58 protein-coding genes, 1 pseudogene and 1 riboswitch (2 of these 60 running past the window's edge) are annotated in these 55528 nt (G+C 75.9%); of the genes and pseudogenes, 29 read left to right on the top strand and 30 right to left on the bottom strand.

The window, feature by feature from the left end:
- Together rsmH and mraZ are read right to left on the bottom strand one after the other, a co-directional pair.
- Window positions 1–341, bottom strand: partial view of a 16S rRNA (cytosine(1402)-N(4))-methyltransferase RsmH gene (rsmH, locus tag ACI79H_RS06120; RefSeq protein ID WP_456553486.1) — the start only. 655 nt of this gene lie to the left of the window's left edge; 341 of the gene's 996 nt are visible here — the first part of the coding sequence; its start codon is at window positions 339–341; its stop codon lies off the left edge, out of view.
- A gap of 432 nt (window positions 342–773) precedes the next feature.
- Window positions 774–1208, bottom strand: coding sequence for a division/cell wall cluster transcriptional repressor MraZ (gene mraZ / locus ACI79H_RS06115; protein WP_456553485.1), 435 nt, complete (start codon window positions 1206–1208; stop codon window positions 774–776).
- Window positions 1209–1432: 224 nt separating this feature from the next.
- On the opposite strand from mraZ, the gene ACI79H_RS06110 reads away from it, so the two are divergent.
- Genes ACI79H_RS06110 through ACI79H_RS06100 form a run of 3 tightly spaced genes read left to right on the top strand, consistent with a single transcriptional unit; the run spans window position 1433 to window position 6065 of the window.
- Window positions 1433–2416, top strand: coding sequence for an AAA family ATPase (locus ACI79H_RS06110; protein WP_456553484.1), 984 nt, complete (start codon window positions 1433–1435; stop codon window positions 2414–2416).
- 5 nt (window positions 2417–2421) lie between these two features.
- Entirely contained in the window at window positions 2422–3732 is a 1311-nt protein-coding gene (locus tag ACI79H_RS06105; protein ID WP_456553483.1) for a DUF58 domain-containing protein, read from the top strand.
- The gene (locus ACI79H_RS06100) at window positions 3729–6065 is read left to right on the top strand and encodes a transglutaminase family protein (RefSeq protein WP_456553482.1); all 2337 of its coding nucleotides are present in this window, start codon (window positions 3729–3731) and stop codon (window positions 6063–6065) included. Before ACI79H_RS06105 ends, ACI79H_RS06100 begins: the two co-directional genes overlap by 4 nt.
- 3 nt (window positions 6066–6068) lie before the next feature.
- On the opposite strand, the gene ACI79H_RS06095 is transcribed toward ACI79H_RS06100, so the two are convergent.
- Both ACI79H_RS06095 and dinB read right to left on the bottom strand, forming a co-directional pair.
- Window positions 6069–6479, bottom strand: coding sequence for a DUF3040 domain-containing protein (locus ACI79H_RS06095; RefSeq protein WP_456553481.1), 411 nt, complete (start codon window positions 6477–6479; stop codon window positions 6069–6071).
- A gap of 126 nt (window positions 6480–6605) precedes the next feature.
- Complete coding sequence (gene dinB / locus ACI79H_RS06090; RefSeq protein WP_456553480.1) at window positions 6606–7829, bottom strand: DNA polymerase IV; 1224 nt, start codon at window positions 7827–7829, stop codon at window positions 6606–6608.
- Between the two features lie 244 nt (window positions 7830–8073).
- Here dinB and ACI79H_RS06085 point away from each other — a divergent pair, with 244 nt between their 5' ends.
- The 3 genes from ACI79H_RS06085 to ACI79H_RS06075 are packed head-to-tail and all read left to right on the top strand — an operon-like array spanning window position 8074 to window position 10555.
- Window positions 8074–8331 carry a hypothetical protein gene (locus ACI79H_RS06085; RefSeq protein ID WP_456553479.1) on the top strand — a complete coding sequence of 86 codons (258 nt, stop codon included), beginning with the start codon at window positions 8074–8076 and terminating at the stop codon, window positions 8329–8331.
- A 26-nt stretch (window positions 8332–8357) separates the two neighbouring features.
- Window positions 8358–9608 (top strand): cupin domain-containing protein, encoded by a 1251-nt coding sequence (locus tag ACI79H_RS06080; protein WP_456553478.1) that lies wholly within the window; start codon window positions 8358–8360, stop codon window positions 9606–9608.
- Entirely contained in the window at window positions 9605–10555 is a 951-nt protein-coding gene (locus ACI79H_RS06075) for a sucrase ferredoxin (protein ID WP_456553477.1), read from the top strand. Before ACI79H_RS06080 ends, ACI79H_RS06075 begins: the two co-directional genes overlap by 4 nt.
- On the opposite strand, the gene ACI79H_RS06070 is transcribed toward ACI79H_RS06075, so the two are convergent.
- Window positions 10545–11339 carry an MBL fold metallo-hydrolase gene (locus tag ACI79H_RS06070; protein ID WP_456553476.1) on the bottom strand — a complete coding sequence of 265 codons (795 nt, stop codon included), beginning with the start codon at window positions 11337–11339 and terminating at the stop codon, window positions 10545–10547. The genes ACI79H_RS06075 and ACI79H_RS06070 overlap by 11 nt on opposite strands.
- The gene (locus tag ACI79H_RS06065; protein WP_456553475.1) at window positions 11336–12205 is read right to left on the bottom strand and encodes an alpha/beta hydrolase; all 870 of its coding nucleotides are present in this window, start codon (window positions 12203–12205) and stop codon (window positions 11336–11338) included. The genes ACI79H_RS06070 and ACI79H_RS06065 overlap by 4 nt, the downstream gene beginning before the upstream one ends.
- A gap of 159 nt (window positions 12206–12364) precedes the next feature.
- Between ACI79H_RS06065 and ACI79H_RS06060 the strand changes: the two genes are divergently transcribed.
- Entirely contained in the window at window positions 12365–13327 is a 963-nt protein-coding gene (locus tag ACI79H_RS06060; protein ID WP_456553474.1) for a helix-turn-helix domain-containing protein, read from the top strand.
- A 6-nt stretch (window positions 13328–13333) separates the two neighbouring features.
- Here the strand turns inward: ACI79H_RS06060 and ACI79H_RS06055 are convergent, their stop codons facing one another.
- The 3 genes from ACI79H_RS06055 to ACI79H_RS06045 are packed head-to-tail and all read right to left on the bottom strand — an operon-like array spanning window position 13334 to window position 15787.
- Complete coding sequence (locus tag ACI79H_RS06055) at window positions 13334–14518, bottom strand: alkaline phosphatase family protein (protein ID WP_456553473.1); 1185 nt, start codon at window positions 14516–14518, stop codon at window positions 13334–13336.
- Window positions 14518–15273 (bottom strand): class I SAM-dependent methyltransferase, encoded by a 756-nt coding sequence (locus ACI79H_RS06050; protein ID WP_456553472.1) that lies wholly within the window; start codon window positions 15271–15273, stop codon window positions 14518–14520. The genes ACI79H_RS06055 and ACI79H_RS06050 overlap by 1 nt, the downstream gene beginning before the upstream one ends.
- A gap of 34 nt (window positions 15274–15307) precedes the next feature.
- Window positions 15308–15787 carry a VOC family protein gene (locus tag ACI79H_RS06045; RefSeq protein ID WP_456553471.1) on the bottom strand — a complete coding sequence of 160 codons (480 nt, stop codon included), beginning with the start codon at window positions 15785–15787 and terminating at the stop codon, window positions 15308–15310.
- 120 nt (window positions 15788–15907) lie between these two features.
- On the opposite strand from ACI79H_RS06045, the gene ACI79H_RS06040 reads away from it, so the two are divergent.
- The gene (locus tag ACI79H_RS06040) at window positions 15908–16321 is read left to right on the top strand and encodes a GNAT family N-acetyltransferase (protein WP_456553470.1); all 414 of its coding nucleotides are present in this window, start codon (window positions 15908–15910) and stop codon (window positions 16319–16321) included.
- Window positions 16322–16402: 81 nt separating this feature from the next.
- The gene (locus ACI79H_RS06035; protein ID WP_456553469.1) at window positions 16403–16603 is read left to right on the top strand and encodes a hypothetical protein; all 201 of its coding nucleotides are present in this window, start codon (window positions 16403–16405) and stop codon (window positions 16601–16603) included.
- Between the two features lie 93 nt (window positions 16604–16696).
- Here ACI79H_RS06035 and ACI79H_RS06030 read toward each other — a convergent pair whose 3' ends face one another.
- From ACI79H_RS06030 to ACI79H_RS06020, 3 genes are read right to left on the bottom strand one after another with little or no spacing between them, the layout of a single operon-like run.
- A complete protein-coding gene (locus ACI79H_RS06030; protein WP_456553468.1) occupies window positions 16697–20500 on the bottom strand; it encodes a DNA polymerase III subunit alpha in 3804 nt (1267 codons plus the stop codon).
- Entirely contained in the window at window positions 20497–20973 is a 477-nt protein-coding gene (locus ACI79H_RS06025; protein WP_456553467.1) for an SAV_6107 family HEPN domain-containing protein, read from the bottom strand. Before ACI79H_RS06025 ends, ACI79H_RS06030 begins: the two co-directional genes overlap by 4 nt.
- Window positions 20973–21296, bottom strand: coding sequence for a DUF6504 family protein (locus tag ACI79H_RS06020; RefSeq protein WP_456553466.1), 324 nt, complete (start codon window positions 21294–21296; stop codon window positions 20973–20975). Before ACI79H_RS06020 ends, ACI79H_RS06025 begins: the two co-directional genes overlap by 1 nt.
- Window positions 21297–21521: 225 nt before the next feature.
- Between ACI79H_RS06020 and ACI79H_RS06015 the strand changes: the two genes are divergently transcribed.
- The 7 genes from ACI79H_RS06015 to ACI79H_RS05985 all read left to right on the top strand — a co-directional run bounded on the left by ACI79H_RS06015 (window position 21522) and on the right by ACI79H_RS05985 (window position 27553).
- Window positions 21522–22049, top strand: coding sequence for a YbaK/EbsC family protein (locus ACI79H_RS06015; protein WP_456553465.1), 528 nt, complete (start codon window positions 21522–21524; stop codon window positions 22047–22049).
- Window positions 22046–22648: a GNAT family N-acetyltransferase gene (locus tag ACI79H_RS06010; RefSeq protein ID WP_456553464.1), complete on the top strand. Its 603-nt coding sequence runs from the start codon at window positions 22046–22048 to the stop codon at window positions 22646–22648. The genes ACI79H_RS06015 and ACI79H_RS06010 overlap by 4 nt, the downstream gene beginning before the upstream one ends.
- 1 nt (window position 22649) lies before the next feature.
- Window positions 22650–24320 (top strand): phytoene desaturase family protein, encoded by a 1671-nt coding sequence (locus ACI79H_RS06005; RefSeq protein ID WP_456553463.1) that lies wholly within the window; start codon window positions 22650–22652, stop codon window positions 24318–24320.
- Complete coding sequence (locus ACI79H_RS06000) at window positions 24317–25132, top strand: carotenoid biosynthesis protein (RefSeq protein ID WP_456553462.1); 816 nt, start codon at window positions 24317–24319, stop codon at window positions 25130–25132. Before ACI79H_RS06005 ends, ACI79H_RS06000 begins: the two co-directional genes overlap by 4 nt.
- Window positions 25129–26283, top strand: coding sequence for a glycosyltransferase (locus ACI79H_RS05995; RefSeq protein ID WP_456553461.1), 1155 nt, complete (start codon window positions 25129–25131; stop codon window positions 26281–26283). Before ACI79H_RS06000 ends, ACI79H_RS05995 begins: the two co-directional genes overlap by 4 nt.
- Complete coding sequence (locus ACI79H_RS05990) at window positions 26280–26936, top strand: flavin reductase family protein (RefSeq protein WP_456553460.1); 657 nt, start codon at window positions 26280–26282, stop codon at window positions 26934–26936. Before ACI79H_RS05995 ends, ACI79H_RS05990 begins: the two co-directional genes overlap by 4 nt.
- A 65-nt stretch (window positions 26937–27001) precedes the next feature.
- Window positions 27002–27553 (top strand): dihydrofolate reductase family protein, encoded by a 552-nt coding sequence (locus ACI79H_RS05985; RefSeq protein ID WP_456553459.1) that lies wholly within the window; start codon window positions 27002–27004, stop codon window positions 27551–27553.
- A 9-nt stretch (window positions 27554–27562) separates the two neighbouring features.
- Here ACI79H_RS05985 and ACI79H_RS05980 read toward each other — a convergent pair whose 3' ends face one another.
- Together ACI79H_RS05980 and ACI79H_RS05975 are read right to left on the bottom strand one after the other, a co-directional pair.
- Window positions 27563–28540 (bottom strand): carbohydrate kinase family protein, encoded by a 978-nt coding sequence (locus ACI79H_RS05980; protein ID WP_456553458.1) that lies wholly within the window; start codon window positions 28538–28540, stop codon window positions 27563–27565.
- Window positions 28541–28698: 158 nt separating this feature from the next.
- Window positions 28699–29388, bottom strand: coding sequence for a CDP-alcohol phosphatidyltransferase family protein (locus ACI79H_RS05975; protein ID WP_456553457.1), 690 nt, complete (start codon window positions 29386–29388; stop codon window positions 28699–28701).
- Window positions 29389–29459: 71 nt separating this feature from the next.
- Here ACI79H_RS05975 and ACI79H_RS05970 point away from each other — a divergent pair, with 71 nt between their 5' ends.
- Window positions 29460–30101 (top strand): hypothetical protein, encoded by a 642-nt coding sequence (locus tag ACI79H_RS05970; protein ID WP_456553456.1) that lies wholly within the window; start codon window positions 29460–29462, stop codon window positions 30099–30101.
- Here the strand turns inward: ACI79H_RS05970 and metF are convergent.
- Window positions 30085–30996, bottom strand: coding sequence for a methylenetetrahydrofolate reductase [NAD(P)H] (gene metF, locus ACI79H_RS05965; protein WP_456553455.1), 912 nt, complete (start codon window positions 30994–30996; stop codon window positions 30085–30087). The two genes, ACI79H_RS05970 and metF, sit on opposite strands and share 17 nt — an antisense overlap.
- A gap of 180 nt (window positions 30997–31176) precedes the next feature.
- Here metF and ACI79H_RS05960 point away from each other — a divergent pair, with 180 nt between their 5' ends.
- The 3 genes from ACI79H_RS05960 to ACI79H_RS05950 are packed head-to-tail and all read left to right on the top strand — an operon-like array spanning window position 31177 to window position 34749.
- Window positions 31177–32307, top strand: coding sequence for a polyprenyl synthetase family protein (locus tag ACI79H_RS05960; protein WP_456553454.1), 1131 nt, complete (start codon window positions 31177–31179; stop codon window positions 32305–32307).
- 1 nt (window position 32308) lies between these two features.
- Complete coding sequence (gene crtI, locus ACI79H_RS05955; RefSeq protein WP_456553453.1) at window positions 32309–33799, top strand: phytoene desaturase family protein; 1491 nt, start codon at window positions 32309–32311, stop codon at window positions 33797–33799.
- Window positions 33796–34749 (top strand): phytoene/squalene synthase family protein, encoded by a 954-nt coding sequence (locus ACI79H_RS05950; RefSeq protein ID WP_456553452.1) that lies wholly within the window; start codon window positions 33796–33798, stop codon window positions 34747–34749. Before crtI ends, ACI79H_RS05950 begins: the two co-directional genes overlap by 4 nt.
- On the opposite strand, the pseudogene ACI79H_RS05945 reads toward ACI79H_RS05950, so the two are convergent.
- The 3 genes and pseudogenes from ACI79H_RS05945 to ACI79H_RS05935 form a co-directional block, all read right to left on the bottom strand.
- A pseudogene (locus ACI79H_RS05945) lies at window positions 34746–34955 on the bottom strand (lycopene cyclase domain-containing protein); the annotation flags it as partial. The gene ACI79H_RS05950 and the pseudogene ACI79H_RS05945 sit on opposite strands and share 4 nt — an antisense overlap.
- A complete protein-coding gene (locus ACI79H_RS05940; RefSeq protein ID WP_456553451.1) occupies window positions 34952–35296 on the bottom strand; it encodes a lycopene cyclase domain-containing protein in 345 nt (114 codons plus the stop codon). The pseudogene ACI79H_RS05945 and the gene ACI79H_RS05940, both read right to left, overlap by 4 nt.
- A 43-nt stretch (window positions 35297–35339) precedes the next feature.
- Window positions 35340–35663: an Rv2175c family DNA-binding protein gene (locus tag ACI79H_RS05935; RefSeq protein WP_200491989.1), complete on the bottom strand. Its 324-nt coding sequence runs from the start codon at window positions 35661–35663 to the stop codon at window positions 35340–35342.
- 13 nt (window positions 35664–35676) lie between these two features.
- On the opposite strand from ACI79H_RS05935, the gene ACI79H_RS05930 reads away from it, so the two are divergent.
- From ACI79H_RS05930 to ACI79H_RS05910, 5 genes are all read left to right on the top strand, one after another.
- Complete coding sequence (locus tag ACI79H_RS05930) at window positions 35677–36813, top strand: alpha-hydroxy acid oxidase (RefSeq protein WP_456553450.1); 1137 nt, start codon at window positions 35677–35679, stop codon at window positions 36811–36813.
- A 4-nt stretch (window positions 36814–36817) separates the two neighbouring features.
- A riboswitch (ZMP/ZTP riboswitch) is annotated at window positions 36818–36902 on the top strand.
- A 26-nt stretch (window positions 36903–36928) separates the two neighbouring features.
- Window positions 36929–38395, top strand: a complete 1467-nt coding sequence (locus tag ACI79H_RS05925) for a glycine hydroxymethyltransferase (protein WP_456553449.1) — start codon at window positions 36929–36931, stop codon at window positions 38393–38395.
- A 97-nt stretch (window positions 38396–38492) separates the two neighbouring features.
- The gene (gene pknB, locus ACI79H_RS05920; RefSeq protein WP_456553448.1) at window positions 38493–40466 is read left to right on the top strand and encodes a Stk1 family PASTA domain-containing Ser/Thr kinase; all 1974 of its coding nucleotides are present in this window, start codon (window positions 38493–38495) and stop codon (window positions 40464–40466) included.
- 4 nt (window positions 40467–40470) lie between these two features.
- Window positions 40471–41364 carry a deoxyribonuclease IV gene (locus ACI79H_RS05915; RefSeq protein WP_456553447.1) on the top strand — a complete coding sequence of 298 codons (894 nt, stop codon included), beginning with the start codon at window positions 40471–40473 and terminating at the stop codon, window positions 41362–41364.
- A 251-nt stretch (window positions 41365–41615) separates the two neighbouring features.
- Window positions 41616–42350 carry an endonuclease domain-containing protein gene (locus ACI79H_RS05910; RefSeq protein WP_456553446.1) on the top strand — a complete coding sequence of 245 codons (735 nt, stop codon included), beginning with the start codon at window positions 41616–41618 and terminating at the stop codon, window positions 42348–42350.
- Window positions 42351–42414: 64 nt separating this feature from the next.
- Here the strand turns inward: ACI79H_RS05910 and ACI79H_RS05905 are convergent, their stop codons facing one another.
- The 9 genes from ACI79H_RS05905 to ACI79H_RS05865 form a co-directional block, all read right to left on the bottom strand.
- On the bottom strand, window positions 42415–43428 hold the full coding sequence (locus ACI79H_RS05905) for a threonine aldolase family protein (protein ID WP_456553445.1): 1014 nt from the start codon (window positions 43426–43428) through the stop codon (window positions 42415–42417).
- Window positions 43421–44758, bottom strand: a complete 1338-nt coding sequence (locus tag ACI79H_RS05900; RefSeq protein WP_456553444.1) for a class II 3-deoxy-7-phosphoheptulonate synthase — start codon at window positions 44756–44758, stop codon at window positions 43421–43423. The genes ACI79H_RS05905 and ACI79H_RS05900 overlap by 8 nt, the downstream gene beginning before the upstream one ends.
- A 37-nt stretch (window positions 44759–44795) precedes the next feature.
- Entirely contained in the window at window positions 44796–45821 is a 1026-nt protein-coding gene (locus tag ACI79H_RS05895) for a 6-phosphofructokinase (protein WP_456553443.1), read from the bottom strand.
- Window positions 45822–45896: 75 nt separating this feature from the next.
- Complete coding sequence (locus tag ACI79H_RS05890) at window positions 45897–46481, bottom strand: GNAT family N-acetyltransferase (RefSeq protein ID WP_456553442.1); 585 nt, start codon at window positions 46479–46481, stop codon at window positions 45897–45899.
- Window positions 46482–46537: 56 nt separating this feature from the next.
- Window positions 46538–47188, bottom strand: coding sequence for a hypothetical protein (locus tag ACI79H_RS05885; protein WP_456553441.1), 651 nt, complete (start codon window positions 47186–47188; stop codon window positions 46538–46540).
- A 7-nt stretch (window positions 47189–47195) separates the two neighbouring features.
- Complete coding sequence (locus ACI79H_RS05880) at window positions 47196–47489, bottom strand: GlsB/YeaQ/YmgE family stress response membrane protein (protein WP_456553440.1); 294 nt, start codon at window positions 47487–47489, stop codon at window positions 47196–47198.
- Window positions 47490–47625: 136 nt separating this feature from the next.
- Window positions 47626–47949, bottom strand: coding sequence for an STAS domain-containing protein (locus ACI79H_RS05875; protein ID WP_456553439.1), 324 nt, complete (start codon window positions 47947–47949; stop codon window positions 47626–47628).
- A 212-nt stretch (window positions 47950–48161) separates the two neighbouring features.
- Complete coding sequence (locus ACI79H_RS05870) at window positions 48162–48656, bottom strand: polyadenylate-specific 3'-exoribonuclease AS (RefSeq protein ID WP_456553438.1); 495 nt, start codon at window positions 48654–48656, stop codon at window positions 48162–48164.
- Window positions 48653–49099, bottom strand: a complete 447-nt coding sequence (locus ACI79H_RS05865) for a RidA family protein (RefSeq protein WP_456553437.1) — start codon at window positions 49097–49099, stop codon at window positions 48653–48655. Before ACI79H_RS05865 ends, ACI79H_RS05870 begins: the two co-directional genes overlap by 4 nt.
- 57 nt (window positions 49100–49156) lie before the next feature.
- On the opposite strand from ACI79H_RS05865, the gene glpK reads away from it, so the two are divergent.
- Entirely contained in the window at window positions 49157–50626 is a 1470-nt protein-coding gene (glpK, locus tag ACI79H_RS05860) for a glycerol kinase GlpK (protein ID WP_456553436.1), read from the top strand.
- A gap of 52 nt (window positions 50627–50678) precedes the next feature.
- Here the strand turns inward: glpK and ACI79H_RS05855 are convergent, their stop codons facing one another.
- The gene (locus ACI79H_RS05855) at window positions 50679–51581 is read right to left on the bottom strand and encodes an SDR family oxidoreductase (RefSeq protein WP_456553435.1); all 903 of its coding nucleotides are present in this window, start codon (window positions 51579–51581) and stop codon (window positions 50679–50681) included.
- 110 nt (window positions 51582–51691) lie between these two features.
- Between ACI79H_RS05855 and ACI79H_RS05850 the strand changes: the two genes are divergently transcribed.
- Genes ACI79H_RS05850 through ACI79H_RS05840 form a run of 3 tightly spaced genes read left to right on the top strand, consistent with a single transcriptional unit; the run spans window position 51692 to window position 54775 of the window.
- Complete coding sequence (locus ACI79H_RS05850) at window positions 51692–53236, top strand: flavin-containing monooxygenase (RefSeq protein ID WP_456553434.1); 1545 nt, start codon at window positions 51692–51694, stop codon at window positions 53234–53236.
- Complete coding sequence (locus ACI79H_RS05845; protein ID WP_456553433.1) at window positions 53233–54177, top strand: alpha/beta fold hydrolase; 945 nt, start codon at window positions 53233–53235, stop codon at window positions 54175–54177. The genes ACI79H_RS05850 and ACI79H_RS05845 overlap by 4 nt, the downstream gene beginning before the upstream one ends.
- Before the next feature lie 10 nt (window positions 54178–54187).
- The gene (locus tag ACI79H_RS05840; RefSeq protein ID WP_456553432.1) at window positions 54188–54775 is read left to right on the top strand and encodes a TetR/AcrR family transcriptional regulator; all 588 of its coding nucleotides are present in this window, start codon (window positions 54188–54190) and stop codon (window positions 54773–54775) included.
- 3 nt (window positions 54776–54778) lie between these two features.
- Here the strand turns inward: ACI79H_RS05840 and ACI79H_RS05835 are convergent, their stop codons facing one another.
- Together ACI79H_RS05835 and ACI79H_RS05830 are read right to left on the bottom strand one after the other, a co-directional pair.
- Window positions 54779–55279 carry a hypothetical protein gene (locus tag ACI79H_RS05835; protein WP_456553431.1) on the bottom strand — a complete coding sequence of 167 codons (501 nt, stop codon included), beginning with the start codon at window positions 55277–55279 and terminating at the stop codon, window positions 54779–54781.
- A 43-nt stretch (window positions 55280–55322) separates the two neighbouring features.
- Window positions 55323–55528: the end of a lysophospholipid acyltransferase family protein gene (locus ACI79H_RS05830; protein WP_456553430.1), read on the bottom strand. The gene runs 553 nt beyond the window's last position; the window shows 206 of its 759 coding nt (coding positions 554–759); its start codon lies beyond the right edge, outside the window — the gene reads right to left on this strand; the stop codon is at window positions 55323–55325.

Here is a 55528-nt window from a genome sequence, read left to right as displayed (position 1 = left end):
GCCTGCACCTCGGCGACGCCGAGGCGGTCGAGGACGTCGGGCAGCTCGTCGAAGACGGCGGGGACCAGGGTGACCCGGTCGGTGTGGCCGGCGGCCTCGATGCGGCGCGCAGCCTCGGCGCGGGCGTCCGGGTCGCGGTCCAGGCCGATCAGGCGCAGGCCGGGGTGGGCGTCGAGCAGCGCGAGGGAGTGACCGGCGAGGCCGAGGGTCGCGTCGACCAGCACGGCGCCGGGGGCGGCGCAGGCCGGGCCCAGCAGCTCGGTGACGCGCTCCAGCAGGACGGGCACGTGCACCGGGGGCCGGGGCGCGTCCGGCGCCGCGGCCGATCCGGTGCTGCTCATCGTCGACTGCCTCTCGGGTTCCGGTGGAGCTCCTGCGATGGTGCCGCGCCGGCGAGGGCTGCGGTGGGAGGCGGCGCGCTCCACCGGAACCGGATCGGGTCGGTGGGGCGGGGTGGGGCGGGTGGGGCGCGGTGGGGCGGGCAGGTCCCGGAAGTCCCGCCCGGCGGCCCGGGGTGGGGATCCGGTCCCCGCGGGGCGCCGCCTGGCGTCGGGGAAGAGCGCCAGGTGGTGCCCCGCGGGGCCGGGGAGTCGCCGGACCGGTCCGCCGGGGAGGGCGGAGCCGGTCGCACCCGCTGGACCGGCGGTCTCCGGGGGGCGTGGACCCAGCAGCGGGGAAGGCGGCTGGGGCCTGGTCCGGTCGAGCCGCGGGGAAGGCGGCTCGAACGGGTGCTCCCGGGGCCCCGGGTGGGGGCGGGTGGGGCGGCGGAGGGATCACGACAAGGTCGGCATCCCCTCGCTCTCCATGTCGGCGTAGGCGGCTTCCTGCTCGGCCACGTAGGCGTCCCAGGTCGCGGAGTCCCAGATCTCGAAGCGGGTGTCGACGCCCACGACGACGACGTCCCGGTCGAGGTGCGCGTAGTCGCGCAGGCCGGCGGGGATGGTGATGCGGCCGGTCTTGTCCGGCTCGATCTCGACCATCGACCCGAAGCTCATGCGGGCGCGCATGCGGGCGGCGGCGGTGTCCGAGGGCGCCATCGCGGCTGCGGCAGCGCTCTGCTCGGCGACGCGGGCCATGGTGAGGCCGTAGATGCAGTGCTCCTGGCCCTTCTTGATCACCATGCCGTCGGCCACCTGCTCGCGGAAGCGGACGGGGAGGGCGAGCCGGCCCTTCTCGTCGAGGCGCAACTGGTAGCTGCCGACGAACACCGGATCACCCCCTGCATCGGTCCTCCCATGGCTCTGCAGCGCCCCTGACTGGGCCCCTGCCTCCCCACCAGGCGACACAGTAACCCACTGGCCCCCACTCGACACCACTGAACGCCGTGTCGTGGTCGCCGCCCCCACTCCCCCCGTCCACCTGCACGGCCGCCCCCGGGCGCACGGGTGCGACGACCCCTCCGCGGGCCTCCGGCCCACGTACCGTGGGTGGGGTGACGGAGGCGACGCGGACGACCGGCGGGGTGACCGGTCCACCGGTCGACGTCGCCGCGGAGGCAGGGCGGATCGCCGCCAACGTGGGCCGGGTCGTGCAGGGCAAGGACTCCGTCGTGCGGCTGGCGATCGTGACGCTGCTCGCCGAGGGCCACCTGCTCGTCGAGGACGTGCCCGGGGTCGGCAAGACGACGCTGGCCAAGGCGCTGGCGGCGTCGGTGGACGCGACGGTCCGCCGCATCCAGTTCACGCCCGACCTGCTGCCCAGCGACGTGACCGGCGTGGCCGTCTACGACCAGGAGTCCCGCGAGTTCGAGTTCAAGCCGGGCGCGATCTTCGCCAACGTCGTGGTGGCCGACGAGATCAACCGGGCCTCGCCGAAGACGCAGTCCGCGCTCCTGGAGTGCATGGAGGAGCGCCAGGTCACGGTGGACGGCGTCAGCTACGAGCTGGCCCGCCCGTTCCTGGTGATGGCGACGCAGAACCCGCTGGAGATGGAGGGCACCTACCCCCTGCCCGAGGCGCAGCGCGACCGCTTCACCACCCGGGTCTCGATGGGCTACCCCGACCGCGACGCCGAGCTGGCGATGCTCGACGACCGGGCCACCACCGACCCCCTGGCCGGGCTGCTCCCGGTCGCCGACGCGGCCTCGGTGCGCGACCTGATCGCCGCGGTGGGGCGGCTGCACGTCTCCGAGGCCGTGCGCCGCTACGTCGTCGACCTGGTCGAGAGCACCCGCCGGTCACCGCGGCTGCGGCTGGGCGCCTCCCCCCGGGCCGGGCTGCAGCTGCTGCGGGCCGCCCGGGCGTCGGCCGCGCTGGCCGGCCGCGACATGGTGCTGCCCGACGACGTGAAGGAGCTGGCCGGCCCGGTGCTGGCGCACCGGCTGCTGATGAGCCCGGAGCAGGCCGGTGGCGGGCGCACGGCCGAGGACGTCGTCGCCGAGCTGGTCGCCACCCTGCCGGTACCGCGCGGGCGCTGACGCCGGTGCGGACACCGGAGAGGGCGCGGACCGCGCTGACGCGCCGCGGCGGCTGGCTGCTCGCCTGCGGGGCGGTGCTGCTCGTGGTGGGCGCGCTGCTCGGCGAGCAGCCCTTCGTGCAGCTCGGCGTCTTCGTGCTGGTGCTGCCGCTCGTCTCCGCCGCGGTCGTGGCGCGGGAGCGCTTCCGCCCGACCGTCACGCGCACCGCGGCACCCGCCCGCGTGCGGCGCGGCGAGCCCACCGAGGTCACCCTCGAGCTGACCAGCGCCGGTCGGCGGCCCGGCGCCACCTGGCTGCTCACCGAGCAGCTGCCCGCAGCCCTGGGACCCGAGCCGTCCTTCGCCGTCCCCGGCGTGGGCTCGGGCCGCACGGCCGCGCTCAGCTACCCCCTCGCGCCGCGCCGCCGCGGCCGGTACGCCCTGGGCCCGCTGCGGGCTCGGGTGGTGGACCCCTTCGGGCTGGTCGAGCGCAGCACCGCCGGCACCGCCACCGCACCGCTGCTGGTCCTCCCCCGCGTGCAGCCGCTGGGCACCGAGGGGCCGGTCGACGGCCACGGGGGCGAGGGCTCCCGGCGCTCGATCGCCGTGCACGGGGAGGACGACGTCAGCATCCGCGAGTACCGGCGGGGCGACGACCTGCGCAAGGTGCACTGGCGGGCCACCGCGCGCACCGGCGAGCTGCAGGTGCGCCTGGAGGAGCGGCCCTGGCGGGCGCGGACCACCGTGCTGCTCGACACCCGCCGGCCCGCGCACCTGGTCGCGCCGCAGCACGACCCGGATCCGGCGGACAGCCTCGAGTGGGCGGTGGAGGCGGCGGCCAGCATCGCCGTCGGACTGGGCCGGCGCGGCAGCGAGGTGCGCGTGGTCACCGAGCAGGGCGAGCTCACCGGCGCCGGCCGGGCGCCGGCGGGCACCGCACCCGAGGCGCTGCTCGACCGCCTGGCCGCCCTGACCCCGTCGTCCCGCACCGAGCTCGCGCCGGGGATCGAGGTGCTCCGGCGCATCGCCGGCGACGGGCAGGTGGTGTGCCTGCTCGGTGCACTGGGTCCCGACGACGTCGCCGAGCTCGTGCGCGTCCGCCCCGGCCCCTCGGCCGGGCTCGCCGTCCTGCTCGACCTGGGCAGCTTCCTGACCGGCGTCCGGGGGACCCGGGCCGGCACGTCGGCGGCGAGCTCGACCCTGGCCGACGCGCGGGAGGAGACCGCTGCCGTGCTGCGCGCCGCCGGCTGGCGGGTCGCCGTGGCCCGCGCCGGCGACCCCGTCGAGCGGCCCTGGGCTGCCCTCGCCGCCCGCCCCGCCGCGGGGGCCCTGCGGTGACCGCCGTCGACGTCCGGACGCCGGTCGCCGCCGCCACGGCGACCCTGCTGGGTGCGCTGGCGCTCTCGCCGGTGCTGTCCTCGGGCGCCTGGGTGCGCCCGGTCGTCGACGTGGTGCTGGTGGTCCTGCTGACCGGGCTGGCGCTGCGCGGCGCCCGGGCGGTGCTCGCCGACCGCGTGCTCCGCGGGCGGCCGGGGCCGCGGCTGGTGGCCGGGCTCGGGACCCTGCTCGTGCCGCTGGGCCAGCTCGCCGCGCTCACCGTCGTCCTCACCCGGCGGGCCACCGACGTCGGTGGCCTCCTCCCCTCCGCGCGCGGCATCGAGGCGCTGGGCGAGGTCCTGCGCGCCGGGGCCGGCGAGATCCGCGAGCAGGTGGCCCCCGCCACGCCCGTCCCGGAGCTCGCCGCGCTCATCGCCCTGTTCGTCGGGCTCGCTGCGGTGCTCGTCGACCTCGTCGCCGTGGAGGGCCGGCAGGCCGCCCTGGGCGGGGCCGTGCTCCTGCTGCTGGCCGGCGTCCCGGTGTTCACCCTCGACGGCGAGGTCGGTCCGGTCACCGTCCTCGGCCCGGCCGCCGGGTTCGCGGTCCTCCTGTGGGCCGACCAGAGCCGGCGGCTGGACGCGCGCGGGCGCCCCCGCGCCCGGCGGACCGCGGGCACCGGGTCCGCGGTGCGGATCGGCCTGGTCGCCGCGGTGGTCGCGGTCCTCGGCGGCGGGCTGCTGCCCACGCTGGCAGAGGGGACGCTGCGCGGCGGGTCGGGCGGGAGCGGCGGCACCGGGACGGCGCTGGACCCGGTGGCGGAGATGGTGGGCCAGCTCACCCGCAACGAGCCGGTCAGCCTGCTCCGGCTGGAGACCGAGGTCGAGGACCCCGGCTACCTGCGCGCGGTGACGGTCGACCGGTACGACGCCGGCACGGGCTGGACCGAGTCGGGGGCCGGCGCCCCGGTAACGCTGGACGACGCGTTGCGGACGGAGCACGACCCGGCGGAGGGCCGCGAGGTGAGCGCCCGCATCGAGGCGACCGGCCACGACGACCGCTTCCTCCCGCTGCCCGTCTCACCGGTGCAGGTGCAGCTGGAGGGCGGTGCGGACGGCTGGCGCTACGACTCCATCACCGGGACCGTGTCGGCCTCCGACGCAACGAGCGAGGACCGCGTCTGGGAGGTGACCGCCTCCGAGGTCCGCCCGACGCCGGAGCAGCTGGCCGCGGCCCCGCCGTTGGCCGACGGCGAGCTGGAGGGGCGCTTCTTCGGAGCCCCCGGGCTCGACCCCTCGGTGCAGGCGCTGGTGGACACCCTGACCGCCGGCGCGGAGAACGGGTACGCGCGGGTCCGTCGGATCCTCGACTTCCTGACCGACGCCCGCAACGGGTTCACCTACTCCCTGTCCACCTCCCCCGGCACCAGCGGCGACGACCTGGTCGACTTCCTGGAGGAGCGCCGCGGGTACTGCGAGCAGTACGCCGGGGCGATGGCCGCGATGGTGCGGGCGGCCGGGCTGCCGTCCCGGGTGGCGCTGGGCTACACCCCCGGCGACCCGGTGGAGGACGGCTCCCGGCTGGTCACCAGCGACGACGCGCACGCCTGGGTCGAGGTCTTCTTCGCCGGGTTCGGCTGGGTGCCCTTCGACCCGACGCCGATCGACGAGTCCCGCCGGTCCGAGCTGCCCTGGGCCCCGCGGGTGGAGGTGGAGGACGCGCCGGAGCAGGCGGTCGAGCAGCAGCCGGAGCTCGCGCCCGAGGATCTCTCCTTCCTGGACCCGCTCGGGCCGCTCGGCCCGGACCCCGGCGCGTTCGACGCCGCTCCGGCCGACACCCCTGCGGAGGGCCGGTCGTGGCCGGCCCGCACCGGGCTGGTGCTGCTGGTCGTGGCTGCGGCCGCGGCACCGGGCGGGCTGCGGCTGCTCCAGCGGCGCCGCCGGCTGGCCCTGGGGACGGCCCGGGCGCTGTGGGACGAGCTCTCGGCCACCGCCGACGACCTCGGACTCGGCCGCGACCCGGCGTGGACGCCCCGCGAGACCGGCCGTGCGCTGGCCGGGCGGACGGGCGGCCCCGGGGGCGGCGCGGCGATCGACCGGCTGGCCCGGGCCGAGGAGCGCGCCAGCTACGGGCCTGCGGCCGAGGGGCACGAGGACGGGCTGGTCGCGGACCTGCGCACCGCCCGCCGGGCGTTGCGCGGCACCGTCGACCGGCGGACCCGGCTGCGGGCGGCGTGCTGGCCGGCCTCGCTGCCTGCGGCGGTGCGGGCGGGGCTCCCGGCGTGGACGCGGCCGGAGATGCGACGCAGCCGCCGTCCGGGGGGACGGCGGCTGCGGGCGGGACGTGCGGAGGGCTAGCGGCTACTGGTCGTAGCGGCGGCGGAAGCGCTCCTCGAGGCGGCTCTTCAGCGGCTGGCGGCCGGTGCGCCCGGCCCGGGCACCCCGGGCGGGGCCGGCCGGGCCGCGGCCACCGGCCGGGGCCGAGCCGGGCTCGACCGCGCCGGTGGCGACCTTGTAGTTCAGGACGGCGAGGGCCGCGCCGCCGAAGGCGACGAGGAAGCCGACGACGCCGAGGACCACGGACTCGGCGACCGCGCCGCCGACCAGCACGGCGAAGCCGACGACGACGAGGGCGGCGCCGATCTGCAGCCGGCGCCGGGCCTTCAGGCGGCGGTCACCGGTGCGCACGGACGAGGCGAACTTCGGATCGTCGTCGACGAGGGCGCGCTCGATCTGCTCCAGCAGACGCTGCTCGTGCTCGGAGAGCGGCACGTCGACCTCCAGGTGGGCGGAGCCAGGACCGTCGGAGGGCTCCCCCGACGGTGGCTTCGAGGATACGAGCCCTTGGCGGGGCGCGAAAGGTGACGATACGGCGCGCCTCGGGCGAACCGCCGCGGGTCACCCCTCCGGGTTCCGGACGGCCGGTCGCGGGCGGCCTCCGGCGGCCCCGCCGGACCGTCCCGGGCGCCCGTCGCGGTGCAGCAGGGTGGCCGGCCGCACCGCTCCCGCACCGAACCGCCGGGCGGCCCGGTCGGCGGCCAGCTCGGCGTCGCGCCGGCCGTGCTCGCGGGCGCCGAGCTCGAGCTGCTGGGGCGCCGACCCGGCCTCCACCAGCCGCTCGGCGCGCACCCCGACCAGCCGGATGCGGGCCCGGTCGAGCCCCAGCGCGTCGAACAGCGCGCGGGCGGTGTCGTAGAGCTCCTGCCCGACGTCGGTCGGGACGTCGAGGGTGCGGCTGCGGGTGATCGTGGCGAAGTCGGCGAAGCGCACCTTGATGCTCACCGTCCGGGCCAGCCAGCCGCCCGAGCGCAGCCGGCCCGCCGTCCGCTCGGCGAGCAGCAGCAGCTCGCGGTGGATGACCGCGGGGTCGTCGACGTCGGTGCCGAAGGTCTCCTCGTGGCCGGTGGACTTCTCCGGCTCGTCGGGGACCACCCGGCGGGGATCGCGCCCCCACGCCAGCTCGTGCAGGTGGGCGCCGGCGGCCGGCCCCAGCGCGCGCTGCAGGGTCCGCGCCGGCACGTGCGCGAGGTCGCCCACGGTGCGCAGCCCGAGCCGCAGCAGCTGCTCCTCGGTCTTGGGGCCCACGCCCCACAGCGCGCCCACCGGCAGCGGGTGGAGGAAGTCCATGACCTCGGCCGGCCGGACGACCCGCATCCCGTCGGGCTTGGCCGAGGTGGAGGCGAGCTTGGCGACGAACTTGCTGCCCGCGGCGCCGACCGAGCAGGTGATGCCCTGCTCGTCGAAGACCCGGGCGCGGAGGTACTCGCCGATCTCGGCGGCGTCGCCCAGCCGGCGACCGGCACCGGAGACGTCGAGGAATGCCTCGTCCATGCTCAGCGGCTCCACCAGCGGGGTGATCGAGCGGAACAGGGCCATCACCGACCGGGAGACCTCCGCGTAGAGCGCCAGGTCGCCGGGGAGCACCGTCGCGGTCGGGCACAACCGCAGCGCGCGGGCGGTGGGCATGGCCGCGTGCACGCCGTAGCGCCGCGCCTCGTAGGTCGCCGAGGTGACCACGCCGCGGTTGCCCGCCCCACCGACGATCACCGGGGTGCCGGCCAGCTCCGGGCGCCGCCGCACCTCGACGCTGGCGAAGAACGCGTCCATGTCGACGTGCAGCACGGTGCACCCCTGCGCCCGTCCGCCCACTCCGCGCCCTCCGTTCGAACACGTGTTCGCATCCGTGGAGACACTACCGACCCCGGCGGTGGGCGGCGCGCTCGCGGCACGGCCCCGTGTCCCAGTCGTGACCCGGGCGTCGTCCCCGCTGGTGGGAGCGCAGGTGTCGGGCCAGGATGCGGGAGGTAACACAGCTGTGGAGAGCCGCCGTCCCCGGCGGCCCGAACCGACACGAGCGGAGGAGCCCATGGCTCTGGACGACGAGATGACCAGCGGCGGCGACGGCGGGGCCGACGGCGGCGCGGACAGCGGTGCCCACGGCCCGGCCGACGGCAGCGCGGGCGCGGCCGACCACGGCGCGGCGGGCACGCCCGGCGGCCACGACGGCGGCGCCGACGGCGGTGCCGACGGTGGCGCCGACGGCGGCGCGGACGGCGGCGCGGACGGCGGTGCCGACGGCGGCGCGGACGGCGGCGCCGACGGTGGCGCGGACGGTTCGGCCTGACCGAGAACCCTGCCCCGCAGGGCCGGGTGGAGCACTCGCTCCGCCCGGCCCTGCGGCGCTGCACGAACGCCGAGCCCGACGACTTCGCGCGGGAGCACTGGGGCCGTCACCCCCTGCTGACCCGGGCCGCGGACACCGGCAACACCTTCACCGACCTGCTCGACCTCGCCGCGGTCGACGAGCTGCTCTCCCGGCGGGGGTTGCGCACGCCGTTCCTGCGCATCGCCAAGGACGGCCAGGTCGTCGACCCGAAGCGCTTCACCACCTCCGGCGGCGCCGGCGCCGAGGTCGCCGACCAGGTGAGCTCCGACGCCGTGCTCCGGCTGTTCGCCGACGGCAGCACCGTGGTGCTGCAGGGCCTGCACCGGCTGTGGCCGCCGCTGATCGAGTTCGCCGACCAGCTCGCCGCCGACCTCGGCCACCCCACCCAGGTCAACGCGTACATCACCCCGCCGTCCTCCCGCGGTTTCGACCCCCACTACGACGTGCACGACGTCTTCGTGCTGCAGGTGGCCGGGCAGAAGCACTGGCGGATCCACGAGCCGGTGCTGCCCGACCCGCTGCGCACCCAGGTGTGGACCGACCGCCGCGAGGACGTCGCCGCCGCCGCGGAGCGCGAGCCGGTGATCGACGCCGTCCTCGAGCCCGGCGACGTGCTCTACCTCCCGCGCGGCTTCCTGCACTCGGCCACCGCGCTCGGCGAGATCAGCGCCCACCTGACCATCGGCGTCCACTCGGTGACCCGATGGGGTGCGGCCGAGGCGGCGCTGGACCTGGTCCGCACCCTGGCCGCCGAGGACCCGGCGCTGCGCGGGTCGCTGCCCCTCGGCGTCGACGTCGCCGACCCCGACGCCCTCCGCGACGACGTCACCGCCGTCGTCGAGGGCCTGCGCGAGTGGCTCGGCCGGGTGGACCCCGCCGAGGTCGCCGAGCGACTGCGCGTCCGCACCTGGGCGCAGGTGCGGCCCGAGCCCGTGGCGCCGCTGGCCCAGTCCGCCGCCGCGGCGGCGATCACCGCCGACACCGTCCTCCGCCTGCGCCGGCGGCTGCGCTGCGTGCTGCGCGACGGGGACGACGGCCGGGTGACCCTGCTCGGCGGCCGCCGGACGCACACCTTCCCGGCGTCGGCGCGCCCGGCGCTGACCGAGCTCCTGGCCGTGGGTGAGCTCAAGGTGGGCGACCTGCCCGGCCTCGAGGCCGACGAGCGGACCACCCTGGCCCGGCGACTGGTCACCGAGTCGGTCGCGGTGGTCCCGGACGCAGCGCCCGGGCCGTGACCACCGCCGACCTCCCACCCGCCGACGACTTCTGCCGCACCGACCTCCCGCCGCTGCCGGCCGGGCGGCTGGGTCCCGACCGCTGCTCGGTGCAGGCGCTGGCGCGCGGTGACAGCGGCATCGCGACCGCCTCGCCGGTGCAGCGCTGGCTGCTGGTGGAGCAGCCCGGCCCGTGGGGCCGGCAGGCGCTGACCGAGTCGCGCTTCGACGCGCGGATCGCCCCGTTGCTGGCCGAGCGGGCCCGGCGGGAGGACGTGCGGGTGCTCCTCGTCCGCCGCCCCGGCGACCGGCTGGCCGACGCCCGGGGCCGCTGGGCGTACGCGGACAGCCGGCCCGGGCGCGAGGGCCTGTGGTGGTCGGTGCGGTCCTCGGACGCCGAGCTCCTCACCGCCCCTCTGGACGGCTCCGTGGGCGAGCCGGCGACCGGCGACACCTACCTGGTCTGCACGCACGGCGGGCACGACGCCTGCTGCGCGCTGCGCGGCCGGCCCCTGGCCCGCACGATGCCGGCACCCGACGTCTGGGAGTGCAGCCACCTCGGCGGCGACCGGTTCGCCGCCAACGTCGTCGTCCTGCCCCACGGCTTCTACTACGGGCAGGTGCCCGGCGACGGCGGCCTGCTGGTGGCGGCGCACGCGCGGGGGGAGGTGGCGCTGGCCTGGCTCCGGGGCCGGGCCGGCCTGCCGGCGCCCGTGCAGGCCGCCCAGCACGGCGCCCGCGAGGAGCTCGGGCTCCTGGGCGTCGAGGACCTCGCCCCCCTCGGCGCGACGCGGCTGCCGGACCCCGCCGCCGGCGTCGAGCGCTGGGAGGTGGCGCTGGCCGCGGACGGCGGGCCGGTGACCGTCGTCGTGGAGAGCCGGCCGGCGCCCGAGGCGGTGCGGCTGACCTGCCAGGCGGCCCAGCCGGGCCGCGTGCGCACCTGGCACCGGCTCGCCGTCACCCGGTGAGCAGCTCGACCGGCCGGCCCAGCGGCAGCCAGCGGAACCGGTCCCGCACCTCGGCCGGCGCCCGAGCCAGCTCCGCCTCCACGGCGGCGCGCCCCTGCCGGAAGTGCGACCACCCCTCGTAGTGCACCGGTACCACCGTGCGGGGCTCCCCGTCGCGGCACAGCCGCACCGCCTCGCGCGCGGTCATCGAGTACCGCAGCGGACCGGTGACCGGGAAGCGCACGCCGCCCAGGTGCAGCAGGGCGGTGTCGACGCGGAACCGGTCGAGCACCTGCCGGACCCCGCCGAACAGCACGGTGTCGCCCGAGATCCACAGCACGCCGTCCTCCTGGCCCGGCCACTCGAGCGCGAAGCCGATCACGTGCCCGGCGACCGGCCGGCTCAGCGGCGGGCCGTGCCGCGCCGGGGTGGCGGTCACGGTGAGGGTCGGCCGGCCCGGGGCGCTCAGCTCCGTGGTCCCCCAGGTGCGCAGCCCGCGCGCGCCTCCGCCGAGGCGGGCCGCCCCCGCCGCGGTGGTGACGACGGTGCCCACGGAAGGCAGCAGCGCCCGGCCGGCGTCGTCGAGGTTGTCGGCGTGGTGGTCGTGGCTGAGCAGCACGACGTCGACCGGCAGCACCGCGGCGGAAGGCACCGCGGGACCGGTGACCTTGCGGGACGACGTCCCCCAGCCGAAGGCGTACCTCCGGCCGGGTTCGTCGAACGTCGGGTCGACCAGGAGACGCCAGCCGCCGGTCTCGATCAGCACGGTCGGCCCGCCGACGTGGGTGAGCCGGACCCCCCTCACTGCGTGCCGGCCGCCTGCCGCGGTGCGACGGCGTGGCGCTGCGCCCAGGCCAGCGCATGGTCGGCGATGGCCTCCCAGCCCTCCTGCGCGGGCAGCAGGTGCGCGTAACCGGGGTACTCCTCGTGCTCGGTGAGCACCGCCGAGGTGTAGTGCTTGACGTTCGAGCGCTGCACGCTCGGCGGCATGATGTGGTCCTCGCCGCCGGAGATGAACAGCAGCGGCCGGCGCGCCTCGTTCTCGTAGTCCACGGCGGCGTCCTGCGGCCCGGGCATGAAGTTCGCCAGCACCGAGTCCCACAGGATCCGGCCGGACGCCGGTACGTGGTAGCGCTCGTAGAGGGCGCGCGACTCGTCCTCGGGGAAGGTGTTCGTGAAGGCGTAGCGCCACTGCTCGTAGCTGAGCGGCACGGCCCGGTGCCGGTTGGCCGGGTTCTTGAAGGCGGTGAAGGTCGACTTCAGCTGCGACAGCGGCAGCACCCGCACGCCCTCGGTGGGTGCGGAGTTGAGGACGACCCCGGACGCGCCGTGGCCGCGGTCCATCAGCAGCTGCACCAGCGTGCCGCCGGCGGAGTGGCCGATGAGGATCGGCTCCTGGTCCAGGCCGGCCAGGGCCTCCTCCAGGTGGGCCACGATCGCCGGCAGGGTCAGCTCGGCGATCGGCGTCGGGTCGGCGTTGAGCGCCTCGACCTCCACCTCGAAGCCGGGGTAGCCGGGGGTCAGCACGCGGTAGCCCGCCCCCTCGTAGCGGGCCTTCCAGTGCTCCCAGCTCCGGGGGGTCACCCAGAAGCCGTGCACGAGGACGATCGTGTCCGGACCGCCGGCAGCGGGACCGCGGAGGGACGGGCGGGGCGCGGGGATGTCGGTCATGGAGCGGGAGCGTGGCACCGCCGGTGCGCGTGCGATCGGCCTTGCGTGCACGGCTCCGGCTCCTGCGCGCACGCGCCGGTTCCGGGCGCGCCCGCGCTCTGCCACCCTGGACCGGCCGGTGCGGGGAGCCGTGTCCGAGCGACCCACCTGGAGGAGTCGATGCAGCTGCTCGACACCCGCACCCTCGCGCCCGAGCACCGCGTCGACGCCTTCCGGGCGGCCTTCGACCAGGCGTCGGTGCCGTGCCGGATCGAGCACCTGGGGCCCGACGACCGCGTCCACTCGCGCATGCACCTGTGGCACTTCGGGGCGGCGAACCTCTTCACCACCGACGCCTCGGGCTTCCGGCTGGTGCGCACCACCCGCCACCTGCGGATGGAGAGCCCGGAGGTGGTCGCGCTCGCCGTGCAGTCCAGCGGCGTGGGCCGGTTCGGGCAGTTCGGCCACCGGTCGCTGGTGCCCGCCCGCCGGCTGATGCTCAGCGACCTGACCGCCCCCTACGAGTTCTCCTGGGAGGAGACCGGCGGCTCTCGGGCGTTCCAGATCCCCTACGGGCTGCTCGCCCTGCCGCCGGAGGTGGTGCGCGCGGCGGCGCCGCGGCTGCGCGCGAGCCCCCTGCACGACCTGGTGCGCGACCACCTCGTGCGGCTGGCCGCGGGCGCCGAGCGGCTCGCCGCCGACCCGGGCGCCGCCTCGCTCGGCACCGCGACCGTCGAGCTCGTGCGCGCCCTGCTGGTGTCGGCGGCCGGCGACGACCGGTACGGCCGCCCGGTGCGCGAGGAGACGCTCCTGACCCGGGTGCTGGCCTACGCGCGGGCGCACCTGACCGATCCCGGCCTCGGGCCGCGCCGGCTGGCCGCCGTCCACAACGTGTCGCTGCGCCAGCTCTACAAGGTGTGCGCCGCGGCCGGGCTGCACCTGGAGCAGTGGTTGATCGCCGAGCGGCTGGAGCTGGCCCGCGCGGAGCTGGTGTCCCGGGGCGGGCGGCACCGCTCGGTCGCCGCGGTGGCGCGCAGCTGCGGGTTCGCCGACCCCAGCCACTTCACCCGCCGCTTCCGCCAGGCCTACGGTGTGACGCCGCGGGAGTGGCGGCAGGCGTCGAGCCGCCCCGGCGGCGGCTGATCGCCGTCAGCCCAGGGAAGACCCGGTCGCGACGAGCAGCGGGATCGCCAGCTCGGTCGCGGTCAGGGAGCCGTGGTAGGCGGTCAGCCGGCTGGGGCCCGGCTCCCGCTCGGACGCCGTCAGCGCCCAGGTGCCGCGGGCCAGCGCGACCACGTCGCCGATGCGGGCGGCCATGGCGGGGTCCACGCGGCCGAAGACGCCGCTGGCCACCACCTCGTCCCGGGTCGCCACCCAGGCCCGCTCCCCCAGCAGCTCGCGCCACCGGTCCAGCACGTCCGCGGCGGCGCCGGGCTGCGCGTGCACGTAGCGTGCCCGGGGCTCGCCGGCGAGCAGCCGGACGCCGTCGGTCAGGTGGGGCACCGTGTCCAGGTCCAGCCGCGTGCCGGCCGGGACGTCGAGCATCCCGTGGTCGGCGGTGACCAGCAGGGCGGCGTCGCCGGGCAGCCCGGCCACCACGTGCTCGACCATCCGGTCGACCAGCTGCAGCTGCGCCCGCCAGCTGTCGGAGTCGACGCCGCGGACGTGGCCGGTGACGTCGAGGTCGGCGAAGTACCCGTAGACCAGCGCGCGCGGGGTGGCCCGCAGCGCCCGGAGGACGAGTGCGGCGAGGTCACCGGCGCCCACCGTCCCGCTGTAGGTGGCGCCGCGGTAGGCCGCGCGGCTCAGGCCGCTGCCGGTGAAGGCGTACGGGGCGACGACGGTGGCGGGGACGCCGGCGGCCGCGGCGCGCTCGAAGACGGTGCGCTGCGGCTGCCACAGGTCGGGGTCGGGGTCGTCGGACCACTGGACGTGGTTGAGGGCGCGGTCCTCCCCCGGCACGTCGGTGACGAAGCCGAGGACGCCGTGGCTGCCCGGCGGCAGGCCGGTGCCGAAGGTGGTGAGGCTGACCGGGGTGGTGCTCGGGCAGGGGGCGGAGAGGTCGCCGGCGGGAGCGGCCAGGGCGGCGAGCGTCGGCGCGAGGTCGGCGTGCCGGCGCACCAGATCGGCGCCGAGACCGTCCACGAGCAGCACCGCGACGCGGCGGGCGCCGGCCAGCGCGGTGCCGAGGTCGAGCGGGTCGACCGGCAGGTCCCCGCGCTCCAGCCGGACCCCGAGGGCGGTCGCAGCTCCCGGCAGCACGTCGGCGAGCGTGGCGGTGCCGTAGGCCGGCCGGTGCAGGTCCGGCGGCAGGAGGACCGCGTCCGACGTCATCAGGGGCGCGCGGCGAGCACGTGCAGGCCGGTGGCGACCTCGCGGTAGGGCGACGCGCCGGCCAGGGCGAGCTCCAGGGCGCGCACCGCCTCGGGGTCGGCGCCGGAAGCGGCGTCGAGCAGGTCGGCGACGACCGAGACGCCGCGCCACTCCCCCGGCGCCAGACCGGCGCCCTCGACCAGCGCGAGCAGCTCGACCGGGGTGAACCGCCGGCGGGCGACGGGGCGGCTGCGGCCGGCCGCGGCGTCGCGGTCCTGGAGGAGGGCCAGCGCCTCGACCGGGTGGCCGGCGACGGCGCGGGCGAGGACGGCGCCGGCCCGGTTGGCCGTGGCGACGCTCACCTGGCCGCCGGGGCGGAGGGCGCCGGCGATCTCCCGCAGCGTGACCGACGGGTCGTCGACGACCTCCAGCACCGAGTGGCAGAGGGCCAGGTCGTAGCCGCCGTCCCCCGGCGCCAGGGAGGCGAGGACCTCGCCGAGCAGGTCGCCGTCGCCCTGGACGCCGCGCACCCGGTCACCCACGCCCGCCGTGGCGGCCCGCCGGGCGAGGGTCGCGAGGGCGTCGGCGCTGGGGTCGACGACGGTGACCTCGTGGCCGAGCCGTGCCAGCGGGACGGCGAAGATGCCGCTGCCGCCGCCGACGTCGAGCACCCGCAGCGGGGTGCCGGCGGCGATGACCGGGTCCAGCGCGGCCCAGACGGCAGCGGTCCGCGGCGGGAGCTGCTCGGCGGGCGAGGGAGCGGACGGGGTCGGCACAGCAGGAGCCTAGTGGCGGGGAGGAGGGGTGCTCCTAGCCGTCGGCGGCGCGCCTGATCTCCGCGATGTCGATCCGGCGCATCTGCAGCATCGCCTGGGTGGCCCGCTGCGCGCGGCCGGGATCGGGGTCGCTGGTCAGGTCGAGGAGCTCGGCCGGGTAGACCTGCCACGAGACGCCGAACCGGTCCTTGAGCCAGCCGCACTGGCTCTCCTGGCCACCGCCTGCCATCAGGCCGTACCAGTAGTGGTCGCTCTCAGCCTGATCGGCGCAGACGACCTGGAAGGAGACCGCCTCGGTGAACGGGAACTGCGGGCCGCCGTTGAGGCCGGTGTACGGCCGGCCGTCGAGGGTGAAGTCCACGGTCAGGACGTCGCCCTCCTTCATCGGCGGCGGCATGTCGGGCCCGTAGCGGGTGATCTTCCCGATGCTCGAGTTCGGGAAGACCGACGTGTACAGCTGCGCGGCCTCCTCCGCCTGGCCGTCGAACCACAGGCACGGGATCTGCTGGGGCATGGTCGGGGTCCTCTCTCGGGCGGGGGTGGCTGTCGGAGGGTGGACCCGCGCCCGGCGGCCGACTCATCGGTGGCCGGGAAAAGCAGCGGCGCCGGGGCGCGGACGGCCCTACCGTGCGGCATGCCCGGTGAGCCGGAGGTCGTCCTCGCGTGGCGTGCACCTCTCGCCGACCCCGAGCTGGTCGAGCTCGTCGCGTCGCACGGCGGTTCCCCGGTGCCCGGCTGGTGGGACCGGATCCGTCCGCACAGCCTCGGCTGGGTGACGGCGCGGGCGGGCGCGCTGCTGGTCGGGTTCGTGAACGTCGCGTGGGACGGCGGCGACCACGCCTTCCTGCTGGACACGAAGACCCGGGGCGACCGGCAGCGGACGGGGATCGGTGCGCTGGTGGTGCGGGAGGCGGTCGTCCGGGCCCGCGCCGCGGGCTGCGAGTGGCTGCACGTGGACTTCCGGCCCGAGCTGCGGCCGTTCTACCTCGTCGCGTGCGGTTTCCGGGAGACCGACGCCGGGTTGGTGCACCTGCCGTCGCAGGGTTGACCGACCGCGCGCCGTTTGCCGGGAGCGGGGTGGGGGGCAGGTCCGGGGCGACCCGACACGTCAGCGCACCGAGGAGCCGCCATGAGCACGTCCACCCGCCCCCGCCGCCGCCTGGTCCGGACGACGGCAGCCGCGTTCGCCATCGCCGCCGCCTCCCTCACCACTGTGGCCTGCGGGTCCGACGTGGTCGACGACGACGTCGAGCAGAACATCGAGGAGGGCGTGGACGACGCCGAGCGCGAGGTCGAGGACGCCACCGACGGCGAGGACAGCGAGGGCTGAGCCCAGCGGCAGTGGTCTGCCGCCGCACGCCCAGGACCTGGCCGGTGAGCGGCAGGCCGACGAAGCAGGTCGCGGGTCACGGCACCGTCCTGCTCAGTGCCCGGAGCTGCCGGGGCTGGAGTGCCAGAGCTTGCGCGGTGGGCCGGCGGCCGCGCGCCGGGCCGCCGTCCCGGCGTCGTCGCCGGCCGGCTTGATGTCGGCGTAGGGGGACATCCGGAAGCCGGTGGGGTGAACCAGCACCGGGCGGACCACCACCGGCCGCGGCCCGTGCGAGGCGGCCGCTCCGGCGATCGCCTGCTCGGTGTACTCCCCCGGCGCCGCCATCAGCTCGCGCACGGCGTCCAGCCCGCCGGTCTCCCACGCCTCGTGCAGCGCCGGCAGCTCCCACGCACCGGTCGCCCGCAGGGAGACCCCGCGCGCACCGGTCCGGCGCAGCACCCCGCGGACCACCAGCAGCCACGAGTGGAAGACCGTCGCGGCGTAGGGCCCCTGGGCGTCCTCGAAGAACGTGGAGTCCGTGCAGCCCGACCCGTCGTCGAGGGTCACGAAGACCACGCGCCGGCCCGACCGGATCGGCGGGGTCTGCGTCGCCACCTTCACCCCGGCCACCAGCAGCTCCGACCCGCTGCGGCAGCCGAGCAGGTCCGCGGCCGGCACCGCCCCGAGCGCGGCGAGGAACGGCTTGTAGAAGTCCACGACGTGCCGGCTGGCGTCCAGCCCGAGCACCTCCAGCTCGGCGCGCACCAGCTCGGCGTCGGTGAACTCCGGCAGCCCGCTGCCCTCGGCCCAGCCGGGACCGGCGCCCAGCCCACCGGTGGCCGCCTCCTCCCCCGCGACCTCGTCCAGCCCGAACAGGCCGTCCTGGCCGGTGTCCTCCAGCCCCAGGAGGTCCAGGCTCAGCTGCCCGGCGGAGCTCGCCCGCGCGCCGCTGCGGCTCCACCGGTCCAGCTCCCCGATCTGCAGCAGCAGGTCGCGCCTGGTCAGCTGCCGGCGGCGGTGTGCCGGCCGGTGCGACTCGCGGTCGCGCACGCCGAACCCGTAGAGCGCGTCGAACCCGCCGGCGAGCACCAGCCGCTCGACCACGGGGCGGGACACCGACGCCCGGGACCAGAAGTCCGACAGCGACCGGTAGGGCTGCCCGGCGACCACGCGGGCCACCTCGTCGTCGGAGATGCCCTTCACGTCGGCCAGCGCCAGCCGGATGCCGTAGCGGGACGGGTCGGCCATCGCCTCCGGCATCCACTCCGGTCGCGGCCGGACCCCGGCCGGGGTGTCGTCACACCCCTCGTCGTCCCGGGCGAGGCGCTCGACCCGGTATGTCGCGGCCGAGGCGTTGACGTCGAGCCCGAGCACCCGGATGCCGAAGTTGCGTGCGTCGTCGAGGATCAGCCGCTTCGGGTACATGCCCGGGTCGTGGGTGAGCACCCCGGCCAGGAACGCCGCCGGGTGGTGGGTCTTCAGCCAGGCCGACTGGTAGGTGGGCAGCGCGAACGCCGCCGCGTGGGCCTTGCAGAAGCCGAAGGACCCGAAGGCCACCAGCACCTGCCAGACCTGCTCGGCGACCTCCGCCGGGTAGCCGGCGTCCAGCACGCGCGGCATGAACCACGCCCGGACCTCGGGGTGGGCGTCCTTCTCCCCCAGCGCTCGCCGCACCTCGTCGGCCTCGGCGAGCGTGCAGCCGGTCATCCGGGAGACGACCTGCAGCACCTGCTCGTGGAAGACGACCACCCCGGCGGTCTCCTCGAGCGCGAACGCGAGGTCGGGGTGCGGGTACTCGGCGTCCTTCCAGCCGTTCCGGGCCAGCAGGAACGGGGTGACCATGTCGCTCTTCACCGGCCCGGGCCGGAACAGCGAGATGTCGATGATGATGTCCTCGAACGATCGCGGCCCGAACTTGCCGACCAGCTCCCGCTGCCCCGGCGACTCGATCTGGAACATGCCCAGCGTGCGGGTGCTGCGGATGAGCTCGAAGGTCGTCGGGTCGTCGCGCGGGACGGCGTCGATGTCGAGGGTCTCGCCGTCGACCCGGGCGACCTCGTCGAGGGCGTGCGCGATCGCCGACTGCATCCGGATGCCGAGCAGGTCGAGCTTGAGCAGCCCGAGCTCCTCGACGTCGTCCTTGTCGAACTGGCTCATCGGGTAGCCGAGGTAGCTGCTCTCGACGGGCGTGCGGTCGAGCAGGGTGGCGTCGGAGAGCAGCACCCCGCACGGGTGCAGCGCGATGTGCCGGGGCAGCCCGTCGAGCCGGGCGACGAGGTCGAACAGCAGGTCCAGGTCACCCGAGCCGCCGGCTCGCTTGGACCCGTACCGGCTGGCCCGCAGCTCGGGCAGGTCGCGGAGCGCGGCGTGCACCTGGTTGGCCCGGATGTGCGGGAAGGCCTTGGCGACGGCGTCGATCTCGGCCTGCGGCAGGCTCAGCGCCGCGCCGACGTCGCGGATGGCGTGCCGCACCCGGTAGGTGTCCATCATCGAGATGCAGCTGACCCGGTCGGCGCCGAACCGGTCGAGGACGGCGTCGTAGACCTCCATCCGCCGGGCGGACTCCACGTCGATGTCGATGTCGGGCAGCTGGTGGCGCAGCGGTGAGAGGAAGCGCTCCATCAGCAGGCCGTAGCGGATCGGGTCGACGTCGGAGATGCCGAGCAGGTAGGTGACCAGGCTGCCGGCGCCCGAGCCGCGGGCCGCCGCGCGAACCCTCAAGCTCTTGATGAGGTCGACCACGTCGGCGACGGTGAGGAAGTAGGAGGGGTAGCCGAGCTGGTCGATCACCGCCAGCTCGTCGTCCAGCCGGACGCGCACCCGCTCCGACGGCGCCATCCCGCGCCGGCCCAGCCCGGCCTCGCAGCGGGCGCGCAGCACCTGCGAGGAGGTCATCCCCCGCTCGCCGGGTGTGGTGACGACGTCGAGCTCGGGGTAGCGGACGCTGCCGATGCCGAGGTCCTCGCGGACGTCGACGGCGCACTGCTCGGCCAGGCGCGCGGTGCGCTCGAGCAACCGGAGGGCGGCGTCCCGGTCGGGGCCGACGAGGTCCTCGGCGACCTGCTGCATCTCCTTGCCCGACTTCAGGTAGCCCTCGGCGGTGCGCCGGTCGACGTGCCGCAGGTCCAGCGGCACCAGCCGGCGGGCGGCGTCGAGGACGTCGGCGGTCGGTGCGTCCAGCGCGTCGACGTACCGGACGGCGTTGGTGAGCACGACCGGGACGCCCTGCTCGGCGGCGAACCGGAGCATCGCCTGCGCCCGCTGCCGGTCGCCGCGGGCCCGGTGGTGCACGACCTCGAGCACCACGTGGGGCCCGAAGACCGCCCGCCAGGTGTCGAGCTGGGCGGCGGCGAGGTCGGTGCGGCCGGTGGCCAGCGCCCGGCCCACCGCGGAGTCGGGGCCGAGCAGCGCGGTCAGGCCGGCGGCGTGCTCGGCGGCCATGGCCAGCGAGCTGACCGGCTCGCCGCGGGTGCCGCGCAGGTGGGTGCTGCTGGTGAGCCGGCACAGCGAGGCCCAGCCGGCGCCGTCCCGGGCCAGGAAGGTGGTGCGCGGCAGCCGCGGGTCGACGCTGGCCCCGCCCCGGGCCGGTGCCCGGCGGGTGCTCGTCGGGGCGGCGGGGCGCAGCCGGGGCGGCCGGGTGCCGGATGCCTCGCCACCGAGGGCGTGCGCGAGCGCCGGGGGGACGGTGGTGCCGAGCCCGGGGGCCACCGCGAGGTCCACGCCGAAGACCGGGCGGATCCCGGCCGACCGGCAGGCCAGGGCGAACTTGACCGCGCCGTACAACCCGTCCCGGTCGGTGAGGGCCAGGGCGCCCATCCCGTGCTCGGCGGCGCGTGCCACCAGGTCGGCGGGGTGGTTGGCCCCGTACCGCATGGAGTAGCCAGACGCGACGTGCAGGTGGACGAAGGGATCGTTCACCGACGGTGCTCGGACGAGGTGCCCCCGACGACCCGCGGCCGCGGGTAGGCGGGGACGGCGCTGACGCCCAGGCAGTTCTCGACGACCGCGAGGAAGGTGCCGACGTCGCGGACCAGGTCATCGGCCTCCCGCTCGGTGACCGCGTGGGAGAGCCCCGCCTCGGCGGCGGCCCGCTTGGCAGCGCCGGCAGCGAAGAAGGTGGCCCACTCCCCCAGCTCGGGTGCGACCTGCTCGAGCAGCACCCAGGCGCTGCGCGGGCGGCGCCGGCCGCCCTCGGGCCGGGTGCGGGCGGCCAGCACGGCCGCCGCGGCCCGCAGCGCGCCGAGGTGCGCGGTGGCGTAGCGCTGCCGGACGTCACCGGCACCGGCGGCCTCGGCGAGCCCGCGGCGCGCCTGGTCCAGCAGCGTGACGGCGGCGGCCGGCAGCGCCGGGGGCAGGGGGAGCTGGTCGGCCATCAGGGGTCGCGCGCCCATCAGTCGTGCACCCGGACGAGCCACCAGCGGTTGGCCGCGCCGTCCCAGGACAGGTCGAAGACGCCGGCGAAGTCGGTCCGCGAGCGCCCGGCCCGCACCGCCTCCACCCGCCACACCTCGCGCGGGGCGACCAGGTCGGCCGACGCGCCCCCGGACCCGGCGTCGCGCCGCCACCAGGGCGAGGTCTCCACCCACGAGTCGAGCAGCTCCCCCACGAGGTACCGGGTCCGGCCGCGCCAGAACTGCACGGGACCGAGCGCGCCGCGCTCGACCTGCACCTCTTCGCCGACCCGTTCGACGGCCTCACCCAGCACCCGGCTCATGACAGACTCCCCACGTCTCCGGCACCCCGCCGTCCGCACCACCCCGTGGGGAAGGCCGGGGACGGGTGCGGGTGGCGACCGACTCGCTCGTTCGAACGTTTGTTCGAACGAGGACAAGTAGACCGGAGCGCGGGTGCGCCGTCAAGACGACGCGCGACCCCTGCACGGGCGGGGGTCGCGACCGGGGGCGGCACGCCGGTCGGGACCGGTGGCAGGATCAGGCGCATGACCCCGCCCGTGCACCCCCGGGTCGCCGCGGTCGGCCGCGTGCTGCAGGAGGCGGGCGCCACCGGCGAGGTGCGCACCCTCCCCGCCGAGGTCCGCACCGCCGCCGCGGCGGCCGCCGAGCTCGGCGTGCCCGTCGGCGCGATCGCCAACAGCCTGGTCTTCCTGGCCGCCGGCCAGCCCCTGCTGGTCCTGACCAGCGGCGCGCACCGCGTCGACGAACGAGGCGTCGCCGCACTGCTCGGCGTGCCGTCGGTCGAGCGGGCGCCCGCCGAGCTGGTCCGCGAGGTCACCGGCCAGCCGATCGGCGGCGTCGCCCCCGTCGGCCACCCCGAGCCGATCGGCACCCTCGTCGACGTCGAGCTCGCCCGGTACGAACGGGTGTGGGCCGCCGCGGGACACCCGGCCACGGTCTTCCCGACCACCTACGAGGAGCTGCTCCGGCTCACCGACGGCACCCCCGCCGAGGTGGGCGCCGGCCCGTCCGGCGCCGCTCCCCACGACGTCGCGGAGGCGGTCGGCACGTGACTGGCACCAGGCCCGGCACCCGGATCGTCGAGCTGCCGATCCCGTGGCTGCGCGACCACATGCACGAGGCGCTGGCCATCTACGGCCTCGCGATGGGCTACGACTCCGCGGTCGTCGCGGGCCGCTACGGCTACGCCCTCCAGCACACCGACCGACCAGGCTTCCGCGCCGTCGGCGCCTTCGTGGAGGCCCGGGATGGTGACGGCCCAGCCGACGAGCAGCTGGTCGGCTTCGGCTACGGCTACGAGATCGCGCCCGGGCAATGGTGGCACGACCAGGTGCGCGCGGCCCTGGACCGGCGGACGGCGAAGAAGTGGCTGCCCGGCGCCTTCGAGGTGTGCGAGCTGCACGTCCACCCGGAGCACCAGAGCCAGGGCCTGGGCCGGCAGCTGCTGCACGCCCTGGTCGCCGACCTGCCCAACCCGGTGGCCCTGCTCTCCACCCCGGACGCCGACACGAAGGCCTTCCGGCTGTACCACGCCGACGGCTTCGTGGACCTCACCCGCGGCTACCACTTCCCGGGCGACCCGCGGCCGTTCGCCATCCTCGGCGCACCGCTCCCCCTGCATCCGCGCGACCCCCGGCCGGCGAACACCTGAGGTGACCTCCCCGCCCCGTGCCGCCGTCGACGTCGTCGTCATCGGCTCCGGCCACAACGGCCTGGTCGCCGCCTGCTACCTGGCCCGCGCGGGGCTGTCGGTGGAGGTCGTCGAGTCCGACGACGTGCTCGGCGGCGCCGTGTCCACCGTCGAGCGCTGGCCGGGCGTGCGGGTCGACCGCGGGTCCAGCGCGCACGTGATCATCCGGCACAGCGGCATCGTCGAGGAGCTCGACCTCGCCGCCTCCGGCCTGCGCTACGTCGACTGCGACCCGTGGGGCTTCGCCCCGGCCCCCTCCCCCGGCGACCCCGGGCCCGACGGCCGCCCGCTGGTCTTCTCCGTCGACCTGGACGCCACCTGCGCCTCCATCGCCGCCGCCTGCGGGGAGGACGACGCCGCCGCGTACCGCGAGTTCGTCGCCGTCTGGGGTCCGCGCAGCCGGGCCGTCGTCGCCTCCTTCGGCCGCCGGCCCAGCGCCGGCGGGCTGGTCCGCTCCTTCTGGCCGCTCGGCGCACCCCGCGACGGCCGGCCCCGCACTCCCGGCGGCGACCTCGCCGTCGACTTCCTCGGCTCGGGTGACGCGCTGCTGGACCGCTGGTTCCGCAGCGAGCGGCTCAAGGCGGCGCTGGCCTGGTTCGGCGCCCAGTCCGGCCCGCCGATGTCCGAGCCGGGGAGCGCGGCGATGGTCGGCTGGGCCGCGCTGCTGCACGACGTGCCGCCCGGCCACCCCGTCGGCGGCTCCGGCGGTCTCACCCAGGCGCTGCGCCGGCGGCTCGAGGCCGACGGCGGCCGCGTGGTGCTGGGCGACGGCGCGGTGCGCCTGCTCGTCGACGAGGACGGGACCGGACCGCGGGTCACCGGCGTCGAGACCGCCTCGGGCCGCCGCATCGCCGCCGGCGCCGTCGTCGCCGCCTGCCACATCGGCGTCACCCGCCGCCTCGCCGGTGCCGACGCCCCGCCCGCGCTCGCGCAGGCCGACCCGCCGGTCGGCAACGGGTTCGGGCTGGTGGTGCGGGCCCTGACCACCGCTCCGCCGACCTATCCCGGCGTGCCGCCGGAGGACTCGTTGCAGGGACTGCAACTGCTGTGCACCGACCGGGCGCAGCTCGCGGCCGCCCACGGTGACTGGGGCGCCGGCCGGGTGCCCCGCGAGCCGGTGCCGCTCGCGATGTCGTTCTCCGCGAGCGACGCGACGCTGGCGCCTCCCGGGCAGCACGTCGTCACGATCTGGGGGCAGTGGTACCCCTACACCCTGGCCGACGGCGGCGACTGGGACGCCCTCGCCGAGGTCGAGGCGCAGCGCCTGGTCGACGCGGTCGACCGGTTCGCGCCCGGCTTCGCCGGCTCGGTGCAGCGGCTGCACGTCCAGACCCCGCTGGCGCTCGAGCGGGAACTGTCCCTGCCCCGTGGCAACGTCATGCACGTGGAGATGGGGCTGGCCAGCATGTTCGGGTTCCGGCCCACACCTGCCCTCTCCGGCTACCGCGTGCCCGGGCTGCCCGGCCTCTACCTGGCCGGCGCCTCCACGCACCCCGGCGGCGGGGTCTCCGGCAACTCGGGCCGCAGCGCCGCCCGCGAGGTGCTCGGCGACCGGCGGGCCGCCGCCCGGGTGCGCGCGGCCGCCGGTCGCGGCCTGCGCCGTGCCGTCCGGCGGGTGCGGACGCCGTCGTGATCCCGTCGATCGCCGCGCTCCCGCTGCCCCGCACGTGGACCGCGCGCCAGGTCGTGCCGCTCGCGCTGGCCCTGGCGCTGATCGGGACGGCGATCGCCTACCCGCTCACCGACGGCGACGCCCGGAACGCGGTCAGCTGGGCGATCGTGCTGCTGGGCGCCGCCCTCTCGGTGGCGCACGCCGCCCTCAGCCGGGGGCTGCGGACCGGGCTCGGCGTCCTTGTGCTCGTCGGGGCCGTCGCCGTCGCCTTCGAGAGCGTCGGGCTGGCCACCGGCGTCCCCTACGGCACCTACACCTACAGCGACGACCTCGGCCCCACCCTGCTCGGCGTGCCGTTCCTCGTCCCGCTGGCCTGGCTGATGATGGCCTGGCCCAGCTGGCTGCTGGCCGGCCGGCTGGCCGCCCCGGTGCGCCCTGCCCGGCGGAGGCAGGCCCGCATCGCCTGGGCGACGGCGCTGTTCGCCGCGTGGGACGTGGTGCTCGACCCGCAGATGGTCGACGCCGGCTACTGGACCTGGGCGCACCCGGAGCCGGGGCTGCCCGGCATCGACACCGTGCCCCTGACCAACCTGGCCGGCTGGCTGCTGGCCGGGGCGGTCCTCATGACGCTGCTGGAGCTCCTCGTCGAGCGCACCGCTCCGCCCCCGGCCGTCGGCGCCGCCGCTCCGCTGCTGGCGATGGCCTGGATGACCCTCGGCGGGGCGCTCGCGCACGCCGGCTGGCTGGGACTGCCCGGCTCCGCGGCCTGGGGCGCCGGGCTGGGCGCGGTCGTGCTCGCCGTCCTCGCCCTCCAGCGGGCCCGGCAGCGGTGAGCGGCCGGTTGCTCCGCGCGCTGGCCGGCCTGTCGGTCGCGGGCGCGGCGCACGCTGCCCTGAACGCCGCGCTGCTGCGGCGCCCGCCGTCCGCACCGTCCCCGGTGCGGCGCCCCGTCACGGTGGTGGTGCCCGCCCGGGACGAGGCGGCGGACGTCCTCGACTGCCTGGCCGCGGCCCTCGACCAGCGCGGGGTCCCCGACCTGCGCGTCGTCGTGGTGGACGACGGCTCGACCGACGGCACGCCCGACCTCGTCGCCGGCCACCCCGACCCGCGTGTGCGGCTGGTCCGCGCCCGGCCGCCCGGACCGGGCTGGCTCGGCAAGCCGAACGCCTGCGCCGAGGGCGCCGCCGCGGCCGGCGACGCCGAGGTCCTGGTCTTCCTCGACGCCGACGTGCGCCTGATGCCCGACGCCGTCGCCGCCGCCGTCGCCGTGCTCGACGACGCCGGCCTCGACCTGGTCTCCCCCTGGCCGCGGCAGCTGGCCGGCAGCGCGGCCGAGCGGCTGGTCCAGCCGATGCAGCAGTGGCTGTGGTCGACCCTGCTGCCGCTGCGGCTGGCCGAGCGGTCGCCGCGGCCCTCGCTCGCCGCGGCCAACGGGCAGTTCCTCGTGGTGCGGCGGTCGGCGTACGAGCGGGCCGGTGGGCACGCGGCGGTGCGCGGGGAGGTCGTCGAGGACGTCGCCCTGCTGCGCGCCGTCAAGGCAGCCGGCGGCCGCGGCGTGGTGGTCGACGGCTCGACCCTCGCCGTGTGCCGGATGTACGACGGCTGGGCCGGGGTCCGGGACGGCTACGGCAAGTCGCTGTGGGCCGCGGTGGGTGGCTCCCCCGCCGCCGGGCTGGGAACGGCCGGTCTGCTCACGGCGGTCTGGGTGCTGCCGGCGGCCGCGGCCCTGCGCGGCTCCCGGGCCGGGCTGGTCGGCTATGCGGCGGCCGTGGCCGGGCGGGCGGTCAGCGCCGCGTCGACCGGCGGACGGGTGTGGCCCGACGCGCTGGCCCACCCGGTGTCCGTGCTGGCGCTGGACGTCCTCGTCGTCCGGTCGGTCGCCGGGCACCGCCGCGGCACGCTGCGCTGGCGCGGGCGCCCGGTCACCCCGGGTCCGGAGCCGGCCGCGCCGGAGCAGCCGGACCCGGCGAGGATGGACGGGTGATTGAGCCGGCAGCGCGCGACCGCGTCCATTTCGACCCCGACGCCATGGACACCGGCGCCTTCTACCGGGTGCTCAACTCCGTCGTCGTCCCGCGGCCGATCGCATGGGTGTGCACCCGCTCGGCGGCCGGCGTGGACAACCTGGCGCCGCACTCCTTCTACACGGTGGCCTGCGTCGACCCGCCCGTCGTCCAGTTCACCTCGGTCGGCCGCAAGGACTCGCTGCGCAACGCGGAGGCGACCGGCGAGTTCACCGTCAACCTCACCCCCGAGGCGCTGTTCGAGCAGATCAACGCCACGGCCACCGACTTCCCGCCCGACCACAGCGAGGCCGAGCACACCGGCGTGCGGCTCGAGCCGGCCGAGACGGTGGGTGCGCTGCGGGTCGCCGACTCACCGGTCTCCATCGAGTGCGTGCTGCACGGGACGCTGCGCCTCGGCGACAGCACCGTGGTGCTCGGCCGGGTGCGGCACATCAGCGTCTGGGCCGAGGCGGTGCGCGACGGCCGGCCGCGCATCGAGCACCTGCGCCCGCTGGCCCGGCTGGGCGGCAACGAGTGGTCGACCGTCGGCGAGGTGCGCGAGATCCCGCGCATCTCCTTCCGCACGTGGAGCGGCGACCCGGGCATCGGCGAGCGGCTCCGCGGCGGCTGAACCGCTCAGTCGCACCACCGTCGGCCGTCCTACCCCCGTACCCCACGACGGAGGAGGCGCTCGGAGTGCGCACGCTGGCGATCACCCAGAACATCACCCTCGACGGCTCGATCGAGATGATCGGCGACTGGTTCGACCCGCAGGCCGACGCGTCCGACCAGCTCGCCGAGGTCCGCCGGCAGGACGAGACCGCCGACGCCCTGCTGCTCGGGCGGCAGACCTTCGAGGACTTCCGCGGCTACTGGCCGCTGCAGACCGACGACCCGACGGGCATCTCGGCCTACCTCGACCAGGTGCAGAAGTACGTCGTCTCCACCACCCTGACCGACCCGGGCTGGGAGCCCACGACCGTGCTGGGCGGCGATCCGGTGGCCGCGGTCCGGGAGCTCAAGGAGCAGACCGGCCAGGACGTCGTGGTCACCGGCAGCATCACGCTGACCCACGCGCTGATCGGCGCCGGCCTGGTCGACGAGTACCGGCTGTTCACCCACCCCGTCGTCCAGGGCCGCGGCAGGCGGCTGTTCCCCGACGGCGTCGAGGTGCCCCGGCTGCGCCGGCTGGACGCGAAGTCCTTCGGCAACGGCGTCACCTACGCCGCGTACGCCCCCGTCCGCTGACCCCGGAGATCAGGCCTGCAGGTGCGCGGCGATCTCCTCGGCCGCCTCGTCGCCGAACGCCTCGGCGAACCGGCGCAGGAAGCTCTCGCGGGGCAGGTCGTACTCCTGCGTGCCCACGACCTCGACCGCGGCCGTGGCGACGGCCGAGCCCAGCTGCGTGGCCCGCTCCAGGCTCAGCCCCCACATGCGGCCGGCGATGAACCCGGCGCGCAGGGCGTCGCCCCCACCGGTCGGCTCCACCGGCTTGGTCTCCGGGACGGCGATGACCTCGATCGGCGCGGCGCCGGTCTGGCGGACCAGCACGCCGTCCTTGGCGCGGGTGGTCACCCAGGTGCCCACGCGCGCGAGGACCTCCTCGGCGTCCCAGCCGGTCTTCTGCTGCAGCAGGTGCGACTCGTACTCGTTGGTGAACAGCAGGTCCGCGCCGTCCACCAGCTGGCGGATCATCTCGCCGTCGGCCCAGGCCAGCTGCTGGCTGGGGTCGGCGGCGAAGGCGTAGCCGCGCGTCCGGCACTCCTCGGTGTGCCGGACCATCGCGACCGGGTCGTTCGGGCCGACGACGACGAGATCGGGCTCGCCCACCCGGCCGGCGACCGGCGCCAGCTCGATCTGGGAGGCCTCGCTCATCGCGCCCGAGTAGAACGAGGCGATCTGGTTGTTGGCGGCGTCGGTCGTGCAGACGAAGCGCGCGGTGTGCTTGAGCTCCGACCAGTGCACGCTCGTGGTGTCCACACCGTGCCGGCTGAGCCAGGCCTCGTAGTCGGCGAAGTCGCTGCCGACGGCGCCGACGAGCACCGGGGCGAGCCCGAGCAGACCCAGGCCGTAGGCCATGTTGGCGCCGGCCCCGCCGCGGTGCTGCACGAGGTCGTCGACCAGGAACGACAGCGAGACGTTCGCCATCTGGCCCTCGACGAACTGCTCGGTGAACTTCCCGGGGAAGGTCATGAGGTGGTCGGTGGCGATCGACCCGGTGACGACGACGGGCACGGGCTGCTCCTGGGGGTGTGGCCGGAGGGGCGCGGGCGCCCGGCTCGCGAGCGGGCCTGGGTGACGGGACGAACGGGAGGGGACGGGCACGCACACCCTAGGCGGCGCCGGGGCCGGTGCGGGTTCCGAGGTCCCCGCCCGGGTGAACCGGGACGGGCTCAGCGTGGTCCGCCGGCACCCGGACCGGCCAGCTGGGAGCGGAGCCACCAGCCCAGCTGCGCCGTCGCCACCACCCCCAGCAGGGCGCCCACCGCGGCGCCGCAGGTGACGGTGAGGACGTCGCCGGCCACGCCGCCCACCTCGACGCCGGAGACCACCCCGGCGCCGCCGAGCGTGAAGCCGGCCATGGCCACCCGCGCCGGCCGCTCCCACAGCGAGATGGGACCGGTCCGGTCGACCCCCGCCTGGCCGGCCCGGGCGCGCAGGTAGTCGGGCAGCCAGCACAGCGCGCCGAAGGCGACCGCGAGCCAGCCCGGCGCCCCCGCTGCCCACAGGGCGCAGGCGTAGGCCACCTCGGTGAACCGGTCGACGACGGAGTCCAGGACGTAGCCGCGCTGCGAGGCTCGGCCGGCGCCGATGGCCAGCGCCCCGTCCAGGCTGTCCAGGAGGCCGGAGAGCCCGACCAGCACGCCCGCGGCGACCAGCCAGGGCCCGCCGGCCGCGGCCGGCGGCACCGCGGCCAGGGCGACGAGCAGCCCCGCGACGGTGGCGACCAGCGGCGGCATGCCGGCCAGCGGGCGGGCCAGCGTGTGCGCGAGCGTGAGCCAGCCCCGCACCAGGGGCGCGGAGGTGTCGCTGCCGCCGTGCCAGCGCGACCAGGCGGCCAGGTACTCGTCGCGGCTCAGCACGTCCGGGACCCTACGGCGGCAGGGACGCAGCTCACGCGTGCGGCGGGCCGGTTCGGGGCACCGCACGGGACATGGCTGCCCAGATCAGCGACGCCGTCGTCGTCGACGTCCTCCGCCGGGTCGACCGGCTGGCCACCCCGCTCGCCGAACGGCTGGGTCGCCCGCCCGAGCTGCCGCAGGCGCAGCGCGACCGGTGGTGGGCCGACCGCGTGTCCCGGATCGCGGCCACCGTCTCGGCCGCCCCTCGCTTCGCCGGCAAGGTCGCCGACCTGCTGCCGCTGCAGAACACCGTGGGCACCGCCGTGCAGTCGCTCGTCGTCCTCGGCGTCGCCGGCGAGCACGACGTCACCGCGCCCGCCGAGCGGGTGTCCCTGCTCTCCCGGGTCCTGCTGGCCCGCGACCTGTCCCCCGCGGACGTCGAGCCGCTCCTGGTGAAGAGCCGGGGCACCTACCGCGGGGAGGCGTTCGGCGACGCCGAGGACCGCAAGGGCGTGCTCGGCCCGGTGCGCACCGTGTGGCGGGTCGCCCGCCTGCTCAGCCGCATCGACGACGCGCTCGACGCCCGCCCGAAGGGCAAGCTGCGCCACCGCGCGCTGTCGAACATCCCGGTCGTCGGCGTGCTGGGCGGCTACTCCGCCGAGCGGGAGGGCCTGCGCAGGGCGGCCGCCAAGGCTGCCGCGGTCCTCGACGGCCGGGTCAGCCCGCCGGCGTGACCGACGGCGTGCCGACCAGGTTGGTGTAGACGTCCCGCGTCGCCGTCGACCGGTTCATGGTGATGAAGTGGATGCCGGGCACGCCCTCGTCCAGCAGGGTGCGGCACAGCTCGGTCGCCACCTCGACGCCGTAGGCCCGCACCGCCGCCTTGTCCTCCGGCCGGTCGCCGTCGAGGGCCTCGAAGCGCTCGGCGAGGTCGGCCGGGAACGCCTGACCGGACAGCTGCACGATGCGCTTGATCTGCTTGGCGTTGGTCACCGGCATGACGCCGGCGATGATCGGGACGTCGCAGCCCCGGTCGGTGACGCGGTCGCGCATCCGGAGGTAGTCCTCGGCCCGGAAGAACATCTGGGTGATCGCGAAGTCCGCGCCGGCCCGGCACTTGGCCACGAACATGTCGACGTCGGAGTCGAAGTCCGGCGAGCGCGGGTGCCGCTCGGGGAAGGCCGCGACGCCGACGGAGAACTCGCCCATCGACTTGATCAGCTCGACCAGCTCGGCGGCGTAGGACAGCCCCTCGGGGTGGGCCACCCACTCGGCCTGCGGGTCCGCGCCCGGCGGGTCCCCCCGCAGCGCGATGATGTTGCGCACCCCGGCGGCGGCCAGCCGGCTGACCACGTGCCGCAGCTCGGCGATGCTGTGGTCCACCGCGGTCAGGTGCGCCATCGGCGTCATGGTCGTCTCGGTGGCGATCCGCTCGGTGACCGACACCGTGCCCTCGCGGGTCGAGCCGCCGGCGCCGTAGGTCACCGACACGAACGAGGGCCGCAGGCGCTCGAGTTCGCGCAGCGCCGTCCACAGCTGGGGCTCGGCCTCCGGCGTCTTCGGCGGGAAGAACTCGAAGGACCAGGTGGGCCGCTCCGAGGCGAGGAGCTCACGCACGGTCTGGGTCACGCTGCACGAGGGTACGGACGCCGGTCGCAAAACTCCGGACCGACCGCATCCGGGACCGCCCCTGGCGACGAAGAGGACGAGACCGCGGACGACCAGGGAAGGCGGACCTCCATGAACGGCAGCACCCTCCCACCCCTCGCCGACCCGACCCGACGATCACCGTGGGGCGATACTGACCCGGTGACACTCGGGATCCCGCAGCGGCCGGCCGCCGCGCCGCCGGTGCCGTCACCGGCCGCCGCCGAGCTCGACCGGCTCAACGCGGCGGTCTCCGCGTCGCTCTCCGAGTTCCTCGAGCGCCAGCGCACCACGCTCGCCGGCATGGACGCCGGCCTGGTCCCGCTCGTCGACGAGGTGGCCGCGCTCGCCGCCGGCGGCAAGCGGCTGCGGCCCTCGTTCGCCTACTGGGGCTGGCGCGGTGCCCGCGACACCGGTCCCGGCGGCGGCGAGGACGAGGCGGCCGTGCTGCGCGCGGTGTCGGCCCTGGAGTTCGTGCACGCCAGCGCCCTGGTCCACGACGACGTGATGGACGGCGCGGTCACCCGCCGCGGCCGCCCGGCCACCCACGTCGGCTTCGCCAGCCGGCACGCCGCCGACGCCCTCAACGGCGACGGCGCCCTGTTCGGCACCGGCGCGGCGATCCTGGTCGGCGACCTCGCGCTGGTCTGGTCCGACGAGCTGCTGCGCTGCTCCGGCATCTCCGAGAGCGCGCTGAGCCGTGCCCGCGCCGTCTGGGACACCATGCGGACCGAGGTCACCGCCGGGCAGTACCTCGACCTGCTCCGCGCCGCAGGCGGCCTGCCCGGGCCCGAGGGCGCGCTCACCGTGGCCCGTTACAAGAGCGCCGGCTACACCGTCCAGCGCCCCCTCCAGCTGGGCGTGGCCATCGCCGGCGCCGGGCCGCGCGTGGTCGAGGCGACCACCGCCATCGGCCTGCCCCTGGGCGAGGCGTTCCAGCTCCGCGACGACGTCCTGGGCGTCTTCGGCGACCCGGCGGTGACCGGCAAGTCCGCCGACGACGACCTGCGCGAGGGCAAGCAGACGCTGCTCATCGCCCTGGCCGAGGAGGCCGCCGGCGCGGACGGCCGCCGGCTGCTGGCCGACCTGCTCGGCAACGCCGCCGCCCGCGAGGAGGACTTCGAGGCGCTGCGCGACCTGATCGTGCGCACCGGTGCCCGCGACCGGGTCGAGCAGCGCATCGCCGAGCGCACGGCCCGGGCGCGCACGGCCATCGCGGACGCGCCGCTGGCCGACGACGCCAAGGCCGCCCTCGACGCGCTCGCCGTCGCCGCGACCACCCGCGCCGCCTGACGTGCGGACGGTTCCCGGACGCACCGACCGCGTCGTCGTGGTCGGCGCCGGCCTCGCGGGCCTCGCGACGGCGTTGCGGCTGCGCGGCGCCGGCCGCGAGGTCACCGTCGTCGAGCGGGGGGCGGGTCCCGGCGGCCGGGCCGGGCGGGTGGAGTCCGGCGGCTTCGCCCTGGATACCGGCCCCTCGGTGTTCACCGCCCCCGAGGTGCTCGCCGACACCCTCGCCGCCGTCGGCGAGGGGCTCACCGACCGGCTGACCCTCACGCCGCTGGAGACCAGCTACCGCGCCCAGTTCGCAGACGGCAGCTCCCTCGACGTGCACTCCGCCCCCGACGCGTTCGCCGACGAGGTGGCCCGGCTCTGCGGGCCCGCCGAGGCCGACGCCCTGCGCCGGTACCTGGCCGACCTCGCCGAGCTCTACCGGCTGCAGCTGCGGACCTTCATCGACCGCAACCTGGACTCCCCGGTGGACCTGCTCGGGCCGGAGCTGGTCCGGCTCGCCCGCCGCGGCGGCTTCGGCCGGCTGTCCTCGCACGTCGGGAAGTACTTCGCCGACGACCGGCTGCGGCGGCTGTTCAGCTTCCAGGCGCTCTACGCCGGGGTCTCCCCGTTCCGCGCCATCGCCGCCTACGCGGTGATCGCCCAGCTCGACATCGGCGCGGGCGTGTGGCACCCCGAGGGCGGCATCGGCGCGGTTCCCCGCGCGCTGGCCGGCGCGGCCGCCGACGCCGGGGTGGCGATCCGCTACGGCGCGACCGTGGCCGAGCTGGTGACCTCCGGGCGGCGGGTCGACGGGGTGCGGCTGGCCGACGGCGAGGTGCTGCCCGCCGACGCCGTCGTCGTCACCACCGACGCGCCGTGGCGGCTGGTGCCCGGCGTCCGGGCGCCCAGGCGGCCGGTGTGGTCGCCCTCGTGCGTCGCCCTGCACGTGGGCGTGCGCGCCGAGCTGCCCGGTCAGGCGCACCACACGATCAGCTTCGGGGAGTCCTGGCGCGGGGTGTTCGACGAGCTCACCCGCGACGGCCGGCCGATGACCGACCCGAGCCTGCTGATCAGCATGCCGTCGGTCACCGACCGCACGCTGGCCCCGGAGGGCGGGCAGGTGGTCAGCGTCGTGGCGCCCACCCCCAACCTGGACCCGCGCAGCGGCGGCAACCCCTCCCTGGACTGGGCTGCCCTCGGCCCGCGCTACCGCGAGGAGCTGCTGGCCACCCTGGAGGCGCGCGGCTGGACCGGCATCGCCGACGCGATCGAGGTGGAGCACATGGACACACCGCTGACCTGGGCCGAGCAGGGCATGGCCGCGGGCACACCGTTCGCCCTGGCGCACACCTTCGGGCAGACCGGTCCGTTCCGGCCGAGCACGCTGCCCCGGAGCGGCCCGGAGAACGTGGTGCTCGCCGGCTCGTCGGTGCAGCCGGGCGTCGGCGTCCCCATGGTGCTGATCAGCGGCCGGCTGGCGGCCGAGCGGATCACCGGGCGGGCGGCATGAGCCTCGTGCACGCCCCCGGCACGCAGGCCGCGCGCCAGCAGCAGCTCGCCGCGGCCTACGCGCACTGCGCCGCCGTCGCCGCGGAGCACGGCAAGAGCTACCACCTGGCGACCCGGCTGCTCACCGCTGACCGCCGGCCCGCCGTGCACGCGCTGTACGCCGCCGCGCGCACGGCCGACGACCTGGTCGACCTGCCCGGCGCGGACCCGGCGGGCGACCTCACCGCGTGGTCCCGCGCGGTGCTCGACGAGCTGGCCACCGGCTGGTCCGACGACCCCGTCCGGCTCGCGCTCGTGCACACCTACCGCCGCTTCGAGATCCCGGTCGAGCACCTGGTGGACTTCCTCGCCGCGATGACCAGCGACCTCGACGTCGACTCCTACGCCGACCTGGCGGCGCTGGACCGTTACATGTGGGGCTCGGCGTCGGTGATCGGACTGCAGGTGCTGCCGGTCCTCGGCACGGCGCCGGGCGTGACCCGCGAGGAGGCCGCGCCGCACGCGATCGCGCTGGGCGAGGCCTTCCAGCTCACCAACTTCCTGCGCGACGTCGCCGAGGACGTCGACCGCGGCCGGGTCTACCTGCCCGCGGACCTCATGGCTTCCCACAGGGTGACCCGCGAGCAGCTGGCCGAGCGCCGGCACACCCCCGGCTTCACCGCGCTCATGCGGGAGATGGTGGCGATCACCCGCCGCCGGTACGACGACGCCGCACCCGGCACCCCGCTGCTGGCGCCGGAGTCCCGCGACTGCGTGCGGGCGGCCACCGACCTGTACGGCGGCATCCTCCGCGAGATCGAGCGGGCGGACTACCGCGTGCTCGACGGGCGGGTCTCGGTGTCCAAGCCGCGCCGCCTGGCGGTGTTCGCCCGCCGGTTGACCGCCGCCCAGCTGGCGAGGGTGAGGGTCACCATGGCCCAGCCGAAGAGCAGGTCCTCGACCGGCGCGTAGGCGATCCGCGGCCCCCAGATCGTCCGCTCGTCGTAGACCACGACGTCCAGGCCCGTGAGCACGCCGTTCATCAGCAGCTGGAAGGACACGATGATCGCGTAGGCGGTCCAGTACGCCTTCCGCGTCACCATCCGGGTCCGGTAGACGGCCAGGTCCACGACGAGGACGGCGACGACCGCGGTGACCGCCAGGACGCTGTAGCTCATGCGTCGGCCTCCTCCGCGGGGTAGCCGGCGTCCCAGCCGGTCACGCGGCGCACCGCCTCCAGCGCGAGCACCGAGCACAGCGGGACGACGAGGAAGAACAGCACCTCCTCGACCGGGATGCCGCCGGGCAGCCGGACGTCGAGGGTGCGGGTGGACGAGTAGTCCCAGTGGCCCTGCGCGATCGCGTAGAGCACCCACGCGAGGAAGACCGAGAGCTCCGGCACGATCGCCAGCAGGAACCGCCGCCAGCGTGCGTAGACGCGCACGCGCAGCACCAGCTCCAGGGGCGCGGTGACGACGAGGCAGCCGACCAGCAGGCCGAGGTAGGTCAGCTGCTCCACGGCCTCCCCTTCCCCGCCGGCGCCGGCCGCGGATGCAGCGGGCTCAGAACGCCAGGGCCTGCGCCCGGCGGGTGACCTCGGTGTGCCGGTCGTCGCGCAGGGCCTGCACCGGCGTGCCGGGCAGCGTGTCGTCCTCGCGGAACAGCCACTCGAAGGCCTGCTCGTCGGTGAAGCCGCCGTCCTTGAGGACGGTCAGCAGCCCGGGCAGGTGCTTGAGGATGACGCCGTCCTGGACGAAGGCGGCCGGGATCTTCCCGTTGCCGCTGCCGGGTACGGCCATCAGCTTGCGGTCGCGCAGCAGCTGCCGGACCCGGTTCGGCGACGTGCCCAGGAGCTGGGCGACCTCCGCGGGCGTGAGCGTGTCCATAGGGTGCGAGCCTATGGCGCCCCCACGACCGGCCGACAGCCCGGTGCCGGGTCAGCGACGGCGAGCCGCCGGCGACGGGACCCCCGCGGACCGGGTCGACGACCCGCCGTTCCTCGACCTGCCCGCGCTGGAGGACCGCGCCCGCGCGCAGCTGCCCGCCGACGTCTTCGACTACTACGCCGGGGGTGCCGAGTCCGAGACCACGCTGCGGGAGGCGCCCGGGTCGTGGCGCACCTGGCGGCTGCGCCCGCGGGTGCTCACCGGCACCACGTCGGTACCGCTGGGGACCGAGCTGCTGGGCAGCCCGGTCGGCTCCCCGATCGGCGTCGCGCCGTGGGCCTACCAGGGGATGGCGCACCCCGACGGCGAGCTCGCCACCGCCCGGGGCGCGGCGGCGGCGGGGTCGCTCATGACCGTGTCGACCAGCGCCACCCGGACGCTGGAGGAGGTGGCCGCCGAGATCCCGGGCTCCCCGCGGTGGTTCCAGCTCTACCGGCTGCACTCGCACCGGCACACCGACGACCTGGCCCGCCGCGCCGGCGACGCCGGCTACGCCGCGCTCGTGCTCACCGTCGACCTCCCCCTGCTCGGCCGCCGGCGCCGCGACCTGGCCCACGACTTCGCGCTGCCGGCCGACCTGCGGATGGCCAACCACCCCGCGGACGGCGACCGGCCCGGGCTGCAGGACCTGGCGACGGCGACGTGGACCTTCGACGACATCGCCCGCTTCGGCGCGCTCTCCGGCTTGCCGGTGGTGGTCAAGGGCGTGCTGCGCGCCGACGACGCCGTGCGCTGCGTGCAGGCCGGGGCCGCCGCGGTGTGGGTGTCCACGCACGGCGGGCGGCAGGTCGACCCGGCCGTGGCCGCCGCCCACGCCCTCCCCGAGGTGGTGGACGCCGTCGGCGACGAGGTGGAGGTCTACGCCGACGGCGGCGTCCGGTCCGGCTCCGACGTGCTCACCGCGCTGGCGCTGGGCGCCCGGGCGGTCTTCGTGGGCCGGCCCACGATCTGGGGGCTGGCGACCGGCGGGGCCGACGGCGTGACCCGCGTGCTGGCCGGACTCGGGGAGGAGCTGGCGCACACCATGGCGCTGTGCGGGGTGGACGACGTCCGGTCGGTGCCCCGCGACACCGTCGTCGTCGCGCGATAACCTCGACCCGGGCCGTGACTGGCGCGAAGAGGTGGGCAACCACCGGGGAGCGGCCCTGCACGTCCCTGCCGCGCGCCTGGGCGCCCTCTGTCCGACGACGCCGCCAGGAGACCCCGTGACCACCGCGCCCGCCACCCCTACGTCCTTCGACGCCGCCACGGCCTCGCAGGCCTACCGCAGCGCCCTGCAGGTGATCGGCGCCGTCGAGCCCCGCGTCGCCGCCGCGATCGGCCAGGAGCTCACCGACCAGCGCGAGTCGCTGAAGCTGATCGCCAGCGAGAACTACGCCAGCCCCGCCGTGCTGCTGACCATGGGCAACTGGTTCAGCGACAAGTACGCCGAGGGCACCGTCGGGCACCGCTTCTACGCCGGCTGCCAGAACGTGGACACCGTCGAGGCGCTGGCCGCCGAGCACGCCCGGGAGCTGTTCGGCGCCCCCTACGCCTACGTCCAGCCGCACTCCGGCATCGACGCCAACCTGGTGGCCTTCTGGGCCGTGCTCGCCCAGCGCGTCGAGCTGCCGGCGCTGCAGGAGGCCGGGGTCAAGCACGTCAACGACCTCACCGACGCCGACTGGGCCACGCTGCGCCGCGCGCTCGGCGACCAGCGCATGCTCGGCATGTCCCTGGACGCCGGCGGCCACCTCACCCACGGCTTCCGCCCGAACATCAGCGGCAAGATGTTCGAGCAGTCCTCCTACGGCACCGACCCGGCCACCGAGCTGCTCGACTACGACGCCGTCCGCGCCCGGGCCCGCGAGTTCAAGCCGCTGATCATGATGGCCGGCTACTCCGCCTACCCGCGGCGGGTGAACTTCGCGACGATGCGCGAGATCGCCGACGAGGTGGGCGCCACCTTCGTCGTCGACATGGCGCACTTCGCCGGGCTGGTCGCCGGCAAGGTGCTCACCGGCGACTTCGACCCGGTGCCGCACGCCCACGTCGTCACCAGCACCAGCCACAAGTCGCTGCGCGGACCGCGCGGCGGGTTCGTGCTGGCCCAGGCCGAGTTCGCCGAGTCCGTCGACCGCGGCTGCCCGATGGTGCTCGGCGGCCCGCTGCCGCACGTGATGGCGGCCAAGGCCGTCGCGTTCGCCGAGGCCCGCCGGCCCGAGTTCGCCGGCTACGCGCAGGCCGTCGCCGACAACGCGCAGAGCCTGGCCGAGGGTCTGGCGCAGCGGGGTGCCCGTCTGGTCACCGGCGGCACCGACAACCACCTGGTGCTGCTCGACGTCACCGCGTTCGGCCTCACCGGCCGGCAGGCGGAGTCCGCGCTGCTCGACGCCGGCATCGTGACCAACCGCAACGCCATCCCGGCCGACCCGAACGGCGCCTGGTACACCTCCGGCGTGCGGCTGGGCACCCCCGCGCTCACCACGCGCGGGTTCGGGGCCGCCGAGTTCGACCGGACGGCAGAGCTCATCGTCGACGTCCTGACCGGCGCGACGCCGACCGCGACCCGGGACGGCGGCACCTCCAAGGCCAAGTACGTGCTCACCGACGGCCTGGCCGACCGGACCCGCGCGGCCACCGCGGAGCTGCTCGCCGCCCACCCGCTCTACCCGGGCCTCGACCTGGCCTGACCGCAGGTGGGGCCGGTGTGACAGGAGAACCCATCCCACCGGCCCCGCTCCCGCGTGTGGGGCTCCGGGGGCCCTCCGCGCTCCTACACTCGACCGTGTGGACACCGCCGTGACCGACCCCGTGGTCGGCCTCGTCCTCGAAGGGCGCTACCGCCTCGAGGAGCGGGTGGCGCGCGGCGGCATGTCGACGGTCTACTCGGCCACCGACCTCCGCCTGCACAAGACGGTGGCGGTCAAGGTCATGGCCGAGCACCTGGCCCACGACCCGACCTTCGTCGACCGGTTCACCCGCGAGGCGCGGGCAGCAGCGATGCTCAGCCACCCCAACGTGGTGGGCGTCAGCGACCAGGGCAGCGACCAGGGCCTGGTGTTCCTGGTCATGGAGCTGGTGCGCGGCCGCACGCTGCGCGACCTGCTCACCGCCCGGGGCCGGCTCACCGTGGCCGAGGCCTTCGCCGTCCTCGAGCCGGTGCTGTCGGGGCTGACCGCCGCGCACCGGGCCGGCATCGTGCACCGGGACATCAAGCCGGAGAACGTCCTCATCGGCGTCGACGGCGTGGTCAAGGTGGCCGACTTCGGGCTGGCCCGCGCCGTCGTCGGCACCGGGCAGACCAGCCAGACCGGCGGTGTCCTCATCGGCACCGTCGCCTACCTCTCCCCCGAGCAGCTCGAGCGCGGTCGCGCCGACGCCCGCAGCGACATCTACGCCGCCGGCATCGTGCTCTACGAGATGCTGACCGGGCACCCGCCCTACGGCGGCGACACCCCGCTCGCGGTCGCCTACCAGCACGTGCACAACGACGTCCCCGCGCCGTCGAGCGAGGTGCCCGGCCTGCCGTGGCAGGTGGACGAGCTGGTCGGCCGCGGCACCCGCCGCGACCCGGCCGGGCGGCCCATCGACGCCGGCGCGTTCCTGGCCGAGCTGTCCGACGTCCGCCGCGACCTCGGCATCGAGCCGGTGCCGGTGCCGACCGGGCGCAGCACCGCCGGCCCCGGCACGCTGCGACCGACCAACCGGCCCACGCGGCCGCGCCACCCGAGCAACCCGGGCACGGCCGTCATGGGCGCGCAGCGCAGCGCCCGCACCAGCGCGATGCCGGGCATGGGCGCCGGCCCGACCACCGACGTGGGTGGCCGGCGGCCCGGTGTGGACCGCGTCCGCCCAGGGGTTCCCCAGCACATCCGCCGCCGGCGGGCCCGGCTCGCCGTCGCCCTCGTGCTGCTGCTGGCGGTCACCATCGGCGCGATCGGCTGGTGGCTGGGCAGCGGGCGCTGGACCGACGTCCCGGCGCTGGTCGGCAAGTCGCGCGAGGCGGCCGTCGACCTGCTGCAGGAGGCGGGCCTGGACCCCGACCCGGTCGTCGAGGAGTTCAGCGAGACCGCCGCCGCCGGCACCGTCATCTCCACCTCGCCGGTGGCCGGTCGCGAGGCGATCCGGGGCACCGACGTCGAGGTCGTCGTCTCCAAGGGCCCCGAGCGCTTCGTCATCGCCCCGGAGCTGGTCGGCCGGCCGGCCGACCAGGTCGAGGCCGAGCTGCAGGAGACCGTGCCGGTGCAGGTCACCCGCACCGACGTCTTCGACGACGAGCTCGCCCCCGGCCTGGTGGCGGGCTTCGACCCCGCCCCGGGGACGCAGCTGACCCGCGACCAGGTCGTCACCATGGCCGTCAGCAAGGGTCCCGCACCGGTCGTCGTCCAGGACGTGACCGGCCAGACCCTCGAGCAGGCCGTGGCCAACCTCGAGGCGCTGGGCTTCGAGGTCGCCCGCGGGCCGGACGGTCGCAGCGCCGACGTCGACGAGGGTGAGGTCATGTCGAGCAGCCCGGTCGCCGGCGAGCTGGCCCCCTACGGGAGCACGGTCACCCTGTCGGTCTCGGTCGGCGTCCCGCTGGTCACCGTGCCCGACGTCGTCGGCCTGGACGAGGCCGAGGCGACGGCCAGGCTGCAGGCGGCCGGGCTGGAGGTGGAGTCGACCCGCTTCTTCGGCAACCGCGTCTTCCGGCAGAGCCTGAGCCCCGGCGAAGAGGTCGAGCAGGGCACCGAGATCACCATCCTCCTCACGTTCGGGTAGACCGTTGCGCACCTCCCGTCGCGTGCCGCCCGTCGGCGCGCACATCCAGATCAAGGGCGGGCTGGCCAAGGGCGGCCTGCCCTACACCGACGCCGTCGGCGCCGCCGCCGTCCAGGTCTTCGTCGGCAACCCCCGGGGCTGGAAGCTGACGCCGGGCGACCCGCGGCAGGACGCGCTGTTCACCGCCGGGTGCGCCGAGCGCGACGTGCCCTCGTTCATCCACACGCCGTTCCTGGTGAACGTCGGCTCGCCCACCGAGGCCACCGTCGACCAGTCGATCGCCGCCGTCGCGCACAACCTGGCCCGGGGCGCGCAGCTGGGCTGCGAGGGCGTGGTCGTGCACGCCGGCTCCTCCGTGGGCGAGGACCGCTACGCCGAGGCGCTGCGGCAGCTGCACGAGCGGCTGCTGCCGGTGCTCGAGGCGGCCGACCCGGCCGGACCGCGCCTGCTGATCGAGCCGACGGCGGGCGGCGGCAAGGCGCTGGCGGCGACCGTCGAGGACCTCGGCCCGTACTTCGCCGCGCTCGAGGACCACCCGCTGCTCGGGGTCTGCTTCGACACCTGCCACATCTGGGCGGCGGGGCACGACCTGGTGACGCCGGGCGGCACGACCGCGACCCTGGACCTGCTGGAGGCGACCGTCGGCCCGGGCCGGCTGGGCCTGGTGCACGCCAACGACTCGCTCGACGCGTGCGGCTCCAAGCGCGACCGGCACACCACCATCGGCGAGGGCTCGCTCGGCGTCGCCCCGTTCGCCGAGCTGCTGGCGCACCCCTCGGTCGCAGGCGTCCCCGTCGTCGTCGAGACGCCGTCCCTGCGCGACGGCGACCCGTGCGGCGGTCACGCCGCCGACATCAAGCTGCTCAACTCGCTGATCCCGGAGCCGACCGCCCCGTGAGGTCCCCGTGATCACCGCGCACTGAGGGCTGCCGTCGGCACCGATCGGGCAGCCACCGACGAGCGGTGATCATGCCTGTGGACGACGCCGCGGTGCTCGGGCCAGGTCCGCGATCCTGTCCGACCGTGGCACTCCCCCAGGACGACGTGTTCCGGGGCAGCGATGCCCTTCGCGACGGCCTACTGACCCGCGCACGACTGCGCGGACCGCGCTGGCGGCGGCTCCGCCAGGACGTCTACTGCGGCGCCCACGTGCCACTGACGCACGACCTCATGGCGCGGGCCGTCGCGCTCGTGGCGCCGCCGGAAGCCGTCCTCGCCGGCCTGACAGCGGCGTCGTGGTGGAGTATGCGCGGCCCCTTCGCCGGCCCGGACGACCCCGTCGAGCTGGTCCTCCCGCCCGGGGTGCGCTGGAACCCCGGGCCCGGAGTCCTGGTGCGCCAGGCGGGGTCGTCCGACGACGTGGTCACCGATGGCCGGCTGCAGTACACCGGCCGGACCCGGACGGCGCTCGACCTGATCCGCCGCGGCCACGTGGACGATGCCGTCGTGCTCCTCGACCGTCTCGTGCACCACCGGGTGGCCTTCCTCGGCGACGTCCGCCGCGCCGCCGTGGCGCTCCCCCGCAGCCGAGGGAGCGCCCAGGCCCGCCAGGTGGCGGCGCTCGCCGACGGCCTCGCCCAGTCGCCGCCGGAGACCCGGCTGCGGCTGCTGATCCACCGGAGCTCCCTGCCGACGCCCGTCGCCCAGCTCGAGATCCGCCACGACCGGCGCTTCGTGGCACGAGTCGACTTCGCCTTCCCGGAGCAGAAACTGGCCGTCGAGTACGACGGCGCCTGGCACGGGGAGCCGTCGCAGCTCGGCAGGGACCGCGCTCGGCTGAACCGCCTGCTGGCCGCCGGGTGGCGGGTCCTCTTCGTCACGGCCGCGGACATGCGGGACCCCGGAGCAGTCCTCGCCCGGATCGCGTCGGCGCTCGCTGCGTGATCAGCACGCACTCATGGCTGCTCGCGCCGTCCATCTGACCACCACCGGTGCGTGCTGATCACGCTCAGCGGGCGAGCAGCTCCGTGAGGACGGCGGCGGCGCGCTCGACGGCGGCCTCGTCGACGTCGAGGTGCGTGACCAGCCGGACGCGGGTGGGGCTCACCTGCGACACGAGCACGCCCCGCGCCTTGGCCGCCTCGGCCACCACCGGTGCGTCGACGCCGTCGAGCACGACCATGTTCGTCTCCACCGACGCCGGGTCGACGCCGAGCCGCTCGGCCAGCAGCCGCGCGTGCTCGTGGTCCTCGCCCAGCCGCGGCAGGTGGTGGTCCAGGGCGTACAGGCACGCGGCGGCCAGGGTGCCGACCTGCCGCATGCCGCCGCCGAGGCGCTTGCGCCAGAGCCGCGCGGTTGCGATCCGCTCCGCCGAGGCGACCAGGACCGAGCCGACCGGCGCCCCGAGTCCCTTGGAGAAGCAGACCGACGCGGTGTCGGCCAGCCGCCCGTAGGTGGCGAGCTCGACGCCGGAGGCGGCGTGCGCGTTCCAGATGCGGGCGCCGTCGAGGTGCACGGCGACGTCGGCCTGCCGCGACCAGTCCCACAGCCGCTGCAGCTCGGCGAGCGGCTGCACGCGGCCGAACCCCCGGTTGTGCGTGTTCTCCACCGCGACCGCGGCCGTGGCGGTCAGGTGCCAGTCGCCCTTCGGGCGCACCTGCGCGATCAGCGCCTCGGCGTCCAGCAGCCCGCGGTCGGAGACGACGGTGCGCGTCGAGATGCCGAAGATCGCCGCGGCGGCGCCCATCTCGTAGGTGACCACGTGCGCGTCGGCGTCGCAGAGCACCTCCTGGCCGGGGTCGCAGACCAGCCGCATCCCGATCTGGTTGCCCATCGTCCCCGAGGGCACGAAGAGCGCGGCCTCGTGCCCGAACAGCGCCGCCGTCCGCTCCTCGAGCTCCCGGACGGTCGGGTCCTCGGCGTAGACGTCGTCCCCGACCTCGGCCCCGGCCATGGCCTCGCGCATGCCGGCCGTCGGCCGGGTGACGGTGTCCGAGCGGAGATCGACCGGGGCGTCAGCCACGCAGCATCTCGGCCACGAGGAACGCCAGCTCCAGCGACTGACCGGTGTTCAGCCGCGGGTCGCAGGCGGTCTCGTACCGGCTGTTGAGGTCCTCGTCGCTGATCTCCATCGCGCCGCCCAGGCACTCGGTGACGTCCTCGCCGGTGAGCTCGACGTGGATGCCGCCGGGCCAGGTGCCCAGGCCGCGGTGGACGTCGAAGAACCCGAGCACCTCGTCGACGACGCGGTCGAAGTGGCGGGTCTTGTAGCCGCTGGGCGACTCGTGGGTGTTGCCGTGCATCGGGTCGCACTGCCAGACGACCTGGTGCCCGCTGGCGGTGACCTTCTCCACGATGGCCGGCAGGACGTCGCGGATCTTGCCGTTGCCCATCCGGCTGATCAGCGTCAGCCTGCCCGGGATGCCGTCGGGGTCGAGCCGCTCGACGAGCTCGGTGGCCTGCTCCGGCGTCGTCGTCGGGCCGATCTTGACGCCGATCGGGTTGGCCAGCCTCGACACGAACTCGATGTGCGCGCCGTCCATCTGCCGGGTGCGCTCCCCCACCCACACGAAGTGGGCGGAGAGCGCGTAGGGACGGCCCTCGTGCATGCGCAGCAGCGCGCGCTCGTAGTCCAGGATCAGCGCCTCGTGCGAGTTGTAGAGCTCCACGGCCCGCAGCGCCTCGGAGTCGACGCCGCACGCCTGCATGAACGCCAGCGCCCGGTCGATCTCGCGGGCGATGACCTCGTACCGCACGCCGGCCGGGGAGTTCGCGACGAAGTCCTGGTTCCAGCTGTGCACGGCGTGCAGGTCGGCCAGCCCGCCCTTGGCGTAGGCGCGGATCATGTTCATCGCCGCGGCCGAGTTCGCGTACGCCCGCACCAGCCGGTACGGGTCGGGGATGCGCTTCTCCAGCACCGGCTCGAGGTCGTTGACCATGTCGCCGCGGTAGGAGGGCAGGCCGAGGGCGTCGGTGTCCGACGAGCGCGGCTTGGCGTACTGCCCGGCGACCCGGCCCACCTTCACCACCGGGACGCTGGCCCCGTAGGTGAGGACGACGGCCATCTGCAGCAGCGTCCGGGTGGTCGCCTGCAGGTGCGGCTCGGTGTTGAGGTCGAAGGTCTCGGCGCAGTCGCCGCCCTGGAGCAGGAACGCCTTGCCCTGGGCCACGTCGGCCAGCTGCGCGCGCAGCGCGTCGACCTCGCTGGGGGCCACGATCGGCGGGACGGTCGACAGCGTGCCGAGGACGGCGTCGAGCGCCCCGCGGTCGGGCCACGCCGGCTGCTGGGCGGCGGGCAGCTCCCGCCACCGGTCCAGACCGGGTACCAGCTCGGCAGGATCGGTGAGAGTCACGGTCCGAGGGTACGGCGCGCTCCCCGGCGCCCTGCGTCTAGCCGAAGAAGACCTCGGCCTCGGCGTAGCGCTCCGGCGGCACGAGCTTGAGCTGCGCGGTGGCCTCGCTGAGCCGGACCCGCACGATGTCGGTCCCGCGCAGCGCCACCATCACCCCCGACTGCCCGTCGTGCACGGCGTCGATCGCGGCCAGCCCGAACCGGGTGGCCAGCACGCGGTCGAAGGGCGAGGGCGTACCGCCGCGCTGGACGTGCCCGAGCACCACCGCGCGGGCCTCGCGGCCGGTCCGCTCCTCGATCGCCGAGGCGAGCGCGGGCCCGATGCCGCCGAGGCGGACGTGCCCGAAGGCGTCCTTCTCCCCCGTCGCCAGCTGCAGCTCCCCGCCCGCGGGCGCCGCGCCCTCGGAGACGACGACGATCGGCGAGAAGCCGGACTCGAAGCGGTGCCGGCAGTGCGCGGCCACCGCGTCCACGTCGAAGGGCTTCTCCGGGATGAGGACGACGTTCGCGCCGCCGGCCATGCCCGCGTGCAGCGCGATCCAGCCGGCGTGCCGCCCCATCACCTCCACCACCAGCGTGCGGTGGTGGCTGTCGCCGGTGGTGTGCAGCCGGTCGATCGCCTCCATCGCCACGCCGACGGCGGTGTCGAAGCCGAACGTGTAGTCGGTGGCGTCGAGGTCGTTGTCGATGGTCTTCGGCACGCCGACGACGGCGACGCCCGCCTCCGCCAGCCGCGTGGCGACGCCGAGGGTGTCCTCGCCGCCGATCGGGATGAGGGCGTCGATGCCCAGCCGGTCGAGGGTGGCCAGCACGCGGTCTGCCCCGCCGTCGAGGGCGTAGGGGTTGGTGCGGGAGGTGCCCAGCACGGTGCCACCGCGCGGCAGGATGCCGCGGACCGCGGCCAGGTCCAGCGGCACGGTGTCGCCCTCGATCGCGCCGCGCCAGCCGTCGCGGAACCCGACGACCTCGTCGCCGTGCTCGCCGATGCCCTTGCGCACCACCGCCCGGATGACCGCGTTGAGCCCGGGGCAGTCCCCGCCGCCGGTCAGGATGCCGATGCGCATGCGTACCTCCGGGAGGGAGCGGGGGGTGTCGCCGGTCATCTTGCCGCAGGTGGGGCCCGCGATCGCGCTGTCGGCTCAGCCGGTCGCCATCGCCCAGGACGTCGGCCCGTCGGACCCCAGCTGCACCTCGTGGCGGACCGTGAATCCGTGCGCCTCGTAGAAGGGGAGGTTGACCGGGTTCATCGTGTCCAGGCAGGCGACCAGCCCGGCGTCGCGGGCGGCGGCCAGCCCGCGCCGCAGGATCTCTCCCCCGCCTCCCTGGCGGGCCGCGGACGGGTCGACGCCGAGCAGGTGCAGGTAGGCGTGCGGCTCCTGCGGGCGGAGCTCGGTCAGCGAGCCCATCGCCGCGCCCACCTCCATCGCGCGCTCCAGCCCCAGCAGCGCCGTCATCAGCCCGCCCACCGAGGGCAGCTCCTCGGGCCCGGTGTCCTCGACGCCCTCCGGCGAGGGCCACTGCCACATCGCGACGCCCACCGGGTCCGGGCGGGAGAGCACGTCGACCCGGCCGTCGGCGAGGTAGTGCTCGGCGAAGAGCCCGAAGAGCGCGGCGCAGGCGTGCGGCCGCACGTCCTCGTCCGGGAAGAACCAGACCATGAGCGGGTCGTCGGCGAAGGCACGGGCCAGGATCGTGCGCGCCCGGACGGCGCTGATGTCTGCCACGCCGTGCAGGGTCCCGGAGGAACTCCCGACGCGCCAGGTCCCCGGCGGGCCCGGTGTCACCCGGCGAGGTCTCGGTCGGTCCGGATGTACCGGTCCGGCACCGGGTCGCCGCCGGCCAGCCACGCGGCCACCCCGTCGGGGTCCCGCCGGGACAGCTCGTCGAGGAGGGCCGCCCGGACGACGGACGCCGTGCTCCGCTGCGCCGGGTCGCGGTGCAGCTCCTCCGTCGCCCGCCACTCCTCGATCAGTTCCGCTGTCGGCAGCAGCTGCAGCAGCTCCGGCAGGGTCGTGCGTCCGACCGGGGTGTCCTCGGCCGCGGACCAGCCGAGGAGGAGCAGGGGTCCCACGGTCAGCAGAGCCAGGAGGAGCGCCCCGCCGGCGCTGCCGAGCAGCACCAGCCCGTTGGCGAAGGGCACCAGCACGGTGCCCGCCACCGCCGCGTGCACCAGGGCCGGCCGGGACGACGGGCCGACCAGGGCGACGACGGCGGCGGCCGCAGCGCCCAGCAGCGGCGCGAAGACCAGCATCCCCGTCCAGTGGGTCACGAGGGCGCCCAGCAGCGCGATGCCGCAGGACAGCCCGAGGACGAGGACGGCACCGGTCCGCACGAGGACACGCCAGCCGGCGTGCAGCGACGGGGCGCGGTCGGCCGGCGCCGCAGGACCGGGCACGCGCGGCAGGTCCTCGGGCGGCGGCTGGACGATCACGGCTCGCTCACCGCGCGCCGCGGCGTGCGGGACCGTCCACCGAGCGCCGTCCGGACACGCGGTTGTAGACGACCAGGACGATGACGGCGCCGATCACCGAGCCGATGATCCCGGCCGGGCTGAAGCCCCGGTCGCGGAAGCCGCCGAAGAGCAGCCCCAGGATCAGACCGCCCACCACCGAGCCGCTCACGCCGAGCAGCAGCGTGGCCCCGAGGCTCATGGAGTCCCTTCCCGGGACCAGGGCACGCGCCAGGAAGCCGGCGATCAGGCCGACGACGAGCAGCCAGAGCAGTGAGAGCACGAGGACCTCCGTGGTGATCGATGGATGCGCAGCACGAGGACCGTGTCCGCGCCGGTGCCCCGCAGCCGGGCGCGACCGGGCAGCGGTGGCCGCTCCGGTGCTGCCGGGACCCGGCAACCGGGTCGAGCCCGTCGGTTCAGCGGGGCCCGGTGGACCGTGGTCGGCGTGCCCCTCGACCAGCCACGGGGCACGGCTGCCGGGTCGGGCCGAGCGGTACCTCGAGGTGCCGCAGGAGACGGACCACGGGCGTCGAGGCCGCCACGACCACCACGTCTCGGCGGAGCGCCGGCTCGAGGCCGTGGGTGTCGGCGAAGGACACCTGCCCGAGGTCCACCGCCACCGGTCCGGGGTGGGCGTCGCGCACGTGTGCGACCAGCGCCTCGAGCAGGTCCCGACCGGCGAGGTCCAGCTCGCCGGAGACCGCGACGACCGGGCGCCTGCCCTCGTGGCGGATCTCCACCGTCAGCTCCGGACCCCGGGAGCAGACCGGCGCAGGCGCTGTCGGCACGGCGTGGCTTCCCGGGTCCGGCGATCCGGAGGACCGGGGCCGCGATCGGTGGAGCGGACGGCAGGTTCGCGTCATGTCTCCGACGCTAGGGGCGCGCACAGGCCGGTGGCAGGGTCCCGCCCGGACGCGAGCGCAGCCGGCCGGCTTCCTGGTTCCGGCAGCCCTCAGCGGCCGACGCCGCCCTCCATCGCCTGCCAGCGCGCCAGGTTGTAGCGGGCGTCCACCAGCGCGTCGTGCGTCCCCTCCGGCTTGGGCGGCAGCGGCGGCCGGCCGCGGTCGTCCCAGCGCTGCCGCAGCTCGCGGGTGAACCGCGGGATCGGCCGCGGCAGGGCCGGCATCGCGCCCCACAGCTGGGCCAGCGCGACGTGGTCGTAGGCGGCGAACCAGGCCCACAGCTCGATCTCCTCACCGGGCCCGGTGAGGAAGGAGAGCAGGTCCTCGCGGATCCGCTCGCGGCTGCGCCACGCCTTGTCGGCGGGCGGCGGCAGCTGGTCGAGGACGTTGCGGCGCACCCACGGGATGGCCCGGCGCTCGTCGAACTCGGTGCTGACGGCGTAGAACTCCCGGCCGGTCTCGTCGACGACGCCGATGGAGACGAGGTCGATGGTGGTGCCGTCCTCGATGAACTCGGTGTCGTAGAAGAAGCGCCGCACGGTCACGCGGTCACCGTCTCGTCGTGCGGCGGGCCGGGCTCCTGCCAGCTGTCGCGCACGGCGACGGCCTCCACCTCGACCAGCTGGTCCGGGTAGCCGAGCACCGTCACGCCCACCAGCGTGCTGGGCGCCTCGTGCGCGCCGAAGGCGTCGTGGACCACCTGCCACGCGGCCAGCAGGTCCGCACGGTCGGTCGTCGCCACGTAGACCGTCGTCTTGAGGACGTCGCCGAGTCCCGCGCCGGCGGCCTCGAGCGCCGTCGCCAGGTTGGCGACGACCTGCCGTGCCTGACCCGCGACGTCACCGACCGCCACCGTCGCGCCGTCGGCGTCCAGCGGGCAGGCGCCGGCGGTGAAGACCATCCGCCCCGGATCGGTCACGGCGGCGTAGGCGTACGGGGCGGAGCCGCTCAGCGCAGCCGGGCGGACGAGCTCGATCCCAGTGGTCACCGGGTGATGATCTCCTCCCCCGGCGCCGGTGTCGCCCGGAGCGCTAGGTTCGCGGGCATGCCGGTTCTGGCCATCGACGCAGGTACCACCGGGGTGACGGCGCTGGTCGTGGGTGAGGACGGCGACGTCCGGTCCCGCGGCTACCGCGAGTTCGCGCAGCTGTTCCCCCGCCCCGGCTGGGTGGAGCACGAGCCCGACGACATCTGGACGGCGACGGTGGCCGCCTGCCGCGAGGCGCTGGCCGGCGTCGACGACCAGCCCACCTGCATCGGCATCACCGACCAGCGGGAGACCGCCGTCGTCTGGGACCGGCGCACGCTGCACTCCCCCCGCCCGGCGATCGTCTGGCAGGACCGGCGCACCACCGGCGTCTGCGACCGGCTGCGGGACGACGAGGAGCGGGTCTCCCGGCTGACCGGCCTGCGGCTGGACCCCTACTTCACCGGCACCAAGTTCGCCTGGCTCGCCGAGCACGAGCCGGGCCTGTGGTCCGGCGTGCGGGACGGCGCGCTGGCGCTCGGGACCGTCGACTCCTACCTGATCGCCCGGCTGACCGGCGGCGCCGTCCACGTCACCGATCCGAGCAACGCCAGCCGCACGCTGTTGTTCGACCTGGAGAAGGGGGCGTGGTCCGACGAGCTGTGCGACCTCTTCGACGTCCCCCGGTCGGCGCTGCCGGAGCTGGTGCCCAACTCCGGCGTCGTCGGCACCACCGATCCCGACGCCTTCCTCGGCCTGTCGCTGCCCATCGCGGGCATGGCCGGTGACCAGCAGGCCGCCCTGTTCGGACAGGCCTGCTTCGAGCCGGGGACGAGCAAGTGCACCTACGGCACCGGCTCGTTCGTGCTCACCAACACCGGGTCGACGCCGGTGCGCTCCGACGCCGGCCTGCTGACGACGGTCGCCTGGGACCTCGGCGACGGGCTGATCTACGCGCTGGAGGGTGCCATCTTCGTGACCGGGGCGGCGGTGCAGTGGCTCCGCGACGGCCTGGGGCTGATCGACTCCGCCGCCGAGATCGAGGGGCTGGCCCGCACCGTGCCCGACTCCGGCGACGTGGTGTTCGTGCCGGCGCTGACCGGCATGGGCGCCCCGCACTGGGACCCGCACGCCCGCGGGGCGATCCTCGGCCTCACCCGCGGCACCACCCGCGCGCACATCGCCCGGGCCACGCTCGAGGCGCTCGCCTTCGAGGTGCGCGACGTGGTCGACGTGATGGTCGACGAGGCGGGCCTGTCGGTGCCGGAGCTCTCGGCCGACGGCGGTGCCAGCGCGAACGACCTCCTGATGCAGCTGCAGGCCGACCAGCTCGGCGTCCCGGTGCGGCGGCCGGTGGTCACCGAGACCACCGCGCTGGGCGCAGCCTTCCTGGCCGGGTTGGGCACCGGCGTCTGGAGCTCGACCGACGAGCTGGCGAGCACCTGGGCGCTGGACCGCCGGTTCGACCCCGAGGCCGGCCGCCGCGACGACGGCCGGCACGACCGCTGGAAGGACGCCGTCCGCCGCGCCGGGAGGTGGACCTCCTGAGCCCTGCTTCTCCGCGGAGAAGCAGTCCGCCTTTCCGCGGAGAAGCAGGCTTTCAGGCGGCGCCGGTGGAGCGGTCGCCGACGGAGTTCGCGCCGAACTCGCGGCCCTGGAGCGCAGCGATGTCCCGCTCGAGCTGGGGCACCCGCTCCTTCGACACCTTGAGCACCGCCTTCTCCGCGAGCACGCCGGTGACCAGCTGGCGCAGCGCGGAGACCACACCGAGGGTGCGCGGGACGTAGACCCGGCGGCCGCGGGTCTCCAGGTTGTCGACCAGCGCCTCGGCGCACTCCTCGACCGAGATGTAGCTGCCGAGCGGCCCGGGGAGGTCCTTGCGGGTCTCGGCGAAGGTGGGCAGCGCCGCCTCGGTGTCGCGCACCAGGTCCGTGTCGATCCAGCTGGGGTGCGCGCTGGCCACCGTCACCCCGCGGTGCGCGACCTCCAGCCGCAGCGCGTCGCCGAAGCGCTCGACGCCGGCCTTCGACGCGCAGTACGCGCTCATCCCCGGGAGCACGGTGAACGACGCCGCCGAGGCCACGATCTGCACGTGCCCGCGCCGCTCGGCGATGAACGGCAGCGCCGCGTGCACGGTGAGCATGGCGCCGATCAGGTTGACCTCGATCGTGCGGGCCAGCGCGTGCGCCGACGACGTCATCACCGTGGTCAGCGGGGCGATGCCGGCGTTCGCGACGACGACGTCCAGGCCCCCGAAGGTGTCGACCGTGCGCTGGACGGCTTCCTTCAGCGCCTCGGGATCGGTGACGTCGGCCTCCACCCACAGGTGCTCGGGCCCCAGCTCGTCCGCCACGCGGGCCAGCTCGTCCGGCTCGAGCCCGACGAGGGACACCCGGGCGCCCCTCGCGGCCGCCTTGCGGGCGAGCGCGGCACCGATGCCGCGTGCCGCCCCGGTGACGAGGACCGACCGGCCGGCGAGGGAGGTACGGGGACGACGCGCCATGGGGAGCTCCTCGAGTTCTCGGATTGAGCCTGCTCAGAGGCCGTTGTAGCTTGTTGAGCGTTGCTCAGCAAGCCGGAGTCCGCACGCGACCAGCCCCGAGGAGCCGATCGGTGACCAGCACGATCCAGACCCAGCCCGTCTCCGACGCACCGCCCTCGGGCACCGTGCGCGACGTCGGCGTGGCGATCATCGGGTCCGGCTTCGCCGGCCTGTGCATGGCGATCGCGCTGCGGCGGCGCGGCGAGACCGACCTCGTGGTCCTGGAGCGCGCCCACGACGTCGGCGGTACGTGGCGGGACAACACCTACCCGGGCGCGGCCTGCGACGTGCAGTCCAACCTCTACTCGTTCTCCTTCGCGCTGAACCCGGACTGGGGCCGCTCCTACTCCGAGCAACCCGAGATCCAGGCCTACCTGCAGCGGGTGGCGGCGGACTTCGACGTCCGCCGGCACTGCGTCTTCGGCGCCGAGGTCACCGCGGCGCGGTGGGACGACGCCGCGCGGCGCTGGCTGGTGTCCACCACCGCCGGCGACTTCCGCGCCCGCATCCTGGTCTCCGCGGCCGGCGCGCTGGCCGACCCGACCTACCCCGACATCGCCGGCCTGGACTCCTTCGCCGGCACGGTCATGCACTCCGCCCGCTGGGACGCCGACCACGACCTGGCCGGCGAGAGGGTCGCGGTCATCGGCACCGGCGCCTCGGCCATCCAGGTCGTGCCCGCGATCCAGCCGGTCGTCGAGAGCCTCGCGGTCTACCAGCGCACCCCCGCCTGGGTCGTGCCGCGCACCGACCACCCGGTCAAGCCCTGGATGCGCCGGCTGTACCGCTCGGTGCCCGGCTTCCAGAAGGCGGTCCGGGGCGGGCTGTACGCCTTCCGCGAGTTCCTCGTCATCGGCATGGCCAAGAACCGGCGCTTCCTCGAGCCCGTGGGCAAGCTGGCGAAGAAGCACCTCGAGCACCAGGTCCGCGACCCGAAGCTGCGCGAGGCGCTCACGCCGGACTACACGATCGGCTGCAAGCGGATCCTGATCAGCAACGACTACTTCCCCGCGGTCTCCGCACCGAACGCCGAACTGGTCACCGCCGGGATCGCGGAGGTGCGGCCGCACTCGATCGTCACCCGGGACGGCGTCGAGCGGCCCACCGACACGATCGTGCTGGCCACCGGCTTCCACGTGACCGACCTGCCCATCGCGGAGCGGATCCGCGGCCGCGACGGCCGCAGCCTGGCCGAGGTGTGGGCCGACGGCATGGTGAGCAACCGCAGCGCCACCGTCGCGGGCTTCCCGAACCTGTTCCTGCTGGTCGGCCCGAACGTGGGCGTCGGCCACACGTCGATGGTCTACATGATCGAGTCGCAGGTGGCCTACGTCGACGACGCGCTGCGCACCATGGACGCCGAGGGGCTGGAGGTCCTGGAGACCACCCGCGAGGCGCAGGAGGCCTACCGCGCGCTGATCGCCGAGAAGTCGGCGGGCACCGTGTGGCTGGGCGGCGGCTGCGCGAGCTGGTACCTCGACCAGCACGGCCACAACACGACGCTCTGGCCCGACTTCACCTTCCGGTTCCGCCGGCTGACCCGGAAGCTCGACCGCGAGAACTACATCGGCACCCCGGCCGCCGCGCCGGCGACCACCCCGGAGGTGGCGGCGTGATCACGGTCCTCCGCAGGGTCGCCGCGGTCCGCACCGGCGACGGCGCACTCATCCACGCCGTGGTCGACGGCGCGGACGACGCCCCCGTCACCCTCGTGCTGGCCCACGGCTGGACCCTCGCCCAGGCCTCGTGGGACGACGTCGCCGCACTGCTCACCCCACGCCTGGCCGCCGGCGAGCTGCGGGTGATCCGCTACGACCAGCGCGGCCACGGCCGCTCGACCTGGGGCCGCTACGCCCGGGACGTCGCCCAGCTCTCCATCGACCAGCTCGGGGCCGACCTCGGCGACCTGCTCGACCGGCTGGCGCCGACCGGTCCCGTCGTCCTCGGCGGCCACTCGATGGGCGGCATGACCGTCATGTGCCTGGCCGCGGCCCGCCCCGAGCTCTTCGGGGCCCGGGTCCGCGGCGTCGCCCTCGTGTCGACGTCGGCCGGCGACCTCGCACCCGCCGGGGAGACGCTGGGCGAGCGCCTGCAGCTCAAGCTCGCGCCGGGCCTGGTCACCGCCGCCATCGGCGGGGCGCGGGCGCTGGAGCGGGTCCGGCAGCTGGTCCCGCCGGCCTCCCCGCGGCACCGGAAGATCGTCCGCGAGCTGCTCTACGGGGCCGACGCGACCGACGAGATGGTGGTCGCCGGCGCCGAGATCATGCACGCCTCCACGGTGCGCGCCTTCGCCGCCTTCTACCCGGCGCTCGGCGCGCACGACAAGCGCACCGAGCTCGCGGCGCTGGCCGGCGTCCCGGTCGAGATCCTCGTCGGCGACACCGACAAGCTCACCCCCCGGCGGCACAGCGCCCAGCTGGCCGAGGCGCTGCCGCACGCGCAGCTGCACGTCGCCGAGCGCACCGGGCACATGCTGATCCAGGAACGGCCGCGCCAGGTCGCCGACGCGGTCGAGCGGCTGGTGGCCGCCGCGACCGCGGACCGGGCCGCTGCCTGAGCCCCGCGCCGTGACGGCGTCCCCGGCGCCCGGGCCGCCCCGGCTGCGGCGCTCGGCGGGTGACCGCCGGGCGCAGCTGGTGCAGATCGGCCTGGAGCTGCTGCCCACCACGCCGGTGCAGGAGCTGACCATCGACGAGGTGGCCCGCCGGGCGGGGATCAGCCGAAGCCTGCTGTTCCACTACTTCGCGACCAAGCGGGAGTACTACACCGCGGTGACCCGGGCGGCGGCCGAGTTCATGCTCGACCACCTGCTCCCCGCGCCCGGCGACCCGGCCGACGAGCAGATCACCGGCATGCTCGACCGCTACGTGGGCTGGGTGGAGACCTACCGGGAGAGCCACCTGGCGTTCGTGCGCGGCGCCGGCGGCGGTGACCCGTGGGTGGCCGAGGTCTACCAGGAGACCCACGACCGGCTGGTCGAGGTCGCGCTGACCACCCTCGCCCTGCCCGACGACGCGCTGCGCCGGCAGCTGGTCCGGGCGTGGTTCGCCTTCGCGGAGGACCTCGTCGGCTCCTGGGCCGACGAGCCCACCCTGGGCCGGCCCGAGCTGCTCTCCCTGCTGCGCGAGACGCTGGACCGGCTCACCGCCCGCTGAGGGTCACCGGCAGGTGGCGAACCACCAGTCGGTCAGCTCCGTCTGCGCCGCCGTCACGTCGTCGGCGGGTGCGATCAGCGCGGGGTCGGACAAGCGCCCGCCCTCGGGCAGCTGCTCGGCCGCGGCCTGCAGCGCCTCGAGGTAGCCCTTCTGCGCGGCCCACGCCTCGGCGTGGTCGCCCGGCGGCACGACGTCGTCCTGCATGGGCGCCAGCTTGCCGTCGAGCTCGGCCAGCAGGTCGGCCTTCGGCAGCCAGGCCTGCACCGGGCCCCAGCTCGCACCGGTCGCGCCGAGCTCCTCGGCCTGCGCGCAGGTGTCGCCCTCGGTGATCGGCTCGTCCTCGGGCGCCTCCTGCGGGGACTCCTGCGCGGACTCCGCAGTACTGCTGGCGCCGGACGCGGAGGCGGCCGCCGGGTCGTCGTCCGAGCCGCAGCCGGCGAGGACGAGCAGCCCGGCCAGGGAGCCGGCGAGGAGGAAGGACGCGGAGCGGCGGGAGGAGGTCACCGCCGGCACGCTAGCCAGGCAGGCGACCGGACCCGCGCCGGGGTCAGCCGGCCAGGGACGTCGGTGCCCGGTCGGCCGCCTCGGCGGCCGGGGGCTGCAGGGTGGCGACGGCGTCGGCGGCGCTCGACCCCGCCGTCATCGACTTCTTGACCGTCGCGCCGTAGACGTCGACGTACTCCTGGCCCGACAGCGTCATGATCTCGTACATGATCTCGTCGGTGATGGAGCGCTCGACGAAGCGGTCACCGG

This window comes from Blastococcus sp. SYSU D01042 (assembly GCF_054050515.1).
This window is presented reverse-complemented; position numbering and strand designations above follow the sequence as displayed.

Excerpts from the sequence above, each read along its gene's own strand:
- ACI79H_RS05935 (WP_200491989.1), bottom strand. The coding sequence starts at position 35,663 with ATGGACACGCTCACGCCCGCGGAGGTCGCCCAGCTCCTGGGCACGTCG.
- ACI79H_RS05950 (WP_456553452.1), top strand. The coding sequence starts at position 33,796 with ATGAGCCTCGTGCACGCCCCCGGCACGCAGGCCGCGCGCCAGCAGCAG.
- ACI79H_RS06040 (WP_456553470.1), top strand. The coding sequence starts at position 15,908 with ATGCCCGGTGAGCCGGAGGTCGTCCTCGCGTGGCGTGCACCTCTCGCC.
- ACI79H_RS05930 (WP_456553450.1), top strand. The coding sequence starts at position 35,677 with ATGGCGCCCCCACGACCGGCCGACAGCCCGGTGCCGGGTCAGCGACGG.
- ACI79H_RS06085 (WP_456553479.1), top strand. The coding sequence starts at position 8,074 with ATGGCTCTGGACGACGAGATGACCAGCGGCGGCGACGGCGGGGCCGAC.
- ACI79H_RS06060 (WP_456553474.1), top strand. The coding sequence starts at position 12,365 with ATGCAGCTGCTCGACACCCGCACCCTCGCGCCCGAGCACCGCGTCGAC.
- ACI79H_RS06045 (WP_456553471.1), bottom strand. The coding sequence starts at position 15,787 with ATGCCCCAGCAGATCCCGTGCCTGTGGTTCGACGGCCAGGCGGAGGAG.
- glpK (WP_456553436.1), top strand. The coding sequence starts at position 49,157 with ATGCCGGTTCTGGCCATCGACGCAGGTACCACCGGGGTGACGGCGCTG.
- ACI79H_RS05970 (WP_456553456.1), top strand. The coding sequence starts at position 29,460 with ATGGCTGCCCAGATCAGCGACGCCGTCGTCGTCGACGTCCTCCGCCGG.
- ACI79H_RS05895 (WP_456553443.1), bottom strand. The coding sequence starts at position 45,821 with ATGCGCATCGGCATCCTGACCGGCGGCGGGGACTGCCCCGGGCTCAAC.
- ACI79H_RS06020 (WP_456553466.1), bottom strand. The coding sequence starts at position 21,296 with ATGAGCCGGGTGCTGGGTGAGGCCGTCGAACGGGTCGGCGAAGAGGTG.
- ACI79H_RS06015 (WP_456553465.1), top strand. The coding sequence starts at position 21,522 with ATGACCCCGCCCGTGCACCCCCGGGTCGCCGCGGTCGGCCGCGTGCTG.
- ACI79H_RS05855 (WP_456553435.1), bottom strand. The coding sequence starts at position 51,581 with ATGGCGCGTCGTCCCCGTACCTCCCTCGCCGGCCGGTCGGTCCTCGTC.
- ACI79H_RS06025 (WP_456553467.1), bottom strand. The coding sequence starts at position 20,973 with ATGGGCGCGCGACCCCTGATGGCCGACCAGCTCCCCCTGCCCCCGGCG.
- ACI79H_RS06035 (WP_456553469.1), top strand. The coding sequence starts at position 16,403 with ATGAGCACGTCCACCCGCCCCCGCCGCCGCCTGGTCCGGACGACGGCA.
- ACI79H_RS06065 (WP_456553475.1), bottom strand. The coding sequence starts at position 12,205 with ATGACCGACATCCCCGCGCCCCGCCCGTCCCTCCGCGGTCCCGCTGCC.
- ACI79H_RS06055 (WP_456553473.1), bottom strand. The coding sequence starts at position 14,518 with ATGACGTCGGACGCGGTCCTCCTGCCGCCGGACCTGCACCGGCCGGCC.